Origin of the sequence: Tetzosporium hominis (genome assembly GCF_002265435.1) — a bacterium.
In the GTDB taxonomy this organism is placed as follows: Bacteria; Bacillota; Bacilli; order Bacillales_A; family Planococcaceae; genus Chryseomicrobium; species Chryseomicrobium hominis.
Genome location: NZ_NOKQ01000134.1, coordinates 344970 through 401890, shown reverse-complemented (window position 1 = coordinate 401890; position 56921 = coordinate 344970). Strand labels below are relative to the sequence as shown.

66 protein-coding genes, 1 pseudogene and 1 riboswitch (2 of these 68 cut by a window edge) are annotated in these 56921 nt (G+C 41.5%); of the genes and pseudogenes, 7 read left to right on the top strand and 60 right to left on the bottom strand.

The window, feature by feature from the left end:
• From aroA to prsW, 24 genes and pseudogenes are all read right to left on the bottom strand, one after another.
• On the bottom strand, positions 1-480 hold the 5' end (the start) of the coding sequence (gene aroA / locus CF394_RS02950) for a 3-phosphoshikimate 1-carboxyvinyltransferase (protein WP_094941774.1). It extends 810 nt beyond the left edge of the window; only the first 480 of its 1290 coding nucleotides appear in the window; it begins with the start codon at positions 478-480; its stop codon lies off the left edge, out of view.
• Positions 481-493: 13 nt separating this feature from the next.
• Positions 494-1582, bottom strand: a complete 1089-nt coding sequence (locus tag CF394_RS02945) for a prephenate dehydrogenase (RefSeq protein ID WP_094941773.1) — start codon at positions 1580-1582, stop codon at positions 494-496.
• Between the two features lie 3 nt (positions 1583-1585).
• Complete coding sequence (gene hisC, locus CF394_RS02940) at positions 1586-2683, bottom strand: histidinol-phosphate transaminase (RefSeq protein WP_094941772.1); 1098 nt, start codon at positions 2681-2683, stop codon at positions 1586-1588.
• A 10-nt stretch (positions 2684-2693) separates the two neighbouring features.
• Positions 2694-3059, bottom strand: coding sequence for a chorismate mutase (gene aroH / locus CF394_RS02935; RefSeq protein WP_094941771.1), 366 nt, complete (start codon positions 3057-3059; stop codon positions 2694-2696).
• Entirely contained in the window at positions 3056-4123 is a 1068-nt protein-coding gene (gene aroB / locus CF394_RS02930) for a 3-dehydroquinate synthase (RefSeq protein ID WP_094941770.1), read from the bottom strand. Before aroB ends, aroH begins: the two co-directional genes overlap by 4 nt.
• Positions 4124-4126: 3 nt before the next feature.
• A complete protein-coding gene (gene aroC / locus CF394_RS02925) occupies positions 4127-5308 on the bottom strand; it encodes a chorismate synthase (protein ID WP_094941769.1) in 1182 nt (393 codons plus the stop codon).
• A gap of 127 nt (positions 5309-5435) precedes the next feature.
• Positions 5436-5882, bottom strand: coding sequence for a nucleoside-diphosphate kinase (ndk, locus tag CF394_RS02920; protein ID WP_094941768.1), 447 nt, complete (start codon positions 5880-5882; stop codon positions 5436-5438).
• A gap of 67 nt (positions 5883-5949) precedes the next feature.
• Entirely contained in the window at positions 5950-6924 is a 975-nt protein-coding gene (locus CF394_RS02915; protein ID WP_094941767.1) for a polyprenyl synthetase family protein, read from the bottom strand.
• Between the two features lie 16 nt (positions 6925-6940).
• Positions 6941-7639 carry a demethylmenaquinone methyltransferase gene (locus CF394_RS02910; RefSeq protein WP_094941766.1) on the bottom strand — a complete coding sequence of 233 codons (699 nt, stop codon included), beginning with the start codon at positions 7637-7639 and terminating at the stop codon, positions 6941-6943.
• Between the two features lie 17 nt (positions 7640-7656).
• Complete coding sequence (locus CF394_RS02905) at positions 7657-8322, bottom strand: heptaprenyl diphosphate synthase component 1 (protein ID WP_165767434.1); 666 nt, start codon at positions 8320-8322, stop codon at positions 7657-7659.
• A 15-nt stretch (positions 8323-8337) separates the two neighbouring features.
• The gene (mtrB, locus tag CF394_RS02900; protein WP_094941764.1) at positions 8338-8562 is read right to left on the bottom strand and encodes a trp RNA-binding attenuation protein MtrB; all 225 of its coding nucleotides are present in this window, start codon (positions 8560-8562) and stop codon (positions 8338-8340) included.
• Positions 8563-8613: 51 nt separating this feature from the next.
• Positions 8614-9207, bottom strand: coding sequence for a GTP cyclohydrolase I FolE (gene folE / locus CF394_RS02895; RefSeq protein ID WP_439332850.1), 594 nt, complete (start codon positions 9205-9207; stop codon positions 8614-8616).
• Positions 9208-9313: 106 nt separating this feature from the next.
• Complete coding sequence (hbs, locus tag CF394_RS02890) at positions 9314-9586, bottom strand: non-specific DNA-binding protein Hbs (protein ID WP_094941762.1); 273 nt, start codon at positions 9584-9586, stop codon at positions 9314-9316.
• A 323-nt stretch (positions 9587-9909) separates the two neighbouring features.
• Positions 9910-10248, bottom strand: a pseudogene (locus CF394_RS02885) (stage IV sporulation protein A); the annotation flags it as partial.
• Positions 10249-10258: 10 nt separating this feature from the next.
• Entirely contained in the window at positions 10259-10393 is a 135-nt protein-coding gene (locus tag CF394_RS16160; protein WP_094941760.1) for a hypothetical protein, read from the bottom strand.
• A 57-nt stretch (positions 10394-10450) separates the two neighbouring features.
• Positions 10451-11161, bottom strand: coding sequence for an LptM family lipoprotein (locus CF394_RS02875; protein WP_094941759.1), 711 nt, complete (start codon positions 11159-11161; stop codon positions 10451-10453).
• Positions 11161-11364, bottom strand: coding sequence for a DUF2768 domain-containing protein (locus CF394_RS02870; protein WP_094941758.1), 204 nt, complete (start codon positions 11362-11364; stop codon positions 11161-11163). The genes CF394_RS02875 and CF394_RS02870 overlap by 1 nt, the downstream gene beginning before the upstream one ends.
• A 16-nt stretch (positions 11365-11380) precedes the next feature.
• Positions 11381-12400, bottom strand: a complete 1020-nt coding sequence (locus CF394_RS02865) for an NAD(P)H-dependent glycerol-3-phosphate dehydrogenase (RefSeq protein ID WP_094941757.1) — start codon at positions 12398-12400, stop codon at positions 11381-11383.
• Between the two features lie 15 nt (positions 12401-12415).
• Positions 12416-13726, bottom strand: a complete 1311-nt coding sequence (der, locus tag CF394_RS02860) for a ribosome biogenesis GTPase Der (protein WP_207761668.1) — start codon at positions 13724-13726, stop codon at positions 12416-12418.
• 91 nt (positions 13727-13817) lie between these two features.
• Positions 13818-14960, bottom strand: a complete 1143-nt coding sequence (gene rpsA, locus CF394_RS02855; protein ID WP_094941755.1) for a 30S ribosomal protein S1 — start codon at positions 14958-14960, stop codon at positions 13818-13820.
• 116 nt (positions 14961-15076) lie between these two features.
• Entirely contained in the window at positions 15077-15658 is a 582-nt protein-coding gene (locus tag CF394_RS02850) for a lysophospholipid acyltransferase family protein (RefSeq protein WP_094941754.1), read from the bottom strand.
• On the bottom strand, positions 15655-16332 hold the full coding sequence (gene cmk / locus CF394_RS02845) for a (d)CMP kinase (protein WP_094941753.1): 678 nt from the start codon (positions 16330-16332) through the stop codon (positions 15655-15657). The genes CF394_RS02850 and cmk overlap by 4 nt, the downstream gene beginning before the upstream one ends.
• 144 nt (positions 16333-16476) lie before the next feature.
• Positions 16477-16890, bottom strand: coding sequence for a peptidoglycan-binding domain-containing protein (locus tag CF394_RS16205; protein ID WP_341476720.1), 414 nt, complete (start codon positions 16888-16890; stop codon positions 16477-16479).
• Between the two features lie 56 nt (positions 16891-16946).
• On the bottom strand, positions 16947-17636 hold the full coding sequence (gene prsW / locus CF394_RS02835) for a glutamic-type intramembrane protease PrsW (protein ID WP_094941751.1): 690 nt from the start codon (positions 17634-17636) through the stop codon (positions 16947-16949).
• A gap of 64 nt (positions 17637-17700) precedes the next feature.
• Here prsW and CF394_RS02830 point away from each other — a divergent pair, with 64 nt between their 5' ends.
• Positions 17701-18681: an asparaginase gene (locus CF394_RS02830; RefSeq protein WP_094941750.1), complete on the top strand. Its 981-nt coding sequence runs from the start codon at positions 17701-17703 to the stop codon at positions 18679-18681.
• 208 nt (positions 18682-18889) lie between these two features.
• On the opposite strand, the gene CF394_RS02820 is transcribed toward CF394_RS02830, so the two are convergent.
• The 5 genes from CF394_RS02820 to CF394_RS02800 form a co-directional block, all read right to left on the bottom strand.
• On the bottom strand, positions 18890-19858 hold the full coding sequence (locus CF394_RS02820; RefSeq protein ID WP_094941748.1) for a YpdA family putative bacillithiol disulfide reductase: 969 nt from the start codon (positions 19856-19858) through the stop codon (positions 18890-18892).
• Positions 19859-19863: 5 nt separating this feature from the next.
• The gene (locus tag CF394_RS02815; RefSeq protein WP_094941747.1) at positions 19864-20607 is read right to left on the bottom strand and encodes a metallophosphoesterase; all 744 of its coding nucleotides are present in this window, start codon (positions 20605-20607) and stop codon (positions 19864-19866) included.
• Positions 20608-20659: 52 nt separating this feature from the next.
• On the bottom strand, positions 20660-21238 hold the full coding sequence (locus tag CF394_RS02810; protein WP_094941746.1) for a LysM peptidoglycan-binding domain-containing protein: 579 nt from the start codon (positions 21236-21238) through the stop codon (positions 20660-20662).
• A 67-nt stretch (positions 21239-21305) separates the two neighbouring features.
• Entirely contained in the window at positions 21306-22712 is a 1407-nt protein-coding gene (locus CF394_RS02805; RefSeq protein WP_094941745.1) for a RecQ family ATP-dependent DNA helicase, read from the bottom strand.
• Positions 22705-23718, bottom strand: a complete 1014-nt coding sequence (locus tag CF394_RS02800) for a YpbB family protein (protein ID WP_094941744.1) — start codon at positions 23716-23718, stop codon at positions 22705-22707. The genes CF394_RS02805 and CF394_RS02800 overlap by 8 nt, the downstream gene beginning before the upstream one ends.
• A gap of 101 nt (positions 23719-23819) precedes the next feature.
• Between CF394_RS02800 and CF394_RS02795 the strand changes: the two genes are divergently transcribed.
• Positions 23820-24068, top strand: a complete 249-nt coding sequence (locus tag CF394_RS02795; protein ID WP_094941743.1) for a ferredoxin — start codon at positions 23820-23822, stop codon at positions 24066-24068.
• Positions 24069-24110: 42 nt separating this feature from the next.
• Here CF394_RS02795 and CF394_RS02790 read toward each other — a convergent pair whose 3' ends face one another.
• From CF394_RS02790 to CF394_RS02735, 12 genes are all read right to left on the bottom strand, one after another.
• Positions 24111-24695 carry an ECF transporter S component gene (locus CF394_RS02790; protein WP_094941742.1) on the bottom strand — a complete coding sequence of 195 codons (585 nt, stop codon included), beginning with the start codon at positions 24693-24695 and terminating at the stop codon, positions 24111-24113.
• Positions 24696-24849: 154 nt separating this feature from the next.
• A riboswitch (FMN riboswitch) is annotated at positions 24850-24976 on the bottom strand.
• Positions 24977-25053: 77 nt separating this feature from the next.
• Positions 25054-26268, bottom strand: coding sequence for a hypothetical protein (locus CF394_RS02785; protein ID WP_094941741.1), 1215 nt, complete (start codon positions 26266-26268; stop codon positions 25054-25056).
• Entirely contained in the window at positions 26258-26794 is a 537-nt protein-coding gene (locus CF394_RS02780; protein WP_094941740.1) for an RNA polymerase sigma factor SigX, read from the bottom strand. The genes CF394_RS02785 and CF394_RS02780 overlap by 11 nt, the downstream gene beginning before the upstream one ends.
• Positions 26795-26841: 47 nt before the next feature.
• A complete protein-coding gene (locus CF394_RS02775; RefSeq protein WP_094941739.1) occupies positions 26842-28605 on the bottom strand; it encodes an ATP-binding protein in 1764 nt (587 codons plus the stop codon).
• Positions 28598-29314, bottom strand: a complete 717-nt coding sequence (locus CF394_RS02770) for a response regulator transcription factor (protein ID WP_094941738.1) — start codon at positions 29312-29314, stop codon at positions 28598-28600. Before CF394_RS02770 ends, CF394_RS02775 begins: the two co-directional genes overlap by 8 nt.
• Positions 29315-29441: 127 nt before the next feature.
• Complete coding sequence (gene ccsB / locus CF394_RS02765) at positions 29442-30626, bottom strand: c-type cytochrome biogenesis protein CcsB (RefSeq protein ID WP_094941737.1); 1185 nt, start codon at positions 30624-30626, stop codon at positions 29442-29444.
• The gene (gene resB / locus CF394_RS02760; RefSeq protein ID WP_094941736.1) at positions 30623-32278 is read right to left on the bottom strand and encodes a cytochrome c biogenesis protein ResB; all 1656 of its coding nucleotides are present in this window, start codon (positions 32276-32278) and stop codon (positions 30623-30625) included. The genes ccsB and resB overlap by 4 nt, the downstream gene beginning before the upstream one ends.
• Before the next feature lie 12 nt (positions 32279-32290).
• On the bottom strand, positions 32291-32827 hold the full coding sequence (gene resA, locus CF394_RS02755) for a thiol-disulfide oxidoreductase ResA (RefSeq protein WP_094941735.1): 537 nt from the start codon (positions 32825-32827) through the stop codon (positions 32291-32293).
• 146 nt (positions 32828-32973) lie between these two features.
• Entirely contained in the window at positions 32974-33711 is a 738-nt protein-coding gene (locus CF394_RS02750) for a pseudouridine synthase (RefSeq protein ID WP_094941734.1), read from the bottom strand.
• A 9-nt stretch (positions 33712-33720) separates the two neighbouring features.
• Positions 33721-34641 carry a D-alanyl-D-alanine carboxypeptidase family protein gene (locus CF394_RS02745; protein ID WP_165767433.1) on the bottom strand — a complete coding sequence of 307 codons (921 nt, stop codon included), beginning with the start codon at positions 34639-34641 and terminating at the stop codon, positions 33721-33723.
• Positions 34642-34702: 61 nt separating this feature from the next.
• Positions 34703-35302: an SMC-Scp complex subunit ScpB gene (gene scpB, locus CF394_RS02740; RefSeq protein WP_094941732.1), complete on the bottom strand. Its 600-nt coding sequence runs from the start codon at positions 35300-35302 to the stop codon at positions 34703-34705.
• The gene (locus CF394_RS02735) at positions 35277-36050 is read right to left on the bottom strand and encodes a segregation and condensation protein A (protein WP_094941731.1); all 774 of its coding nucleotides are present in this window, start codon (positions 36048-36050) and stop codon (positions 35277-35279) included. Before CF394_RS02735 ends, scpB begins: the two co-directional genes overlap by 26 nt.
• Positions 36051-36104: 54 nt before the next feature.
• Between CF394_RS02735 and CF394_RS02730 the strand changes: the two genes are divergently transcribed.
• The gene (locus CF394_RS02730) at positions 36105-36599 is read left to right on the top strand and encodes a DUF309 domain-containing protein (RefSeq protein WP_094941730.1); all 495 of its coding nucleotides are present in this window, start codon (positions 36105-36107) and stop codon (positions 36597-36599) included.
• A 125-nt stretch (positions 36600-36724) separates the two neighbouring features.
• Here the strand turns inward: CF394_RS02730 and lysA are convergent, their stop codons facing one another.
• The 6 genes from lysA to CF394_RS02695 all read right to left on the bottom strand — a co-directional run bounded on the left by lysA (position 36725) and on the right by CF394_RS02695 (position 43453).
• Positions 36725-38047, bottom strand: a complete 1323-nt coding sequence (gene lysA, locus CF394_RS02725) for a diaminopimelate decarboxylase (RefSeq protein ID WP_094941729.1) — start codon at positions 38045-38047, stop codon at positions 36725-36727.
• A gap of 208 nt (positions 38048-38255) precedes the next feature.
• Positions 38256-39560, bottom strand: a complete 1305-nt coding sequence (locus CF394_RS02720) for a pyrimidine-nucleoside phosphorylase (protein WP_094941728.1) — start codon at positions 39558-39560, stop codon at positions 38256-38258.
• Positions 39561-39572: 12 nt separating this feature from the next.
• Complete coding sequence (gene deoB, locus CF394_RS02715; protein ID WP_094941727.1) at positions 39573-40754, bottom strand: phosphopentomutase; 1182 nt, start codon at positions 40752-40754, stop codon at positions 39573-39575.
• Between the two features lie 78 nt (positions 40755-40832).
• Entirely contained in the window at positions 40833-41732 is a 900-nt protein-coding gene (gene xerD / locus CF394_RS02710) for a site-specific tyrosine recombinase XerD (protein WP_094941726.1), read from the bottom strand.
• Between the two features lie 244 nt (positions 41733-41976).
• On the bottom strand, positions 41977-42417 hold the full coding sequence (fur, locus tag CF394_RS02700; protein ID WP_094941724.1) for a ferric iron uptake transcriptional regulator: 441 nt from the start codon (positions 42415-42417) through the stop codon (positions 41977-41979).
• A gap of 490 nt (positions 42418-42907) precedes the next feature.
• Positions 42908-43453, bottom strand: a complete 546-nt coding sequence (locus CF394_RS02695; protein WP_094941723.1) for an NUDIX hydrolase — start codon at positions 43451-43453, stop codon at positions 42908-42910.
• A gap of 63 nt (positions 43454-43516) precedes the next feature.
• Here CF394_RS02695 and CF394_RS02690 point away from each other — a divergent pair, with 63 nt between their 5' ends.
• The gene (locus CF394_RS02690; protein ID WP_094941722.1) at positions 43517-44419 is read left to right on the top strand and encodes an aldo/keto reductase; all 903 of its coding nucleotides are present in this window, start codon (positions 43517-43519) and stop codon (positions 44417-44419) included.
• A 16-nt stretch (positions 44420-44435) separates the two neighbouring features.
• Here CF394_RS02690 and CF394_RS02685 read toward each other — a convergent pair whose 3' ends face one another.
• Complete coding sequence (locus CF394_RS02685) at positions 44436-44687, bottom strand: YqkE family protein (RefSeq protein WP_094941721.1); 252 nt, start codon at positions 44685-44687, stop codon at positions 44436-44438.
• A 2-nt stretch (positions 44688-44689) separates the two neighbouring features.
• On the bottom strand, positions 44690-45877 hold the full coding sequence (locus CF394_RS02680; protein ID WP_094941720.1) for an acetyl-CoA C-acetyltransferase: 1188 nt from the start codon (positions 45875-45877) through the stop codon (positions 44690-44692).
• Positions 45878-45954: 77 nt separating this feature from the next.
• On the opposite strand from CF394_RS02680, the gene CF394_RS02675 reads away from it, so the two are divergent.
• A complete protein-coding gene (locus CF394_RS02675; RefSeq protein WP_094941719.1) occupies positions 45955-46815 on the top strand; it encodes a hydroxymethylglutaryl-CoA lyase in 861 nt (286 codons plus the stop codon).
• A gap of 43 nt (positions 46816-46858) precedes the next feature.
• Positions 46859-47803, top strand: coding sequence for an alpha/beta hydrolase (locus CF394_RS02670; RefSeq protein ID WP_094941718.1), 945 nt, complete (start codon positions 46859-46861; stop codon positions 47801-47803).
• Positions 47804-47810: 7 nt separating this feature from the next.
• Here the strand turns inward: CF394_RS02670 and CF394_RS02665 are convergent, their stop codons facing one another.
• From CF394_RS02665 to yneA, 5 genes are all read right to left on the bottom strand, one after another.
• Positions 47811-48056, bottom strand: coding sequence for a YneF family protein (locus CF394_RS02665; protein WP_439332849.1), 246 nt, complete (start codon positions 48054-48056; stop codon positions 47811-47813).
• 120 nt (positions 48057-48176) lie between these two features.
• The gene (tkt, locus tag CF394_RS02660; RefSeq protein WP_094941716.1) at positions 48177-50165 is read right to left on the bottom strand and encodes a transketolase; all 1989 of its coding nucleotides are present in this window, start codon (positions 50163-50165) and stop codon (positions 48177-48179) included.
• A gap of 71 nt (positions 50166-50236) precedes the next feature.
• The gene (locus CF394_RS02655; protein ID WP_094941715.1) at positions 50237-50470 is read right to left on the bottom strand and encodes a DUF896 domain-containing protein; all 234 of its coding nucleotides are present in this window, start codon (positions 50468-50470) and stop codon (positions 50237-50239) included.
• Between the two features lie 84 nt (positions 50471-50554).
• The gene (locus CF394_RS02650; RefSeq protein WP_094941714.1) at positions 50555-51205 is read right to left on the bottom strand and encodes a YneB family resolvase-like protein; all 651 of its coding nucleotides are present in this window, start codon (positions 51203-51205) and stop codon (positions 50555-50557) included.
• Positions 51202-51513 carry a cell division suppressor protein YneA gene (gene yneA / locus CF394_RS02645; protein ID WP_094941713.1) on the bottom strand — a complete coding sequence of 104 codons (312 nt, stop codon included), beginning with the start codon at positions 51511-51513 and terminating at the stop codon, positions 51202-51204. Before yneA ends, CF394_RS02650 begins: the two co-directional genes overlap by 4 nt.
• A 160-nt stretch (positions 51514-51673) precedes the next feature.
• Here yneA and lexA point away from each other — a divergent pair, with 160 nt between their 5' ends.
• Positions 51674-52297 carry a transcriptional repressor LexA gene (gene lexA, locus CF394_RS02640; RefSeq protein ID WP_094941712.1) on the top strand — a complete coding sequence of 208 codons (624 nt, stop codon included), beginning with the start codon at positions 51674-51676 and terminating at the stop codon, positions 52295-52297.
• 244 nt (positions 52298-52541) lie between these two features.
• On the opposite strand, the gene glnA is transcribed toward lexA, so the two are convergent.
• The 6 genes from glnA to CF394_RS02610 form a co-directional block, all read right to left on the bottom strand.
• The gene (glnA, locus tag CF394_RS02635) at positions 52542-53876 is read right to left on the bottom strand and encodes a type I glutamate--ammonia ligase (protein WP_094941711.1); all 1335 of its coding nucleotides are present in this window, start codon (positions 53874-53876) and stop codon (positions 52542-52544) included.
• Positions 53877-53895: 19 nt separating this feature from the next.
• Positions 53896-54288, bottom strand: coding sequence for a MerR family transcriptional regulator (locus tag CF394_RS02630; RefSeq protein WP_094941710.1), 393 nt, complete (start codon positions 54286-54288; stop codon positions 53896-53898).
• An 83-nt stretch (positions 54289-54371) separates the two neighbouring features.
• The gene (locus tag CF394_RS02625) at positions 54372-55628 is read right to left on the bottom strand and encodes a methionine gamma-lyase family protein (RefSeq protein WP_094941824.1); all 1257 of its coding nucleotides are present in this window, start codon (positions 55626-55628) and stop codon (positions 54372-54374) included.
• 39 nt (positions 55629-55667) lie between these two features.
• Positions 55668-55895: an RNA chaperone Hfq gene (hfq, locus tag CF394_RS02620; protein ID WP_094941709.1), complete on the bottom strand. Its 228-nt coding sequence runs from the start codon at positions 55893-55895 to the stop codon at positions 55668-55670.
• A 52-nt stretch (positions 55896-55947) separates the two neighbouring features.
• A complete protein-coding gene (gene miaA / locus CF394_RS02615) occupies positions 55948-56859 on the bottom strand; it encodes a tRNA (adenosine(37)-N6)-dimethylallyltransferase MiaA (protein WP_094941708.1) in 912 nt (303 codons plus the stop codon).
• Positions 56856-56921: the 3' portion of an alpha/beta hydrolase gene (locus CF394_RS02610; RefSeq protein ID WP_094941707.1), read on the bottom strand. It continues 846 nt past the right edge of the window; the window shows 66 of its 912 coding nt (coding positions 847-912); its start codon lies beyond the right edge, outside the window — the gene reads right to left on this strand; the stop codon is at positions 56856-56858. Before CF394_RS02610 ends, miaA begins: the two co-directional genes overlap by 4 nt.

Here is a 56921-nt window from a genome sequence, read left to right as displayed (position 1 = left end):
TTGATAAGAAATAGCTGCTAGCTTTTTTCCTTGTATCGCAAGAGGAGTGAAATTCCCACCACTTCTACCAATAATCTCCGCACCCATAAGTCTCAATGGATCCGTCACACGTTTCATTGGTCTTTTTTGAATGGATTCGTCTCCAATCATCACCGATGCCACAGATGAAGAAGCTAAAACTCCTGCAAGTAAACGCGTTGTTGTACCCGAATTCCCTGTATAGAGAATCGTATCCGGTTCTTTCCAGTTTTCGATTCCTGGACTGTTGACCGTTACACGGTCACCGTCAACCTCCACTTGAACTCCTACACGCTGGACACAGTCTATAGTACTCAAGCAATCGTCACTCTGCAAAAAACCTTCTACTGTCGTCGTCCCTTGTGCCATGGCCCCAAATAAAATCGACCTGTGCGAGATGGACTTGTCTCCTGGTATCACGAGAGTCCCTTTTAACGGACCTTGATGATGTAGTGTCTTCATTGTTTTCACTTCCTTATGCGATGTAGGTTTCGTAATTCGTCTCTGCATGAATGCATGCCATTGCTCGGTTGCGGTCATCATCAGATTGAAAACTGATCACCAAAATACCAAAGAGATCCTCACGTGTCTCGATGATTCGAATATTTAACAAGCTCAATTGATGAGCTGCGAGTAACCCCGTCACTTCAGAAATAACACCAGGATAGTCAGGAACATCGATATACAGATCGAACGTACTGAAAAAAGCTCCTTGTGTATGTGATGGGAGATTGTCTCTTTTCGTTTTTGCTTGTTGAAAATAGTCTTCGATTTCCACTGGATCACTCGTCATGACAAGACGCTTTACACGTTGCATTTCAATCATCCAATGATCTAGTTGTTCGAGCAGTTGGTCACGATTTTGTAGCGTAATATCACGCCACATGATCGGATTCGACGAAGCGATTCGCGTCGTATCTCGAAATCCACCTGCAGCTAATTGGGCAGTAAGGGGATTGTCACTAGAAGCATTCAGCTGATGAACAAGAGAAGCTGCTACCAAGTGCGGGAAATGGCTCACGACAGCTGTCATTTCATCATGTTCAGTAGCTGATAACTGCAGCACTTTTGCTTTTGCTGGCTGCAACAATTGGTTAAAGTCATCTACTTGTTGCTGGGTGACATAATCGGACGGGCACAGGATAAAATAGGCGTTTTCAAATAAATGCGCACGCGCCGCTGTCACGCCACTTTTATGAGAGCCCGCCATCGGGTGCCCCCCAATAAAAGGCAACTGTAAGGAATTCGCTAAATCAACGATTTCTTTTTTTGTGCTTCCCGTGTCTACTAAAACAGCACCTGGTTTTAGTGTCCATTTCGTAGCCTCCTGTAAGAGCTTCTTTGTGGTATTAACCGGTGTAGCAAAGATGATGATGTCTGCGTCTCTCACAGAGCGCGCTAAAGAATAGGCCATTTCGTCAATAACATCAATTCGTTTAGCGGTTCTCACCGTGTTGGCATCAACATCATACCCAATAACATGACAATCCGGATTTCTTCGTAAAGCTAGGGACAAACTACCTCCTATGAGGCCAAGTCCCACGATAACTATTGTTGTCAAAATCTATCACACTTTCTCTTTGCTCACGAGATGTGACAACTCTCTAAGCAATCCTTCGTTTTGTTCTTTCGTTCCTATAGTGATGCGAATCGTACCTGGCAAACCAAGCGACTTCCCACTACGAATGATATAGCCTTTAGACATCAAGTAGTGGAATGCCTCATCACTATCTTGTTCGATATCGATCAAGATGAAATTCGTTTCAGTCGGGTAGTATCGCAATTTATGTTCGTTACAAAACTCGATATATTGCTGCTTCCCTTTTTCGTTTTGTTCAACTGTTTGTTGAATAAACTGTTGATCCGCTAAAGCAACTTGCGCCGCTACTTGACTGATTGACGTATTGTTAAAAGGTTCACGAGTGGGTTCGAGCTGCTGCACTACTTCTTCAGAACCAACTCCATATCCAACTCGGAAAGCTGCCAGTCCGTATGCTTTAGAAAATGTTCTTAAAATAAGCAGATTCGGGAACTCTTGAATCCATGAGAGAGATTCTTCATAGTCTTCTGAAGATACATACTCGTAGTAAGCTTCATCTAAGACGATCAACACATCGTTAGGGACTTTTTGAAGGAACGTATAAATCTCTTTTGAAGGAGTCAATGTTCCCGTTGGATTGTTAGGATTACAGATCCAGACGACTGCAGTCTCTTCTGTCACTTGGTCAAGCATAGCGTCCAAATCATGTGATCCATCTTCTTTAAGAGGAACCGCAATATATGGAGAACCTTCAATGCGAGCGTTATGTGCATATTGGCTAAACGTAATATCCGCTCCAACAGAATTAACTTCAGGAGACAATAGCGCACGAGTCACAAGTAAAATGACTTCATCTGACCCATTGCCAAAGATCAGTTGCTCTGGTTTCACAGATAAGTGAGCAGCAACTGCTTCACGTAAACTCGACGCATAACCGTCTGGGTACAAAGCAAAGTCAAGCGAAGCATTTGTTAGTGCTTCTCGGACTTTTGGAGAAGAACCATACGGATTTTCATTAGATGCTAGTTTGATGACTTCTTGTAAGCCGAACTGTTTTTTTACTTCATCCATCGTTCTACCAGGCTTATATGCCTGTAAACCTTTTAATTGTTGCTTAAACTTCATCATCAGTTCCTCATTTCTTTACTAGATCAGGTCGAAGAGAAATGGCTTCATTTAAATACACATGCTGAATCTTGTTTTGCGCTACAGTAGAATTCACATGCATCATGATGCGGATGCATCTAGGAAGACTCGGTTGTACATTCATCTCATGAGTACACATAACCGGTACATATTCCCATCCTGTGATAGTACGCACTGCTTTTGCAGGAAAAGCGGACACAATGTCCGGTGTCGTAGATATCAATACAGACGCTACTTCTTCAGGTTCAATGTTGTTTTGTTTCGCCATTTCGCGTGCCAGCGTCTGAGTGGCTTCCATTACTGCTTCTGGTTGGTCGATCTCAATGGTTGTTGCGCCTCGTACGCCTCGTATCATAGCTGGTCCTCCTTCAACCATGCACATAGTTGGGTATGTGCGTAGTGTACCTGTTCTTCTGTAACTGTCGCAAGTGTTGGTTTCGAAATTTCTGATACTACAACAAATTGCAATTCAGTCGCTGTGTTTTTCTTATCTTTTCTAATAAACTCCATAATGGATTCAAACGGAAAACTCAGCACTTCGCTTGTTGGATACCCAAGAGCAATCATTTGGCGTAACCACGTTTTGGCTAAGTCTGGTTGTTCGCTCAGCAGAAACGTAATGACTAACCCAAGAGCTACTGCCTCTCCGTGCTTTAATCGCCCATAGCCCGCAAGAGCTTCTATGCCGTGTCCGTACGTATGGCCAAGATTTAGAAACTTGCGCTCATAGGTTTCAAACTCATCCTTTTCCACGATTGCGGCTTTTACAGCAATCCCTTTTGCAAGCTGTTCCTGCCATTCGAGCGCCTTCACCTGATCCATTGATTTCAACTGCAGTAATTCTTGTGCCCAAACGGCATCTGAAAGAAATGCATGCTTAATGAGCTCTGTGTACCCTGAGCGAATCTCACTATCCGGTAATGTTTGAAGAAAGTGCGTATCAAAAATGACAGCTAGCGGTTGATGGAAAGCCCCCACCATGTTTTTCCCAAGTGCGTGATTGACCCCTGTCTTGCCACCAACAGCACTATCATGAGCCAAAATCGTAGTAGGAAGTTGGATAAATGAGATCCCTCTCATATAAGTAGCCGCAACAAATCCTGTAAAGTCTCCAGCCGCTCCTCCGCCAAAAGCAATCAGTACAGTTTTTCTAGAGGCCTTGTTTTCTAATAGATATGCAAGTGCTCTGTCATACTCAGCAAGCGTCTTAGTAGCTTCGCCCGACTTTAACAAATACTTGTCAAAGTTAAACGAGACCTGCTGTTGAAAATAGTTGCCGTGAAGATTCCAGACATGTTGATCCGCAAAGACTATAATGCGATCTGCGTTATCTGGAAGAACTTTTTCCAACTGGCGAATAGCTTGCATCTTAAGAATTACTGGATAGCTTCTATCTTTTGATTGAATCGTTAATTCCACGTATTAAAACTCCTTTGCTTCATTCCGTCGCTTCTCGACAGCCTCCTGCAGTTGAGCAAGATGATCAGAAGGGAAAGTTTCCAGAATAGCTTGAGCGATTTCCCAAGCGATGACATGCTCCGCCACAACAGAAGCTGCAGGTACTGCACACGCATCAGAACGCTCAATACTAGCCTTAAATACTTCTTTCGTTTCAATATCCACACTTTCAAGTGGTTTATAAAGGGTCGGAATTGGTTTCATGACGCCTCTAACCACGATTGGCATCCCTGTCGACATACCACCCTCAGTTCCACCTAATCGGTTGGTCTCCCGGTAGTATCCTTGTTGTTCATTGTATCGAATCTGATCGTGGACCTGACTACCGGGTAGATTGGCCATTTCGAATCCGAGACCAAGTTCCACTCCTTTAAACGCATTGATGCTCATCATGGCAAAGGCAAGGCGGGCATCCAGTTTTCTGTCGTAGTGAACGTAGCTACCAACGCCTTCAGGCATCCCCGTTACTCGAACTTCAACGACTCCGCCAATTGTATCTCCTGCTTTTTTAGCAGCATCAATCGCAGCAACCATTTTTTTAGACGCAACAGGATCAGCGGTATATACAGGATCTTGAGTGGTCCGTTCCACCAATTCTTCAACTGTCAGCTGCTCTGCAATAGCACGATCTGCGTGGACACCACCAATTGTCGTCACGTAACCAGTAACTTGAATACCTAGTTGTTCTAAAAGTTGTTTCGCCACAGCACCAGCTGCTACTCGAACAGTCGTTTCACGCGCAGAAGAACGTTCTAAAACATTGCGCAGGTCCCTATGTTGGTATTTGATGCCTCCAACTAAGTCTGCATGACCAGGTCGTGGACGAGAAATCTGGCGTTTGATTTCACTCTCATCCTTACCTTCTTCAAGAGGTTCCACTCCCATGATATGCGTCCAATGCTTCCAATCATCATTGGTTACTTGAAGACATATTGGTGAGCCAAGCGATTTTCCATGACGAATTCCTGCAGTGATTGCAATAAGATCTTTTTCAATCTGCATTCGTCTCCCTCGTCCATGTCCACCTTGTCTTCTACGTAAAGAATCATTTAATTTTTCAATAGAAAGAGTAAATTGAGCGGGTACTCCTTCAATTATTGTTGTTAGTTGAGGTCCATGAGACTCTCCTGCTGTTAAGTAACGCAAAATAACTTTCTCCCTTCAACTCGCTAAAGTATTATGTGTTCCACTATACCACAATCATACGGGATTCTGGAACGGCAGGCACCTAGAAAATAAAAAAAGACACCCTTTTTCGGATGTCTTTTGCCAATTAGTTGATCCAATCGTTAGAAGATTTTGTGTATGTAACAAGCTCTTCTTCTTTGAAGAATAAACCAATTTCACGCTCAGCTGATTCAGGTGAATCAGAACCGTGAATAATATTTTTCCCTACTGTTACAGCGAAGTCACCACGAACAGTTCCAGGAGCTGAATCTTTAGGGTTTGTAGCGCCCATCATTAAACGAGCTGTAGAGATGACGTTCTCGCCTTCCCAAACCATAGCGAATACAGGACCTGAAGTGATGAAGTCTACTAGTTCGCCGAAGAACGGACGCTCTTTGTGTTCACCGTAGTGCTGTTCAGCAAGTTCAGTTGGGATTTGCATTAATTTAGCACCAACAAGTTGGAAGCCTTTTTTCTCAAAACGGCCAACGATTTCACCGATAAGGTTACGTTGAACGCCGTCAGGTTTTACCATTAAAAATGTTTTTTCCATTGTAGTCGCTCCTTAAAATCAAGTTTCACACGTTTAAAATCGTACCATTACCATCCAAAAAATTCAATTAAAATTTGCGTTTGCTCATGAAGAGGGCAATGTTTTGAAGAGATTTTTTCGCAGAACTCTTAGGCAAGTGTTTAATTTCGTTCATTGCTTTTTCAAGATAAAGATTACTCATACGTTTTGCTTGCTCGAGCCCTTGAGAAGTTCTAAGTGCTGCAAGTAGTTCGTGACGGGTCTGCTCCGTCGTATCCCCACGCTGAATCCGAATAAGTAACTCTTTCACCCCAGCTTCATCACGAGCATATACAACAGGTAGAGTAATATTGCCTAATAACAGGTCACTTCCCGCAGGTTTTCCAAGCATTTCGTCAGTTGAAACAATATCTAAAATATCATCGACGATTTGAAATGACATGCCAACATAGTATCCGAAATTGCGCAGATGGATGCGGTCTTTCTCGTTAACGTCCGCAGCAAGTGCGCCAAGTTCACAGGACACACTAATTAAAAGAGCTGTCTTGCGTCGTATGCGCTTCAAGTATTCCCTTACCGTCAACTGATACAATCGCTTATCTTCTACTTGTTCTATTTCACCTAGACAAAGTTCTACCATAGTATCCGATAACAGCTGATGGGCATACGTACTATCTAGTTTCGATAAAGAAGCGATTGCTTTAGAAAATAAGAAATCTCCTGTATACATAGCCATCCGGTTATCCCACTCTGCTTTTACAGTTGGTCTCCCGCGGCGGGTGCCTGCATCATCTATTACATCATCATGGACGAGTGACGCCATATGAATTAATTCGACAGGAACGGCCACTTGCTTGATGCGTTCAATCGAGAAATCGCCAAACTTAGCAGCAAGCAATACGAAGACTGGTCGAATTCGCTTCCCTCCAGCCTGTAAGAGATGAAGAGACGCTTCTGTCAACAAGTCAGAATCAGATTGCACTGATGCAGTAAGCTCAGCTTCTACTTGATCTAAGTCAGGACGTAGATCTGTATATAAGGCTTTCAATTTCAACTTATCCACTAAATACCATTCCTAACTACATCTTATAGCCGATATGCCGTGCCGCAGCTCCACCACTATAAGGCTTACTTGTAACGTTTGCAAATCCCACTTCTTCAAACAATTTAGCTAACTCGGTACGATTCGGGAAGTCTTTTTGAGATTCTTGCAACCATGAGTACTCGTCATAACTCTTTGCAAATAATTTTCCGAACACGGGCATTACAAAACGGAAATAGAGTCTAAAAAATCCATTGAATAGCTTAGAATCTGGTTGTGACGTTTCTAAACAAACTACCATGCCACCTGGCTTTACAACTCGGTACATTTCGCTTAATACTTTTTTATAATCAGGGACATTGCGGAGTCCAAACCCGATTGTTACATAGTCGAATTGGTTATCTTCAAATGGCAGATCCATTGCGTTCCCATGAATCAAGTCTATTTGTGGGTAAGACTTAACTTTTTCACGCCCGACGGACAACATGTTTTGACTAAAATCCAGCCCAGTCACATGCCCCTCTGTGCCAGCGTCTTCAGCTAAAGCAATGGTCCAATCCGCAGTACCACAACAGACATCTAAAGCTTTAGAACCTTTTTTTACTGCCATGGCACGCATAGTATCTTCACGCCAGCGTTTGTGCTGTTGAAAACTGATGACTCCATTCATCGCATCGTAATTGGATGAAATCTTTTCAAAGACCTCATGAACGCGCTGTTCTTTTTCTTTCACCATTTCTAACACCTTCGTCCTTACAATTTTGTTTCGCTCGGTAGTGCTTCCTCAATGAGCTGCATGAGAGAGTTCTTCACTTCTTCTCCTAAATGAGATTGGTCGAGCTCTTGCTTGATTTCACTTACCATCCATTCTAATGAATAAGGCAGTTTGTCAAAGTCCTCGAAAAGAGCTAGTTGCTCCGCTAAAGGCATAAACTGAAGAGTGTCCATCTCTGTGAAAAGAGCACGTGTAGGTTCCGTCACAATCACTTTTCTCGCATGGACCATAGCTTCTTCATCAGAAGTTTCTTGCAAATATAAAAAAGAGCGTGATTCTGTCATCAACCGAATAGAGTCTGTGAGTCGCGTAATTAACTCCCGGTAACCATTCTTCGAGAGGAGCTGATAATACTTTCCGCTATAATAATCACCTGCTAAAACTTGAAGTTGTTGGCTCTTTTGCAGCGTACCTGATTGAAGAACATGATCATGACAAGAAAGTGCCAAATAGATAATAGCAGTTGCATGATAAGCTTTTACATCATCTGCCATGTCCTTTTCTAATAGCGGCAGATAAATAGATGCCATTTTAAGATCAGACAGTCTAGGTCTGCCCGTATGTTCTATCAATATGGGGTGACTCAAAATTTCTTCAATGTCATGACGCCACAACTCAAGTTTAGCCTGTATAGAATTTGTCATTTGTTTCATCACCAACTATTTGGATTTCGAGTCGCTCGTAACCGTACCATGTGCCGTTTGAATCTCAGCATACCCGCGAATTTTCACTGCTGATGTATGGTCTGTAAACTGAGCAATCATTACTTCACCTGTATCTAACTTTTCAGAGTGATGAAATTTCGTGTCTGTACCTCGCGTTAATCCGATGACATGCACACCATCTTCGAGAGCTTTGATTACAATAAATTCATTATTAGACATTTCATCGTCTCCTAACTGTATTCTTTAGTTTACCACAAAAGGCACCTGAAATTAGGTCATTTGTATGAACGAATGAATTTCTGACCGCTTCACAGCATCTTCTTCATATACGCCACGTGCTACTGCAGTAATGGTTTTTGCTCCTGGTTTTTTAATTCCACGCATTGTCATACACATGTGCTCTGCTTCTATAACGACGTATGCACCATATGGATTCAGCATTTCCATGATGCTATCCGCAATAGTTGATGTAATGCGTTCTTGAAGCTGTGGCCTGCGAGCAGTCGTTTCAACAGCTCGAGCTAATTTACTAAGCCCGGTTACGACTCCATTTCTCGGAATATAGGCTACATGGGCTTTCCCATAGAAAGGAACTAAGTGATGTTCACACATTGAGTGAAATGGAATATCTTTAACCAATACAAGTTCCTCATGATCTTCATGGAAGATCGTTTTAAAGTATTCTTTAGGGTCTTGATGTAGCCCTTCAAACATTTCAGCATACATTTTGGCGACCCGTTTTGGAGTTTCAATTAAGCCTTCACGTGCAGGGTCTTCCCCCACGGCTTCTAGTATCATTTTTACGGCATTCTCTATTTTATGTAAATCGACAGTAGTCACTAAAGATCCCCCTCTATCATTCATCATATGAATCTTAACACACCGCCTGTTGAAGGGGAAATCGTATATCTCGAATCCGAAAAAATAAAAAGAGTAGCTTCTCACAATGAGAAGCTACCCTATGTAAATCTTATTTCACTGCATCTTTAAGTGCTTTACCTGGTTTGAAAGCAGGCACCTTAGAAGCTGCAATTTCGATTTCTTTACCAGTTTGTGGGTTACGACCTTTACGAGCCGCGCGCTCACGCACTTCAAAGTTACCAAAACCGATTAATTGAACTTTGTTTCCTTCTGCAAGAGCAGATTGGATGGATTCAAATACAGCATCAACCGCTTTAGAAGCATCTTTCTTAGAAAGAGAAGCTGATTCTGCTACAGCATTTACTAATTCTGTTTTATTCACATCATTCACCTCCTCTCAAGGAAGATACAATCAATCTGTAAAAAGAGTATCACAACAAAAATACGTATGCAACTGAATTTACTATAGAAATCGTTGTTATAGCGCTATTTTGAGCAATTTCATGAGGGTCAATTCATGAAATTGAATCAAGCACAAAATATGGTAATAAGCAACTAGTTTCCATAATATTTTTATGTATATCAAAAAATCCAGTCGATGACTGAATTTCAGAAATAGCTTATAAAATAAATGTCACAATACCCTGCTGGTCTTGTCTTACTACTTTTTCAATCGTCTTCATCAAACAATGTTTACTCGGAAGATCAAGTAACTAGGTCCCTTGCAATTCCATTCACTGTGCCATCGGTGGATACTACAAAGCCTACTGTAGAATGATCTCGGATGACTTTATCTGTTCCTAATTTGGCGGCTTGCTGGAATGGAATCGGTTCTTGATTCCATGGCGTTTGTATTAATTTGTCATGATTCCCTATTGAATCAATCATATACCCTACGCAATCCACAAAGCGAAGTTTCATATGAATATTAGACACATGAATCGGTACAGAAACCGCTTGCGCGGGAATAAATTTTGGTTCCGTCGTCATGATTTCTAAGCCCGCAGAGCTTTGGGGCTTTTCATCAATGACACGAGCTCGTTCTTCTCCATCTTCAAATAGAAGGAACTACAAGATGGTCTAGTAGCTTTGTGATCAGTGTTGACTTCCCTACTCGGACTGACCCTACTACTCCAATGTAAACATCTCCATTGGTTCGTTTCGCTAGTTCATTCAAAGCACTTTGCATAGCTCTCTCCTCTCATACTGTAGCGTATGAAAAAAAGACCCGCAGTAGACCTGCGGATCATTCAGGAAGCATAAATATGGGCTCATTATTTTCATTAACAGTATACGGCAAGGAATAAGCCGGTACGATTGGTGAGTCTTGTTCTAAAAGATAGCGAATATCCGTACCAGGTTTGATTTCTTCATCAGTTTCTTGAAGAATCTTGTACAGTTCAATTGAGTAATCGATGAAAATTTCTCCCGTTCCTATTGCAACTAAAGGAAGCTGGGTAGAAGAGTAAGGACTAGGTACTGTCACTTCTGATTTATATCCCATGATTTCATAATCAAGCTTATAAACCCCTTCAGCTATCGTTTCAGCAATGGGTGCATACCCATTCACAGAACGGCGAAAATTGAGGTCTCGTAACGTTTCCGTTGCCCGAAGATCCACGAGCTTGACAGTTGGATTCTCTTCTACATCTCGAATGACGTATTGATAAATCCCGCCCGCTTCAAATGAATTAGGTGGCACTTGTCCCATAAGCGACGGCACCAGTTTAGTAAAATCGACAGGATATTTGATATATTGGTCAACATCCGCATCTCTTGTTTTAATAGGTAGTAGCCCGCCAGAGTTTTCACTGAACTGATTGACTGCACTCTGCACTTGTTCAAGTTGCTCCGGATAAGGGTTCACGTTATCCGGCTCATAACCACTCTTATAGCCACAGGCCGATAAAAATAAAATCGAGGTCGTGATGAGAACTAATTTAATGATTTGTTTCATTACGCAGTCCCTCTTGTCGGATTGAAAATGATATAGAGCATAGAAATGAACCCAAGAATCAAACAAACCCATGCAACGATGCGAATCGGCCAAGCAACCCACTTATTTGTCACTTTAGAGTGAACAAACAACATCAACAGCATCGCAATAAACATGAATCCCATTGAACCAAAGGAGATCCACATTTTGTCTAAAGACGACATGATAATCCCACTTTCTTTAAAACGATTTAAAATCTTCTAATTCGTGCTTCTTTGTACGTAACATCAATTGATCTACGCCTTCTTTTGGCGTCATCCCTTCAAACAACACGTCATACAAAGCATGAGTGATAGGCATTTCAATATCATATTTCTGAGACAGTTGATATGCCGCTTTGGTAGTTCGTACACCTTCCACGACCATACCCATATCTTCTAGTACTTGTTCTAAAGAATTCCCTTTACCTAACAGATTCCCTGCTCGCCAGTTTCGAGAATGAACGGAAGTGCAAGTAACAATCAGATCTCCCATACCAGTTAAGCCAATGAATGTATAAGGTTCTGCACCCATTTTGATTCCGAGGCGGCTGATTTCAGCTAGTCCTCGCGTAATAAGCGCCGCTTTTGCATTGTCACCATAACCTAATCCGTCCACGATACCGGCGGCTAAAGCGATAACATTCTTAAGTGCACCACCTAACTCAACACCAATCACGTCTTCATTTGTGTAGACACGAAGGTAATGATTCATAAACAAATCTTGAACGAACTTTGCAGAATGTTCATCAACACTTGCTGCAGTAACAGTGGTAGGATGTCGCAAAACTACTTCTTCTGCGTGACTAGGTCCTGAAAGAACTACAATACTTTTCCGCAAATGTTCAGGAATCTCTTCTTCAATAATCTCTGAGATGCGCTTTAAAGAATCTGGCTCAATTCCTTTTGATACATGGACGAAAGTTTTAGGCTCTGATAAATAGGGCAAGAAGTTTTGGATAACTTCTCGGAACGCCTTTGTAGGAACAGCCAGAACGATAGTCGGTGCATGCTGTAAGGCTTTTTGTAAATCAGACGTAGCAGCGAGATTCGTAGGAAGCTCGCTGTCTGGTAAATATTTTTTATTTGTATGGTAATCATTGATTTCTTGTGATTGATCTTTTCGATGAGACCAAATCAAAGTATCGTGTTGATTCTCTGCGAGTACAAATGCTAGAGCCGTACCCCAACTTCCCGCTCCTAAGACTGTGACAGAATGCAAAAACTCCACTCTCCTTTACGTACGTGCACGTGCAATAATTTTGATTGGAGTCCCTTCGAAATCGAATGCTTCACGAATACGATTTTCTAGGAAACGATTATACGAGAAGTGCATGAGCTCTGGTTCATTGACGAAAACAACGAAAGTCGGTGGACGAGTAGCCACTTGCGTCGCGTAATAAATACGAAGACGTTTCCCTTTATCAGAAGGAGCCGGGTTACGTGCTACAGCATCTTCGATAACTTCATTCAAAATAGACGACTGAATACGCATTGAATGATTTTCACTTACACGTTGAATAACCGGGAATATAGAATGGACCCGTTGTTTCGTTTTTGCAGAAACAAAGACGATTGGAGCATAATCTAAGAACAAGAAGTGTTCCCGAATTTGTTGTGTGAAAACGTTCATCGTCTTCTCATCTTTTTCTAACGCGTCCCACTTGTTGACTACGATAATAACTCCGCGACCTGCCTCATGAGCATAGCCTGCAATTTTCTTATCTTGTTCTTGAATTCCTTCTTCTGCATTCAAAACGACTAAAACAACGTCGGAGCGTTCAATCGCCTTAAGAGCACGGAGGACACTGTACTTCTCTGTACTCTCATACACTTTTCCTTTTTTACGCATACCGGCTGTGTCAATCATGACGTATTCTTGATCATCTACTGTGTAACGAGTATCAATTGCATCACGAGTAGTACCTGCAACGTCACTTACAATGACGCGTTCTTGGCCAAGTACTGCATTTATTAGAGAAGATTTCCCCACATTCGGACGACCGATAAGCGAGAATTTAATAACTTCATCCCCGTAATCTTCATCGCCTTCTTCTGGGAAGTGTTTCGCCGCTTCATCTAAAAGGTCACCAAGACCTAAACCGTGTGAACCCGAGATTGGGAAAGGTTCTCCCATTCCTAAAGCGTAAAAGTCATAAATCATGTCTCTCATATCAGGATTATCAATTTTATTTACGGCTAATACAACCGGTTTTTTTGTTTTATAAAGAATCCGTGCTACGTATTCATCTGCGGCCGTTACACCTTCACGTCCATTGGTCAGAAAAATAATGACGTCCGCTTCTTCCATAGCGACTTCAGCTTGTTGCTTGATCTGCTCTAGGAATGGCTCGTCACTTAGTTCAATTCCGCCTGTATCAATGATACTAAAATCATGAGTCAGCCATTCAGCTGAGCTGTAAATACGATCACGTGTCACTCCAGGTACATCTTCTACGATGGAGACACGCTCTCCTACAATTCGATTAAAAATAGTCGATTTGCCGACGTTCGGCCTACCGACGATTGCTACTACTGGTTTTGTCATTTCGTTCATCCTTCCAACTTCATCTACAAGGTATTATACACGAATCTAGGGTAAAAAGAAAAAACAGAGGCGCAGCGGCCTCTGTCTATCATTATTCTTTATTAAAATCTTTAAAACGGTCACCGAGTACGTCAGAAATCGAGAAACCTTTGTTTTCTTCAGGCATTTCATAATCTGAGAAGTCATCTGCAGTGTTTTCTTGTAGTTCTTTCATGCTAAGTGAGAGGCGTCTCTCCTCAGGTTTTACGTCTAGTACTTTGACTTCAACCTCTTGACCTTCACTTAATACCTCATGTGGAGAACCAATATGTTGATGTGAGATTTGAGAAATGTGAACGAGTCCTTCTACACCTGGGAACACTTCTACAAAAGCTCCGTAGCTTACTAATCGTTTAACTGTACCTGTATGAACCGAACCAATTTCTGCTTTATCAACAATCGACTCCCAAGGTCCTGGTAACGTGTCTTTGATAGATAAGGAAATGCGTTCCGCATCACGGTCAACTGACAAAATTTTGACGTTCACTTTTTGACCTTCTGTTAAAGCGCTCGCCACATTGTCCAAGTGATCGTGTGAAATCTGGGAGATGTGTACAAGGCCATCTACTCCGCCGATATCAACGAATGCTCCAAATGAAGCGAGTCGCTGTACAGTACCTTCTACAACACTACCTACTTCTAATTGTTCAAGTGTTTGTTGTTTTAATGAAGATTTTTGTTCTTCAACAACAGCACGGTGAGATAAAATCACGCGGTTCTTTTCTTTATCGAGCTCTACGATTTTAAACTCCATCATACGACCTTTATAGTCATCAAAGTTTTCCACAAAGTGATCTTCAATTAAAGATGCTGGGATAAATCCACGCACCCCAATATCTACTACCAGACCGCCTTTTACGACTTCTTTAACTTCGGTCTCGATGATAGTACCTGCATTAAACTTCTCTTCTAAACCTTCCCACGCGCTTTCTGCATCTGCTTTGCGCTTTGAAAGGACATAATTTTCTTCTTCAACTTTAGTAACCACCAGAGTCAATTCGTCACCAGGTGACACAACATCTGATGCTTTCTCTACGTGCAGACTTGATAACTCACTGATGGGCACAATGCCATCAAAGGGTGCGTTCTCAATTGTAACCGTAATCGATTTTTCATCGACTTGTTCTACTTTTGCTTGAACAATATCCCCTTCTTTGAGTACTGGGATATCATTTACATTCATTTCTTCTGTCATAAGATTATCCTCCTCCACTACGTCTATACCTTATTTTAGTCGAAACTGGCTATAAATACAAAACCTAGCCATTACCTACTATTATGGGATATGGGACGAAAGTATTCATGAGGAAGTTACTTATGTTGATCAATTAATTTTTGAATCTCTGCCATAATGGCTTCTGTGACGACTTCAGCAGATGCTTTTTGCTCTCTGAACGTTGTCATATCCATTGGTTCTCCATAGACTACTTTCAGCCGTTTAAAAGGTTTATAAGGCCCTACAATGGCTGTTGGTACAACTACTGCATTCCCTCGAAGTGCAAAGAATCCCGCACCAGCCAAGCCTTTTTTCAATTGACCATCTTTTGAACGTGTCCCCTCAGGGAACAAACCTACCACATTGCCATCTTTAAGAAGTTGAATCGCTTTTCTCATTGCTTCGCGATCACTCATTCCACGTTTTACTGGAAAGGCATTCAGCCGAGGAATCAATGTTTTTAAGATAGGCGCATTAAATAACTCTTCTTTCGCCATAAAGTGAACAGGTCGAGGGGCCAAGATACCTACAACTGGTGGATCCAACGCATGAATATGATTGGAGCAAATCAAAACTCCGCCTTCTTTAGGAAAATGATCATGTCCTCGCACATCAAAGCGGTATATAGGAGCTAATGCTCCGTAGACAACACTTTTTGCAAATTGGTATAAGTTCATACAGCAGACTCCTTCTCTTTAGCTAGCTGAACGATTTTTTCTACAACTTGATCAATTGAAAGGTTTGTAGTATCTAAGTAAATGGCATCTTCTGCCTGAACTAGCGGAGAAGCTTCTCTCTCGCTGTCTAATTTATCCCGTTTAATGATATCTGCTTTTAGTTGTTGCAAGTCACTTGGAATCCCTCTTTTTTCATTGTCTAACAGACGACGTCTTGCACGCTCGTCTGCAGAGGCAGACATAAAGATCTTTAATTCTGCGTCTGGAATTACATGGGTTCCAATATCACGTCCATCCATGATGACACCACCCGTTTGTGCAAGTATCATTTGACGGTCAACCAAGTCTTGGCGTACACGTGCATGAGCTGCTACTTCGGAGACATTGGACGTTACTTCAGTTGTACGGATTTCATCTGAAACATTGATGCCGTCAAGATATACTTGCTGCCCACTTTCAGAAGGACGAAGTTCAATAGTCGTTTGTTTCAAAAGCTCGACCAATCCGTTCTCATCTGATAGGTCCAATTGATGCTCCATTGATTTGTATGTGATAGCTCTATACATCGCACCTGTATCAACATATGTATAATTCAGTTTTTCAGCTGCCATTTTAGCTATTGTAGACTTACCGGCACCAGCCGGTCCGTCGATTGCAATGCGTATTGTTTTCATTTTCATATCCTCCAGTTCATCAGAAACAGTTTACCATAAAACCCCCTCTAATTCGAAGCAAATTAGAGGGGGCCAACTTAACCATTATTTTTTTCTTTTTTTACAAATTCATGTGTCACCGCATCGACAAACAACGTATAATTTTCACCTTGAGCTGTTTGAACTTTGAGTTCGTAACATAGCTTTTGATCGTACGATTTCGTTTCCAAGTAGAGTTGTCAATAAGTGCCCAACCTTAACGGAATAATCTGCAAACCCTTCTAATTTACTACGAGTGTTGTTACCCGCAACACCATCGGTAGGAAGACCAAACTGTTTCTGAAACTTTTTTAACGCTTGTTCTGTACCAGAACCAAAATGTCCATCGATTTCTCCGTGATAAAATCCTAAATATTGAAGACGTGCTTGCAGTTCAATTACGTTGTCTCCATATGAGCCTGCGACGATATCTTGATTTGTAAATGCTTCACCATGTAGTGAAGTTGTAGCTAGTACCGTTAGCAACAACATCATACCTATGACATGTTTCCACTTATTCTCCTCCTTTTTAGTTACCATGTGAAGAATCGATAAAACTATACAAAAAAGCCCCTGAAATGATCAGAGGCCATACATTATTTTGAGCTAGAATCGTGAAAAGGATGATTTTTAAGATGGTAATTTCGAGATAGCAGATGAGCCTGTTTGACTCGGGACAGTGCAACTATCCAAAGACCTAACATAAATAGCGACCAAATTAAGATTTGATCTTGTGCGCTATAGATGAGCGCATTGTATAGGAAATGGAGGAGTAATGGAGCTAATAAAGCAAGTAACAATTGAGTCTTTTGACGAGCTTGAACAAATTGTGCTCTTCCTAAATAATAACCCATAACTACACCAAAAAGGGCGTGGCTTGAAACGGGTAGAAGAGCTCTTAAAATGGCATCGTGAATACCGAAGCTTACAAGAAACAATAAGTTTTCTATAGTGGCAAATCCAAGCGACACGCTGGCTCCATAAAGAATACCATCGTAAGGATCTGCAAAGCGGGTCTGTTTGAAAATAGCGACTACAAGGATTAGCCATTTAAAAAATTCTTCCAGTAGTGCAGATAAACTTCCGCTAAAAAAAGAGGTGTCTGTCAATGCGGTCTCTTCTTGAACTACATACTGAATAAAGAGAATCGGGAATGTTAGTACAGCTCCATAGATAAACGCATAAAAAAGCAATCGACTTGGTTCAGACTCAATTTCTCTTCGTAAATAAAAATAACTAAGTAACGCTAGAGAAGGAGCGATGGCCACTGAAAATACTATGAACACTTTTCCTCCCCCTCTCTTGTGATACTATACTCTTATCGTACCATTTTATTTAAGGGGTGTGAAAATGAAAAATTTATTAGTACTGCATACAGGCGGAACAATTTCTATGCATGCAGATGAAAAAAGCACAGCTGTAATGCCTTCGACTATCAATCCATTGACTGCCGAACTCGATAAACTTGCTGCTCTAGCTGTAATTAAAGAAATAGAAGTATTTAACTTGCCTTCCCCTCATATGACACCAGAGCATATGCTTGAATTAAAAAACGTAATTGAACATGAGCTTGAAACGACTTCATTCGATGGAGTTGTCATCACTCATGGAACAGATACACTTGAGGAGACTGCCTATTTTTTAGATTTAACACTACATACGGATATTCCCATCGTTATGACTGGAGCCATGCGATCGTCTAATGAGTTAGGAGCCGATGGTGTTTACAATTTGCTAGGTGCCGCGCGTGTAGCGTTGCATAAAAGCGCTCGTGAAAAAGGGGTACTTGTCGTATTAAATGATGAGATCCATACTGCTGAAAATGTCACAAAGACACATACCAGCAATGTCTCTACGTTTCAATCGCCTTCTTATGGTCCTATTGGTCACATCACAAAAACAATCATCCACTTTCATCACAGACCGAATCGCACTCCGTTTTTACCGATTACAAAATTAGAAAAACGAGTGGCTTTATTAAAAGTATATGCAGGAATGGAGCCAGAACTCATCCGAGCAGTGTGTTCTAGCGGTTTTGATGGATTGATTTTAGAAGGTCTTGGTCAAGGAAATGTGCCACCTGCTCTTGTGCCTGAGATCGACTTGCTGCGAGAAAAAGAAATTCCTGTCGTTTTAGTGTCTCGCTGTTTTAACGGTATTGCTTTAGACGTTTATGGATATGCAGGCGGTGGGCGAGATTTGAAGAATCGTGGAGTCCATTTTGCACACGGATTAAACGGTCAAAAAGCTCGGCTTGCTTTGCTCGCAGCATTGCATCAAGAAAATCCTAGTCAAGCACTGGATGACTTTTTTCATTATCCAGCAGAATGATTTTAGATGCGGAAGGCGTTCGCCCAGAAATGCTTCAGAAACCAGGCGCAGCAATTGAGGAGTTCTTTGTCTCGGTTGGGGTGAATGGTTTTGCTGTGGATTTCTGGCGTTCGCAACTCGATTACTCTAGATGCGTAGAACGCCATTCTAGAAATAATACAAAAAAGGCATCTTCTCATTATTTGAGATTAGATGCCTTTTTGATTCATTACTGAGTTTTAATTTTATTGGCAAGATCTTGAGCGATCAGTTCGCCATGGAAGCGTCCGTTTTCAATGAAAATTTCATTTGCATTGTTTCCTGCAGCAATGACACCTGCAATATATACCCCAGGCACATTTGTTTCCATCGTATCTTCATTCAAGAACGGCCTTCCCGTCTCTTTGTCGAATTCAATACCTAGAGCATGCAGAAAATAGCGGTTAGGATGATAGCCCGTCATGGCGAATACAAAGTCAGCAGGAAGTTTTCTCTCCACACCATTCTGCGAGACGACTATCTCACCTTCTGTGATTTTTACTACTTCCGTATCAAAATGCATTTGAATTTCACCTTGTTTTACAGCACCTTCAAATTCAGGTAACACCCACGGTTTGATACTCGGAGAATAGTCAGAGCCTCTGTAAACGACTTGAACGGCAGCTCCTGCTTTGTTTAATTCCAAAGCAGCGTCAATCGCAGAGTTTTTCCCTCCGATGACCACTACTTGCTGTTTGAAATACGGGTGGCCTTCTTTGAAATAATGAGAGACATGTGGCAATTCTTCACCAGGAATGTCCATCAAATTTGGTTGATCATAATAACCTGTCGCTAAAATAATATGAGGTGCCGTATAACTCCCTTTAGAAGTATCAACACGGTAGGAATCGTTTATTCGAGTCACTTTTTCTACTGTCTCAAATGTATTAATTTGCAAGTTTTTCTGTTTTACCACTTCACGATAATAGACAAGTGCCTGATTGCGCTTTGGTTTTCGTTGTTCCACAATAAAGGGCACATCTCCTATCGCTAATTTCTCACTTGTACTAAAAAAAGTTTGATGAGTTGGATAGTTATAAATGGCATTTACAACATTGCCTTTTTCAATACAAATGTAAGAAAGTCCTTGTTCTTTCACAGCGATTGTAGCAGCAAGTCCACAAGGACCTCCCCCAATAATGATTACATCGTAGTTCACACTAGTCACTTCTTTCCTTGAATTTCAATGACATGCACTTCACTTTCCGCACCTAAACGAAATGGGAGTGCTGTCGTTCCGTACCCATTACTAATCAATTCATATCGGAGGCCTTTTCTTTTAAAATCTCCAAGATCTCGAAGCCCCCATTTCAAAAAGCGAATCTGTCCCCCGTGATGATGCCCCGCAACGGCTAGATCTACTTGAGGATGGGAGTCTAACTTCGAAAAATATAATGGGGAATGGCTCATAAAGATTGTAAAAAGATCAGATTGCACCGCTTCAAATGCTTTATTCATATCTACTGTACCAGTATATGCGTCGTCAATCCCAACGATTTGCATCGGAATAGATGGATGGAGCAGCGACTTATTGGTAAGAATATTCACATGGTTCGACTCAAGCATTGAAGTCAGTCTCTCTTCTCCTACTTCTCGGTCATTGTTTCCGAATACATAATAACAAGGAGCAAGTGATGAAAGGAGCTTAATAGTTCGAGTGGTTTGCTCGATAGGTACGCCACCTTCTGTTAAATCGCCACCAATCAGCACGGCATCTATATCATTGGGGAGTCTTTTGAGTAAGGAATTAGAGAGTCTTCTACTATGGATATCGGATATAAAAAGAACTTTAGCTTGTCCAGAAAACTTACTAGTTTTCATTTGATGTGTGATCACATTATTTTCATGTGCGAGCCATGTCATATAGCGGAGTGCATAGACGGCTGACTTTAGTGCTAGTGGTAACATACGGTCCCTTCTTTCTTAAAAAATAAGTACTCGCCCCAAAAGGAGTGAGTACTTATGGCAATACCAATACTTGACCTACACTAATTTCATTTGAAGTTAAATTATTTGCTTGCTTGATTCGATCAACTGCTGTTGGATCATTGTAATAGTTCATCGCAATTCGGTAAAGTGTTTCATTAGATTGGACTGTGTGAGTACGCTCAGGTTGAACAGGCTCTTCAGCAGGTTGCTCCTCCTCTTCTTCCTCTACTACAGGCTCCTCTTCCGATTGGTTTTCCTCAGGTTGGTCTTGTGTTTCAGTTGGTTCCACTTGCTCGTCAGCAGGTTCTTCTTCTGATTCTTCTTCTTCTTGCTCTACAGGAGTAACCGGTTTGACATCCAGTTGGACTACTTGTTGATTATCTGGACGTTCATTTGCTTGTGGGTCGTAAAAGAAATACGCGTAAACAAATAAAATTACTGGGAGCACAATCCCTATAGTAAACAATGTTGGCAGAAACCAGTTTCTAGGTTTCCCTGAAGATTTTTTCTTCGTCTTTTTCACATGACGCGACCGTCTACTAAGCGTCTCTGGTTCTTCAATAGGTTTACGGTGCTCTTCTAATTTTTTTTGATAGTCATTGTTCGCCATGATGGTTTCCCCCGAATGCCTTCTTTTGTCTAATTATGCCGAAATTCCACTGGAAAGTAAATGAATCTTAAGGGAATAATTGCTTTAGACGTTTTTTATATGCACTACCTAGATCCATTCGTTCTGTTTCTTTAGCTGACTCATGAGTCATTTCAATTGCTTCAAGGGACTGGCACTTGTTGCAACAAAATACTGGTTTAGGTAGATTTGTCTCTCCAAATGCATTCCCTATACCTTCTCTTAAACATGTTTGACCTGTAATGATTTTGTAGAGTTCTAAGATGTTTTGTTTTTTTGATAATCTGAGTCTGTCAAATAGTTGGTTTTGTTCAGATACTGAAAGCCTTGAATTCCAGTACGACAATATTTTGGTCTTCTGCTCATCGAGCTCAACACTTTGTGCAAAGTATTCGATATCCTGTTGATCGGGTAGATCAGCTGTAGCTAAAAATAAACTTTTTCGGTAGTCGTCAGCTGTATAGAAAAGTGTAGCAAGCGACTGTTTTCCATCCCGAGAAGCGCGTCCAAATTCCTGTAAATAATTGGACAGCGATGTTGGAATGTGATCATGCAGGACTTGTCTGATATTTGCTTTATGGATCCCCATTCCAAAAGCATTGGTAGCACAAATCCATTCCAGTTCCCCGCTACTGAACTGTTGCTGAATGAGTGATCGGTCTAAAGTGTCCATGCCTCCATGATAGGCGGCAGTAGGAATACCAAGCTTTATCAGCTGTGTCGCATAATCTTCTGCACGTTTTCTTGATTGGGTATATAAGATCCCCGGTCCTCCGTATTGTCTTATTAGACGTATCATCTCATCAAAACGTTCCAAATCAGATTCTACTTGTATAGTCTGCAAAGCAATACTTGGACGGTCCACAGACCGAACGATTTCTACCATGCTAGGACGGTGCAGCGTTTCTTTAATTAATAGTCTCGTTTGTTCAGTTGCTGTTGCTGTCAAAGCCAAAATCTGTTTTGTAAAATTAGTAGATACCCACTCTGCTGCACGCAAATAATCTGGTCTAAAATCCATACCCCACTGGACAAGACAATGCGCTTCGTCATATACAAAGTACGCGACATGTACAGCAAGCAGTGCATTTTGAAGCTCTCGGTTCTGCAAACTTTCAGGAGAAACAAAAATGTAGTGATAGTTGTCAATATTCCGTAGTGCATATTCCCGCTCTGCTCGAGACTGGAAAGAAGTGAATGCAACGACTTTTTTCTCACCTCTTAATTTAAGTTGTTGAACTTGGTCCGTCATCAAGGAAACTAAAGGAGATAGAATAATGACTGTCCCACTAAAATAACTTGTAGGAAATTGAAATAACATAGATTTACCTGTACCCGTCGGTAGCACTCCTAACACGTCTTGACCTGAAAGAAAGTGTTCAATCACTTCTTTTTGCCCTGGCCGGAATGAAAGAAATCCGAAACGCTTTTGAAGTTCATTTTCTAGTTCAGTCATTTGAAGCACCCCCTATCGCAAGAGCTAATCGAATTTGAAAGTAACTAAATTCAGGAAGTTCTTCACGTAGCTCTTTAAGCTTATGAGTTTGAAGCTGTTTTTGAACGTCTAAGATTCTGTGACATTGTTCACGAGACAGTAGTTCAGTAAACGAATGACCTCCTTCAATTGAAGCGATTTCCACAAAATGGTCTTCTATAGTACTCGTCCTCAGTCGACGAACAGCTGCAATTTCTTCAAGCGATAGATGTTGCTGTAAATAGCGTCTAGTCACGCCTGCCGTTTCCGTCATTACAAGAGGTCGATCCACTAATTGGTAGAGCGACGAGTTGGTTGTCTCTAAATGGGCAATAAACTGAACCAATAAATCTCGGAACATATAGAGGCAGTCGAGTTCGCGAAGGTCTAAAAGTTCAGCAAGCTGTGACCAGGTCCACCCCGTCACTTCGAAACCAGATAAACGAAAGACAAATAAGTTTCGTTGGTTATCGGTCAATGTTGATTGGCGAATAAATTCAAGAACTGCGTGCTTTGTGCTTTCCGCTAACTGTTTTACACCAGCTTGTGACGCTACAAAACGCTTTAATTCTCTCTGCACAGGTTCCTCAGAGACAATGGGTATGTAACTACGATTTTCGTGCAAGGCATTCGAGCTGATCTGGACAAGTAATTGAAGTTTTTTTTCAAAAAGCACACAATCCGGGCCGAGCAAGCCTGTTTGAAAATGGCTTTTAAAATTGTTGATTTGACTGAACCCCACTTCCGTTACACTAGGAGTTTCTATGGACGTGATCCAACCTGCTTTCACCAGTTTATCTAGTTCAAATTGGTAAGTTTCTTTCGTCAGGTCTACTCCTATGCCAAAGAATCCTTGCACCTTATAGTAATGAATATCCTGTAACGTCTGCCCTGATTTCTTCCCTCTCAAAATATAATAAGGAGCCATGGCAGAGCGCTCTCCATTTAATTGATAAAACAGATAGACTAAAAGTTGTTGAAAAAACATAGAACACCTCGGTATCTGAACGTTTAATGGTTGAAATGCAAGGTAATGAGCTTTAAAATGAAACGTAGACGTTGATTTGCGAGAAAAAAGGAGAGACCGTAATGGCTAAATATACAATCGTTGATAAAGATACCTGCATCGCATGTGGTGCATGTGGCGCTGCAGCACCAGATATTTATGATTATGATGATGAAGGAATTGCATTTGTTATTCTAGATGATAACACGGGTACGACCGCTATTCCAGAAGAGCTACTAGAAGATATGGAAGATGCATTTGAAGGATGTCCAACAGATTCTATCAAAGTTGCTGATGAATCATTTGACGGTGACGCATTGAAATACGAATAGAGAAGAGTAAAGACTCGTCTAGAATCCTAGACGAGCCTTTTTTTATGTCAGCTGATAAGACTGGCTGACTTTATCTAAATAAGGTTTCAGTTTCTTGAATACAAGTACCATCACAACGGTAATTAAGGCACCTTTGATTAGATTGAAAGGTAAAATCCCATAGACTAATGTGTTCATTAACGCTGATCCTGTCTCCATTGGGAAGTTCAAGAAGTAAGCGTACATTGGTAAAAACACTAAGTAGTTCAGTACTGTCATACCGATTGCCATAGAAACCGTACCTGCCACCAATCCTAGATACATTCCTTTAGAAGAAGTAACCTTTTTGTAAATCAGATAAACTGGAGCAATGAACAAAATGGATGTCACAAAGTTTGCCATGTGACCTACAGGGACACCTGTTGGACTTCCTGAGAAGAACCAATCCAAGACGTTCTTTAAAAATGCGACTGCGATTCCAGCAACTGGCCCCATCGTAATGGCTGCAATTAATGCAGGTACATCACTGAAGTCGACTTTCAAATAAGCTGGTAGTGCTGGCAATGGAAATGCAAGTAGCATCAAGATAAATGACAAGCTACTAAGCATAGCCACCGCAATGAGTTTGCGTGTGTTGCTTTTAAACATGACTTTCCGCTCCTTTTGCGATTCACTTCACAAGAGGAAAGGCTAACGTTGTCTGTGCGCTTATTTGCATGTAAAACAAAACCCTTAAGCCGAAATCGACTTAAGGGAGAAAGGTACACTTAAATAAGCGTTTGAGATCACATAAACGCTGCACCTTCACCTTCTCCCATCCAGACTATACTGTCGGCTCTGGAATCACACCAGAATCTGCCTTGCGGCTCGCGGGCTAGACTTTCGTCATTTCCGCCGGTCGGGAATTGCCCCCTGCCCCGAAGATGAATCATATAATGAAATTGTACATACTAATGTATGCACTATTTATCATAGCAGACAGTGCTTTGCCATGCAATACGTTTGCTTATTGAACTGGTAGTACAATTTTATTAACACCAACTAGAGATCGAGTGTCTTGTGGTAACGGATACAATGATGCATCCCAATTTTCGAAAACGACCGCTTTATCAAAAGATGCTGCTGTAGAAATCAATGATTCAATCATAACGACAAGGTCTCGTCGTGGCATCGAATCAGCAGTTAAAGTTTCATCAAAAACAAATGTCACGGTGTCTTCTGTCTCTTCTAAAACATAAGTAATTGATGAAGGTAAAATCGGTTCTACTAATGAATTTTGAGGGGCTTGTAATTCATTCAAAGCCATTTCAAAAGAGTCATAAGAAGTCCGTGGATAAGGTACCAAGTAATCGTCTCCAATAGCATTTTGCATCGGACTGTAAGCAAGACCACTTGCTGATAGTTCTATAGGATCCGCTAGCGGTCCTACTTGATCCCATTCAATAGGCTGACCTTGCTCATTTAGTACATAGGCTTGTGAATAGGGCCCTCTGAATAGGTTTTGTAATGTATTAAAATAAACTTCTGATGAAGCAGAAGCCATGTCATATGGATGATTATTCGGTAACGTAATTTCTAAACCACGGTCCGTTTCTGAAAACGTTCCCTGCAGTGGTAGGTACTCATCAAAGCCTAATGCTTGCTCATCGATTTCACTGCTGTATGTTTCATACAATTCAAGTTGTGTCGGAAATCCATCCGGGAAATCTGTTTGAATCCGCTCATTTGGAATCAATAAGGTCACAGGGAATGCAACTGCTTGATAAGTTAATGAGAACGGTACGGCAGTGTGGTTTTGAAGTAAAGGGTCTTCCGCGAATACCAAACTTGCGTCTGAAGCAAAATCCATACCAAAACTTTTTGCTAATTCTGTTTCTGCTTCTTCCGCCCCCGTCGCTGCTGAAGATTCTTCCGATTCAGCATTCTGTTCCGAAGCACCAGATGACCCTTCGGACATTTCAGTTGTTGCCATATCCGAAGCACTTTCCATGTTAGTGGAATCAAGTGTTGTAAGAAGGGATTGCACAAACAACACAAGAACAAATAATGCTGCCACTGTAATAACTACAGGTAGCCAAGGCTTTGATTTTTTTGGTTTAAGTGCATTAGACTGCTGCCTAATTGAATTCCAGACTTCTTGCTTCGATCTAGAGTCCATTTGTTTAGGCATGGAACTGAGGAGTTTTTCTAAATCATGATCTGAAAAGTTGTCATTTGTCATAGATCATCTCCCCCTCTCGAACTTTTGACATCAATTTCTTTAAATGAGCAATGGCTCGGTGTTGTGTAGTCTTCACTTTAGATTCAGTCCAACCAAGAGCACTTGCAGTTTCTTGGATGGAAAGCTGTTGGAAGTAGCGAAGAACGATGACCATTTTCTGATCACCGGTACATAAGTTCAAGTAGTGAAGCAGTTGTGATTTTTCATCATCTAATTGCACCACATCTTCAGGTCTCATATCCGGAGACGTCAATTGTATTGCTTCCCAATCAAACGAATCAAATACTCTCTTCTTACGTACATTCTGTTTTCTAAAGTGATCAATTGCCACATTTTTGGCGATTGAAAATAGCCACGTTTTCTCAGAGCTATTTCCTTGGAAAGAATCGTAAGACCTAAGAACACGAATATAGACCTCTTGTGTTAAATCCTCAGCCACTTGTCTGTTTTGCACCAAATAAATCAGAAACTGAAATAAGTCCTGATGGTACGAATCATAGATTCGGTGAAAAACGGAGTCATTCATAGTACTTCCCCCCGTTCAAGTCATTAGTCGTTTGAATTCAAAATAAGTTACATCTTTTTTATTTCTACTATAAAAGAAGTTCCTTTACCCAGTTCACTCTCGACCCAAATGGCGCCCTCGTGACGGTCAATGATATTTTTTGCAATGGCTAAGCCAAGACCAGTTCCACCTTTACCACGTGTACGAGCTTTATCTGCCTTATAAAAACGTTCGAACACATAAGGGAGATCTTCTTTTGGAATTCCAAAACCGGAGTCTTGGATAATGATGCGGACTCGGTTTTCAGAAGTTGTCACACTTACTTCAACTTCTCCATGCACATCTGTATGACGAAGAGCATTGTCCACTAAGTTTGTAATTACTTGCTCAATTCGATCTTCATCTGCATAAATCATTGTGTCGGGTGATGCATCTGTTGAAAAGGTGAGTTGAATATCTTTTTCTTTTGCCTTTTGACTAAACTTTGCAGTCATCCGCTCCACTGACTTAACAATTGGTAGTGGTTGTTGATAGATACGTAAGTAACCAGACTCAAGTCTTGCAAGGTCGAGGAGCTCTGTTACAAGACGTCCCATCCGGTTCGATTCATCAGAAATGATTCGAATCATTTCCTTTATCTCTTCTTCAGTTTCCACGACATCGTCTAAGATTGCTTCGCTGTATCCTTGAAGCATTGCAATCGGTGTACGCAGTTCATGGCTGACATTAGCGATAAAGTCGCTCCGCATCTTATCCAGGCGATGTTGTTCTGTCATATCTCGAATGACAGCAACAGCTCCACGAACTATATCCTTCGAATACAACAAGGATAGACTGATGCTGTAATAATGTGAATCAAGTTCAAACTCCTCATCTAGCTCTTCTTCATTTTCCACTGTATGTTCTAGCATATGTAACAGCGCTGCAGGAAGTGGGGAATTCGGATCCTCTGCATGTGAGGACCATCTTCTCAGTAATTCATCAGCTGGAGGGTTACTTAGCAAAATAGACGTATCTTTATTGAAAGTAATCACGGCGTCGGTCATCGAAGATAAGATGTTAGATAACTGCTCTTTTTCTTGATTAATGACTTCCACATTGTGTTTAATTTGCATGCCCATTCGATTAAATGCAGCTCCTAATTCACCGATCTCATCTCTCTGAGATGAAGGAACTCGAGTGTGGAAGTTTCCTTTTGCTAATTCATGAGCGCCTTCCCGCATTTTTCGGAGAGGAGAAGTAATTCGTGTCGATAAAAAGAACGACAGCAAAGTGGTAAGAACCATAGCAAGAAATCCAGATAAAAATACTATTTTCGTTGTCTGATTGGATGTATTATTTACTTCTTTTAAGCTTTGGTAAATAAACACTACGCCATGAGGGTTGGTATTTTCCAATGGATAGGCGAGAACTAAGTAATTCTCCATACGATCTTGTTCAGTTAAAGACGGCAAGAGCATCGTTTTTAGGGCCGGCTGTTCCGTATCAAATGCGCGAGCAAACAGTTCATTTGATTCTAGCTTTGCCTGCGTCTCGGTCTCTCCTAATCCTGCATGAACGGTTTCTTGAATCCGTCTATCTTCTGAATAAATCATCAAATTGGTCTCATCAGCTAAAATCTCTTGAATGAGTGGATAGTCAATAGAGTTTTGCTGATTAAAAATATTTGAAATTAGAGAGGCTTCTTGGCGAAGCTTATTTTCCGCTTGTTGCGTATGAAAGTCCTCTAAAAACTCGAGCATCAAAACCGTTACAATAAATAATACAAAGAGAACGAGAAGCATAATGGTTCCCCATAGCTTCCCGACCACACTGTTCCATATTCTATTCATTGACGACCTCGAACTTATAGCCGACGCCCCAAACCGTTACAATCATTTTTGCTGCATTTTCAGAAACTCGATTCAACTTCTCTCGCAAACGCTTAACGTGTGTATCAACCGTACGAAGATCACCGAAGAAATCATAATGCCAAACTTCTTTCAAAAGCTGTTCGCGATCGAATACTTTATCAGGTGATTTCGCTAAGAAATAAAGTAGCTCGTATTCTTTAGGTGTCAAGCTGACTTCCGTTCCATCTGCTGTGACTCGGTGCGCATCATGGTCAATTGTTAGATGCGGGAACACTACTATATCTTTGCTCACGGATGAAGATGAAGAAGAAACGCCAGTTGCAGAACGTCTCAATACTGCCTTGACTCGGAGTACCACTTCGCGAGGACTGAACGGTTTAACGATATAATCGTCAGCACCTAATTCAAAGCCTTCTACACGGTTAGCTTCCTCGCCTTTTGCAGTCAATAATAGGATAGGTGTTGCACTGACTTCTCTGATTTCTTTCATGGCTTCTAGACCATCTTTAATAGGCATCATAATATCTAATAATATAGCGTGAAAATCTTGTTCAGATGCTAGCTCCACGGCTTGTTCTCCGTTTTCCGCTTCTGTTATTTCGTAACCTTCACGTTCTAAGTACATTTTTAATAAGCGACGAATTCGTTCTTCGTCATCTACAACTAATAATTTTACTGATTCTGACATGTCGACACTCCTTTTGTGAAGTTCCTGTATCTATACATATTGTACATGACCTGGCAATGAAATCAAACTAACTAAGAATGGTTTATCTCCATAGAAAAAGCTGCCACATCACTGTGACAGCTTTTCGTTAAGCGTAACTGTGTAAACCGGCAATAATTAAGTTTACAGCAATCAAGTTGAACATGATGATGATGAAGCCAATCAGAGCAAGCCATGCACTCTTTTCACCTTGCCAGCCTTTAGTTAAACGTAAGTGTAGATAGACTGCATAGAAGAGGAACGTAATGAGAGCCCAAACTTCTTTAGGATCCCAGCCCCAAAAACGGCCCCAAGCCTCATGTGCCCAAATCATTGCAAAAATTAATGCACCTAGGCTGAAAACAGGGAAACCGATTAATACAGCGCGGTATCCAATTTCATCAAGCAATTGTGAATTTGTTTTTTTCGTAAATGGTTGAACCACTTCCGCCAAACGCTTACGTAAAATAAGACGGAGTAACATGTATAGAACAGATCCAATCAGAATCGACCATACAACAGTCGTTAATTTCTTAGCATTTACTAGAGCAGGCATCTCAATAAGTGGTTGCATAGCGCCTTCAGTAATTGCAGTTGACTCATTCATACCAAATAGTGCGGGCTTTGTATACTCAATCGTCTGCTCGGCACCTTCTACATCTACATAAGAGTATTCAACTGGTTCGTATGCCACTGAGAAAATAGTTGTTGATACAATGAATCCAACGACTAAAATCAGAACATACATAACGGCTTCAATCCAAAAACGTTGCTTAGATTTCTTCGTCATATCAATATTCTTGAGTAACCAAATCAATCCTGCAACAGCACTAATGGCAAGAATTGCTTCACCGAGAGCTGCAGTAATAACGTGAATCGTCAACCAGTAGCTCTGAAGTGCTGGAATCAACGGAGACACGTCTGTTGGGAACATGCTCGCATAAGCAATAATAATGACGGCAATTGGTAAAGCAAAAAGTCCAAGAGCTGCGATGCGGTACATCGAGTAAATCAAGATGAATGCACCGACAATCATCATACCGAACGCTGCAGTGAACTCAAACAAGTTACTTACAGGTGCATGTCCTGCTGCAATCCAACGAGTGATAAAGTAAGTCAAGTTAGCAATAAATCCGATGATAGTGATGGTAAAACCATACACGCCCCATCGTTTGTTTGTAGCTGTTGTTTCTTTAGTGGATGACTTTACAGCCCCTCCAAAGAAAATGGTAGCTACTAAGTAAGCAACGAACGCCACAAAAAGTGCCGAACTGCTCCATTCGATTAACGTCATGACGTCTCGTCTCCTTCTTCAAAGTCCAAGTCATCTTCTGGATCTTGCTGATCCACAGGACGAGGGATTTTTGTATCCTTAGTTACATAATACAAGTCTTTTTTAACAGAGTTCCAGTTTTTATTCGTATGACCTGCAATGACAACTTCGCCTGTCTCTGTTTGTTGAATCCAGATACGGCGGTGATTCCAGTACGACCCTTGGGCCACCCCTATCATAAAGATTAACCCACCGATCATAAGGATAGGAAGAGTCAAATCTTTACGAACTGTTAATCCTGAAATATCCCGAGTTTCTGCTGCTTGGAATTTTAGTTTGTGCGTATTTTCACCAAACGGTTCAATCGTTTCACGGATTAACACAAAGCTGGTTTCTGGCTCAGGTTTATCTGGTGTGTACATGCGAACTAAGAAAGCAGGGTTATTTGGAATTGGAGATTTTGATTGTGGCTCCCCATCTTCAAAACCAGTAAAATCTGCATAGTAATCTACTAATTCTACTTTATATCCATTTCCTAAATCGTACTCCGGTTCCGGCTCAATCAAGTCAATTGTAAACTCTCCGAACTGTTCACCTGACTCCTTATTCTCCAGGTTGAACGTCATTGCCTTCAATTCATCTAAACGGAAATCCACTTGATAGATATTATAAGAATCAAACTTAAATGGCTTATTAACAATTGTCGGACCGGATTTAATCTCTTCCAACTCTCCAGGGTCTCCAACGACTTCTTGATTGGCTCCTTCAAATAAAGTCAAATTTGTTTGATAGTTCGAAGCAATCGTCCCTACACGATCAATGGCATCGGAGAACACTTCATTTGAAGAGTCTTTGTCATAAACATCAAATTCAAACCCATTGTTTTGAATGAAATATCCAGAGGCACCAGGTACAGCTAACGTTTCTCCTTCACGAATCCAGAGTTGCTCATCAACATAGACACCTGGAATAGCACGTAACATGACACCACCCAAAAAGATGATTAACCCTAGGTGATTGACATAAGGGCCCCAACGAGAAAAACGACCTCTCTCAGCTAATAAGGCACCATCTTCTCGACGAACAGTATATTTCAGTTCTTTTAGTTTCTTTTCAGCAGGAGTCAATACATCTTCCGTAATGTTCTCGGCTTTCGTATAGAGTCGCTGACGCTGAAGGAAAGAAGTATGTCTCTTTACCTTTTGTTTCTTTAATGATTTATAAAGAGGAATGACTCGGTCTAAACTTGCAACTATCAGTGAGATTCCTAGCATTCCAATCAGTCCTTGGAACCACCAAGAACTGTACAAATCAGAAAGTCCTAAATCGTTATAAATCTTACCAAACGTTCCGTAGATCCGCTCATAATAAGCTGCTGCTTCTGAAGCGTTGTTAGCCGGTACGTAGAATACCTGTGGCAGGATCGTTCCAATCGCCGCTGCAACTAGAATTGCAACAATAATCCACATTCCAACTTTAACACTCGAGAAAAAGTTCCAGATCTTATCGATAATTGTTTTATTATATGTCTGGGAACGTCTTGCTGAACCCTCGTAACGCATATCTGCAAGCGGTTTGTTGATGGCCTCTTCTGTAAGAGGTCTTCCGCAGCTCTCACAGAGCTGAGTACCGACTGGGTTGATATGCCCACATTTACATTCAAGCGATTTCATTTTGAAAACTCCTTATAATGGCTTAATTTCTTCCATGAAATTAGCCACGTCTTGTTCCGTCATCTCACCTTGAATAATTCGAATGATTTTCCCATCCGGATCCACAAGGAATGTTGTAGGTAATGGACCAATATTGTATTTTTCCATCACATTCTTTTGTCGATCAATGACGACAGGAAATGTCATTCCGTATTGTTTTGTGTAGCTGTTTACTTTGAAATCGGATTCAGCTATATTCACAGCAATAGTTTGAACTCCCTGATCTTTGAATACTTGATACTGCTTATCAATGTACGGCATTTCTTTTGCACATGGCTTACACCAAGTTCCCCAGAAGTTCAAAAAGACACCTTGTCCTTTATAATCTGAAAGTCGCTGAACATTTCCGTCCATATCTACCAATTGAAAATCAGGTGCTTGATCTCCGACGGCTAGTACAGCATTTTTCTCTTTTGTTACATTGACATAAATGGTCCCAATAATTGCAACTACTAAGATAGCAAGAATCGCGGTACGAATATAAAAACGCGTTTGTTTAGACTGAGCCATTTGTCTCTACCTCCTTTTACAATTCCTCACCTGAACCTAGTGCTACACAATAGTATATCAAAAATTTGTGGGTACTTAGTTTTGAGATATGAATGGTTTGTGAACGACAAGAAACCAGCCCCAAGAGGCTGGATGAGAATCACTACTTATATATGTCCTACTTTTCCTGTATCTGCAAGCACTCGCATCTGTTTCACTTCATGCGTAGTCAACTTTCTGTATTCTCCCGCGTTCAGTCCGTGAAGCGTTAATAATCCGAATTTCTCACGTTTAAGTTTTTGCACGGGATGACCGATCGCATCAAACATGCGACGGACTTGACGATTGCGTCCTTCGTAAATTGTAATTTCCACGATAGACTTGTCTTGTTTCTTATCTTCAGACAACAGCTTTACTTTTGCAGGAGCTGTTTTTCCGTCTTCTAGTTGGATGCCTCGCTGCAGCTGTTTGATTTTTTCTCGGAACGGAATTCCTTTGATACGAGCCACATATGTTTTTTCCACTTTAAATTTTGGATGTGTCAGAGCATATGAAAAATCGCCATCGTTTGTTAAGAGAATCAATCCCGACGTATCGTAATCAAGTCGACCTACTGGGAAGATGCGTTTGTCTTCGATATCAATTAAATCTACAACTGTCTTTCTACCTTTATCATCTGTTGCAGCCGAGATGATACCCCTTGGTTTATAAAGCAAATAGTAGACTTTGGTTTCTTTTTCTAAGAGTACTCCCTCTACTTCAACTTCATCCGAATTCGAGACTTTTGTGCCTAGTTCTTTTACTCGTTGACCATTCACTTTCACTTTACCATCTAAAATCAATTGTTCTGCTTTTCTACGCGATGCAATCCCAGCATTCGCAATTACTTTTTGCAATCGTTCCATTGTAAACCCTCATTCCATTGAATAGGTGATAGGAAAAGACAAAGCTGTCTCACCCAGTTGGATGGTCCACTCACCTGTTGTTTGTTTGTTTTGTAATCGTACTATATGTGTTGTAAGTTCTTCTGTCTTGCTTAAATAGGCAAATGGCTTTGAAACCTTTAGTTTGGTTCCGTCTGCAGTAACATACTCACCTTCGACCGTTTCATGTAGTACTTTTTGGAAGGTACTATCTCGCAGTTGCTCGTGAAGTTTCCAGTCATTTCTTTCATTCAAAGACACGACGACAATCTTTTTAGGAGGTTGTTCAAAATAACTGATCAATGTCCTACCTGAAGCTAATGTGTACCCTGTCTTTCCAGCAAGCGCTTGATCATTTGTGTCCAGTCGGTGTTTGTTTACCCAAAGCGTGTTCCGTTCTTGAGGACGGTACTGTTTTGCAGATACAATGACACGAAACCGAGTATCTTGCATCGCGATCTTAAACAATAGCGCCATATCATAAGCAGATACGAAGTGTCCGTCTTCGTGTAAGCCTGAATGATTTTGAAACCAAGTGGATGAGACACCTGCTTCTCGAGCGTACTCGTTCATCAATCCGGCAAAAGCTTCTTCAGAGCCGGCTACATGTTCAGCAACAGCCACTGCAGCGTCATTCCCTGATTGTAACATAGTTGCATACAAGAGACTCTCTAAACTCCAGGTTTCCTTTGCTTCTAAGTATACGGATGAACCTTCTTGATTACTAGCATGTTGACTGATTTGTACTGCTTCGTGTCCTTGCGCCTCTTGAAGAGCTACAAATACGGTCCATATTTTTGTAATGCTTGCTGGAGGCAAGGAAGTGTGAGCTTGCTGCTCTTCAAGCAGTCTTCCTGAATCCGCATCAATCACAGCATAAGCGGCGTGTACTTGATCACTATACAATTGCAAGAAAAAACAGCCAAACCAAAAATATCGGCAGGCTGCAATCAACGTCTTTCCAGTCACTGGGTCAACCTTTCTCTACGGTCTCTAGATCGAACTGTTCTTGGAATTTGGTCATGAACAAATCCGTCTCTTCTTCTTCCGATTCTTCGTCCGGTAGTGGCGGCAGTTCTGTCATGTCTTGTAGTCCAAACACCTGCATAAACTCGGTTGTTGTTCCGTAGAGTATGGCTCTTCCTGTTCCTTCAGCTCGGCCCACTTCTTTGACCAAAGCTCGAGCAACGAGCGTCTGAAGAGCACTGTCTGATTTAACGCCACGAATTTCATCGACTTCCACACGAGTAATTGGTTGCTTGTATGCGATAATCGCTAACACTTCGAGTGCAGCTTGAGATAACGCAGTCAATTGCGTCGTTTCAATCATTCGCTGGATGACCTCTGCATGTTGCCGTTTTGTGACAAATTGATACGTGTTGGCAAGTACGACTAGTTCAAGACCTCTTGACGCATCTTCTTTATAAAGCTGCTGCATATAGTCCAGGTGAGCCTTCATCGTCTCCCCATCTGTTTGCGTGTAGTGGCACAGCTTTGAGAAACCGATGCCTTCATCTCCCGCAATAAACAACAGACTCTCTAGTTGACTAATCAAATTCTGATTCCAGTTCATTTTCTAGCACTTCCTTGGTTAACTCTATTTCTAAATCGGTAAAATTTTGAGATTGGGTCACATGGATCATTTGGCGCTTCATTAACTCGAGTACCGATAAAAATGTAGCAATGACAACTGCTTTTTCACTTGAATCAAATAAAGTTTCAAATGCGATTTTCCCTTTCGCCTGCTTAAGACGGCTTACCACTTGCTGCATTTGGTCCTTGATCGATACTTCCGTTTTAGTGATTCGAGTAGACAGCGGTTTTTGAAGCATCTTACGCTTTAACATCTTTTGAAAGGCACCTAATAAATCATATACTTCATATTGTTGTTCAAGAACCAACTCTTTATCTGTCGGCTCGATTTCAATCAAAGAAGGTAGTTTCGTAAAATGATGACTCTGCTGATGCTCTTTCAATTTCAGTCCTGCAGCAGCTTCTTTAAATCGTTTGTATTCTAGAAGGCGATTGACCAGTTCATCTCGTGGATCAAATTCATCTTCATAAGACCCATCTAAATCATAATCAATTGGCATAGTTGGTAATAGCATTTTACTTTTAATGCTGAGTAATGTAGCAGCCATCACTAAGTATTCACTCGCCTCATTTAGTTCGAGAACTTGCATCGCTCGAACGTGTTCCATATACTGAGAAGTGATCTCGGTCATTTTTATATCGTAAATATCAATTTCCAATCGATTGATCAGGTGAAGCAGTAAGTCCAGTGGACCTTCAAATACTTCAACTTTTATTTCATATGCCATAGACTCACCTTTAACTTGCAGAATGACTCTAATTATACCGGATGTGACCAAACAATGCACCTAGCGAATCATGAAGCGTTTCAAGCTTATTTCTATCATTATCTCGTCACTGAGGACTATTTTGAGTGCCATGAAGTGCTTGAAGAATTATGGAAAGAAGTGGCGCCTCGTGACAAATCTCATCTACTCGTCGCCTTTATTTTAGTGGCGACCAGTATGTATCACTGGAGACGAGGCAATACGAAAGGGGCCACCAAGTCGCTAACTAAAGCTTTAGTGCTTTTAGAAATCAATGCATCAGAAGTGGACTCATATGTAGACTCAAAGAAACTTGAGCAACAGATTCAATCAAAACTAATCGACATCTCAAATGAGGAAGCCTTTTCTCCAGTGGTCTTTATCGTGACGTCAGGGACCTTAGCAGCAGCCATCGAACAGTTTCCGGAGAAACAACAAGTGACGGATGCACTGATTCACAGACATACACTCCGCGACAGAACTGAGGTCATTGAAGCTCGGAAACAAGCACTTCACAAGCGTCAAAGATAAAAAGCTCAGCCAGTGGCTGAGCTTTTACTATACCGTCGGGGCAATAAAGATCCAGTAGATGATTCCCCAGCCTAATCCCATTGCAAGTAACAATAAAAACAACACGATATTTTTATTTTTCAGTTTCATGATTCTTCTCCCTCCTCATACAAGGAAAGATCGTTTCGAACCAGATCGTCTAAAGTTTCGCGTCGAATGACTAAACGCGCTTTGCCGTTTTCTACAAACACTACAGCTGGACGAGCCAACCGGTTGTAGTTGCTGGCCATGGCGTAGCCATATGCTCCTGTAGAGAACACCGCTAAAATATCCCCTGCCTCAACCTTTGGAAGAGCGATATCTTCAATCAACTTATCTCCTGACTCACAACACTTTCCTGCAACTGTCACTGTTGTAAGATTGTTATCGTGCATGCGATTCGCTACTCGAGCGTCATAGCGTGCTTGATAAAGGGCAGGACGGATGTTGTCTGACATTCCACCGTCCACTGAAATATAGTGCCGAGTATCTGGAATCACTTTTTGACTGCCAATGCTGTAAAGAGTGGTACCTGCATCTCCTACTAGTGAGCGACCTGGCTCGATCCAAATCTCAGGCATCTGATAAGCGGATTCTGAAGACAAGCGCTGAATGGCAACAATCATCTCTTCAACATAGGTCTCAGGAGAAAGCGGCGTATCTTCTTCTGTGTAACGAATTCCAAAGCCTCCACCCAGATTCAACACGCGGCACGAATAGTGATGGACTTCACTCCATGTCTGCATTTTGACAAGAAGTTTTTCAGCTGCTGCTACAAAGCCATTGGTTTCGAAAATTTGAGATCCGATGTGACAGTGAAGACCTAGTAATTCCACATAGGGATGGTTTGCTACGGATTCAAACGCCTCATCTGCTTGTCCGTTGAGTAAATCAAAACCAAACTTTGAATCCTGTTGACCTGTAGTGATGTAAGTATGAGTATGCGCCTCGATTCCTGGCGTCACGCGAAGTAAAATAGGCATTTGTTGTTTGCGCGTTTCTGCCAACTCTTTTACAAGCTCCAACTCATAGAAATTGTCAACCACAATACAACCGATTTCATGATCAAACGCCATAATCAATTCGTCTAGGCTCTTGTTGTTTCCATGAAAGTGAATCTTTTCGACTGGAAAGTCTGCTTGGAGTGCTGTATACAATTCTCCAGATGAGACGACATCTAATGAGAGTCCCTCTTCTTTCATTACTTGATACATGGCGATAGATGAAAATGCTTTAGAAGCATAAGCTACTTGCGCTCGGATTCCATGTTTCTCAAAAGTATCTTTAAATTTACGAGCCCGCTCTCTTACAAGCTCCAAATTATAGACAACAACTGGTGTTCCAAACTTTTTAGCAAGATTTACAGTATCGAGTCCCGCTATCGTTAAGTGGCCTTTTTCATTGGTTGTGTAGTGAAGCGTATCATTCATGGTTATCCCTCACGATTCCTTCGTTTTTCTACACAAACTTTACCATACTGAAGCACTCGTTTCAATTGCTTCAGAAGTTGATAGCATAAACATTCCTCCTTGCCTACACAGTTCGAACCACACCGTCGAAACTCCTGCCGGTTGACAAAACTAGAAAAATAAACAAAAAAAAGACCTCAATCGACAAAGGATTGAAGTCTTTTTCCGTCTATTTTGTGATGATTTTATACACAAGTGGTGGTGCTTCTACCGCTTGTTCTGAAATCGTAATATTCGATAAGAATTTTTCTTTAGCATCCGTAATATCTTCACTATTCGCATAGAACGTTGCAAGAGCTTCTCCAGCTTCTACTCGGTCCCCAACTTTTTTGTGAAGAACGATTCCGACAGCTAAATCAATTTCGGATTCTTTTGTAGCACGTCCCGCTCCAAGAATCATAGCCGCAGTTCCGATTTCATCGGCTTCCATGTAGGTGATGTAGCCAGAAGTTTGTGCCTCGATTGCAATTTGATGAGCTGCTTGTGGTAACAACTCGGGGTTGTCTACAACTGCAGGGTTTCCACCTTGCCATTCAATGAAGTCTTTAAAGATTTGAAGTGCCGACCCGTCAGCGATTACCGCTTCTAGCATCTTGCGTGCTTCATCAAGAGTGTCCGCTTTTCCACCGACTACTACCATTTGGCTTCCAAGTACAAGACATAGCTCCGTTAAATCTTCCGGACCTTTTCCTGCAAGAGTATCGATTGCTTCTTGTACTTCAAGTGCATTACCAATAGCATTTCCTAGAGGCTGGCTCATATCTGAAATGATTGCCATAGTGTTGCGGCCGACATTGTTTCCAATGCGAACCATTGCTGTTGCAAGAGCTTCTGCATCTTCAATCGTCTTCATGAAGGCACCTTCTCCAGCTTTTACATCAAGAACGATTGCATCTGCACCTGCTGCGATTTTCTTACTCATGATAGAGCTTGCAATCAATGGAATGCTACTGACTGTTGCTGTTACATCACGCAGTGCATACAGTTTTTTGTCAGCAGGCGTCAAGTTCCCACTTTGTCCGATGACGGCAAGTTTCAACTCATTGACCTGTTTTGTGAACTGCTCACTAGTCAATTCCACGTGGAAGCCTTCGATAGCTTCCAATTTATCGATAGTCCCACCAGTATGGCCAAGACCGCGTCCACTCATTTTAGCTACTGGAACACCAACTGCAGCTACTAAAGGACCGAGTACAAGCGTGGTTGTATCACCCACTCCACCAGTAGAGTGTTTGTCTACTTTGATTCCTTCGATTGCCGACAAGTCGATTTGATCTCCCGATTCCACCATCGCCATTGTCAATGCAGCACGTTCTTGATCTGTCATATCTTGAAAATAAATAGCCATCATGAGAGAACTCACTTGATAATCTGGAATAGAACCATCTGTGTAACCGTCTACGAAAAAGCGAATCTCTTGCTCTGTCAATTCATGACCGTCGCGTTTTTTTTCAATAATATCAATCATTCGCATAAGTCTATCTCCTTACTTCAACTCAGATGAAAAACTAGTTCCAAATGTAGTTGGGTTGGTTTTAAATAAATCCGTAATTGTGGCACCAATGTCAGCAAATGTAGAGCGAAGTGGTAATGCGTTTCCTTGTGCAAATTGTTTTGAGTACACAAGTAGTGGCACAAATTCACGTGTATGATCTGTTCCTGGCATTGTTGGGTCATTCCCATGGTCAGCTGTGATAATTAGCAGGTCTTCTTGTTGGAGTAAGTCCAGTGTTTCCGTTAGACGTACATCAAATGCTTCGATAGCAGCTGCATACCCTTCCGGATCACGTCGGTGTCCGTAAAGGGCATCGAAATCCACCAGGTTCAAGAAACTGATTCCAGTAAAGTCTCGCTTTAAAACTTCATGCAATTTGTCCATTCCATCCATATTGTCTTTTGAACGGATGGCTTCTGTGATTCCTTCGCTGTTGTAAATGTCGTCAATTTTTCCAATTGCAATTACATCAAATCCGCTATCTTTTAATTCATTTAACGCTGTGCGTCCAAATGGTTTCAAAGCATAGTCATGACGATTTGTTGTACGGCTAAAGTTTCCTGGCTCTCCAACAAATGGACGTGCAATGACACGGCCAACGAGGAACTCTTCAGATAAAGTCAGTTCACGTGCGATCTCGCAAATTTTATATAGTTCTTCAAGCGGGATAATTTCTTCGTGTGCAGCAATTTGAAGTACTGGATCTGCGGAAGTATAAACGATGATTGAACCAGTCTTCATGTGCTCTTCACCAAGCTCATCTAAAATCTCTGTACCACTCGCTGGCTTATTGCCAAGTACTTTACGACCCGTGCGCTCTTCAAGCTGAGCAATAAGTTCTTGCGGGAATCCGTTTGGATACACTTTAAATGGTTGGTCCACGTGTAAGCCCATGATTTCCCAGTGTCCTGTCATCGTATCTTTCCCTACAGAAGCCTCTTGCATTTTTCCGTAATGAGCAATCGGTTGTGACACCGCTTCCACTCCAGGAATCGATTCGATGTTTCCAAGACCCATCTTCTGTAAGTTTGGTGCATTCAAGCCACCTACCGCTTCGGCTGTATGAACGAGTGTATTCGATCCTTCATCACCGAAAGCTTTTGCATCTGGAGCTTCCCCAATTCCAACAGAATCCATAACAATTACATGTACACGTTTAAATGAATGTGACATAAAATCCCTCACTTTTTATCGGTATATCGTAATAGTAGCATCTTTTATGGAAAAAATACACGTCAGACCTCTTACACATTAAGCTCGAGGATGAAATTCTTTATAGACCTCTTTTAACCGCTTCTTCCCAATATGCGTATAGATCTGAGTTGTCGAAATATCGGAGTGTCCAAGCATCTCTTGGACCGCTCGAAGGTCTGCCCCATTTTCAATGAGATGAGTTGCAAATGTATGTCTCATTAAGTGAGGCGTAATTTCTTTACTAAGCCCCGCCCTCTTCGCGTGCTGCTTCATCAGCTTTGCTATCCCTTGCCTCGTTAAACGCTTTCCGGCCTGGTTGATAAAGAGTGCTTTGTCATCACCGCCTGGTTTAAACAGTTTAGGTCTAGCTTGCTCTACATAGGTTTGTACTAAATGAACGGACGTTTGATTGAGTGGGATGATGCGCTCTTTTTGCCCTTTTCCTGTTACCCGAACGAAGCCCATGGTCAATTGGATGTCTTCAATATCTAACTGAGTACATTCAGAAATTCGCATTCCTGTTGCATATAAGAGTTCAATTAGCGCGTAATCTCGAATACCTTGTACTTTGTCTTTTGGAATCGCTGCGGTCAATGCATCCACTTCATCAATTGTTAAAAATTTTGGAAGTACACTATCAAACTGGGGATGTTCAATTTGATAGGAAGGATCATGGTCCGTCAGTCGCTCTCGGAGTGCAAACTGGTGAAAGGAACGTATGGAAGCCACTTTTCGCGACAGGGTTCGAGCTGATTTCCCTTCGAGTTTTTGACTGCGAAGGTGCTGCTGAATGTTTTCTTTTGTCACGTCTTGTAAAGTAGAGACCCCCCACTTGCTAAGTTGCTCGATATAATTCGTCAAATCAGTTTGATAGGCAGAGATTGTGTTGTCTGCCATTTGTTTTTCAATTCTTAGGAAATGCAAATAGTCTTCTAAGGCTTCTTTCATTGGTTTCACCTTTTCGTTTGGAGTTTCGTGAGTTTTTATGAGATTTCTAGAGTGGCGTTCTACACATTCTGGGAATCGAGCTATGAACGCCAGAAATCCCCGCAAAAATCAGTCGCAACCATAGAGGCGAAAAGAGCCTCTATGGTCACGCCTGATTTTTACAAGATTTCTAGAGCGGCGTTCTACGCATCTAGTAGTAATAAAAAAAGGATAGCACAGATGGCTATCCTCTTCGACTTCTAGTCATTTTAAATTATTTTGAATGACATCGATGGCAAATGCCGTGGAATGTCAACCGGTGGTCTTTAATTTGAAAGTTCCAACGGGATTCTACTATTTGCTCGACATCTCCGAGGAGATCCTCTTGGATTTCATCTACAGCTCCACATTCCATACACACTAAATGGTGATGGAAGTGAGTGGCACCTTCTTGACGCAGATCATAACGAGATACGCCATCTCCAAATTGGATTTTGTCCACTACATTCAATTCGTTTAGCAACTCTAAAGTTCGGTACACAGTTGCTAATCCGATATCTGACGATTTATCTCGTACTAACAAAAATACGTCTTCTGCACTTAAATGGGCTTCTTCATTCTCAAGTAGAACTCGGACAGTTGACTCTCGCTGCGGCGTCAGTTTGTAGCCGGCGCCGGACAATTGTTTTTTTATTCGATCGATACGGCCTTCCATATGACGCCTCCTAACATGCATTCAGTATACCAAAACCCATTTTCAAGTGACAAGTATAACTTCTTAGATTTCTTCTTTTTTTAGAATGATTCTAATTAAATGGACTAATTGAGAATCCAAAATGACTTACTAAAAGTAGGCTTGCAAGAACTTTCCATCCAACTGCTTTGTGATGAAGAACGAACCAAAGAATGCAACTTCCAACATAATAAAAAGAAGAACTGCACTGAGTACTGCTCAAAACCGTTTAGACGAAGACTCGGAATTGAACAATAAGCCATGCTGCAAAGTCCGAATGCAAGCGCTATTTTAACAAACATTCTTACCTTAATTTTAGATGTGGAGAACGCCACTCAGAAATCTCGTGAAAACCAGGCGCACCAAGTGAGGCGCTCTTTGCCTCGGTTGAGGTGAATGGTTTTTACGTGTATTTCTAACGCCTGCAGCTCGATTCCACTACTAATCCAGTCTATGAATTTTAAGAACCTATCTAGAACCTATGAAGTCTCCACCACTGAATCGCAAAAGCCGTCTTAGCATCAAAGATCTTCTGTTCTTTGATCCATGTCTCTGCCTCGGCAAGTGTGCATTCGTGAAGTGTCACAAACTCATCTTCGTCCATATCTCTAGGTGTTTCTAGTTTCTTTAATCCTTGTGTCACATAAATATGGATAATTTCATCAGCAAATCCTGGAGAGGTTGCGAAGCTCTGTACATAATGGAGTTCTCTCGCCGTATAGCCCGTTTCTTCTTCTAATTCTCGAAGCGCTGTAGCTTTCGGGTCCTCTCCTTTCTCAATTTTACCAGCAGGAATTTCAATCAGCTCTCGCTCTAATGCTTTACGGTACTGTTCTACCAGAATCATTTTATGGTCTTCTGTTATCGCAATGATAGCAACGGCACCTGGGTGCTTTACTAACTCTCGTTTGGAAGTCTTTTGGTTCGGCAAGGTGACCTCATCGACTTGCAATGAGATGACACGACCTTGATAAATTGGCTGGCTTGAAATCGTTTTTTCTTCAAATTTGTGACCCATCGACTCACTCCTCTTTGAATTCTTTCTGAAGTCATTGTACCATTACATAAAGGAGGAGAGCAGATGAAAACACAACGTTTAGGGAAAAGTACGCTTGAAATATCGGAGCTTTCTTTAGGTGGGATGAGCTTTCCAAAAGAACAAGACAAGACAGATGCCATCATTCGACATGCACTTGAACAAGGGATCAATTGGATTGATACGGCCGATCTTTACGAACATGGGGACAATGAAACTCGCATTGGAAAAAGTCTTCAAGGGTTACGGTCTGACGTCCATATCTCTACAAAGGTTGGTAACCGTTTCACCGCTGGTAAAGAAGGCTGGACTTGGGATCCGGATCCGAAATGGATTGAGCAAGCTGTTGAAGGTTCTTTAAAGCGACTGGATACGGACTACATCGACCTTTACCAACTGCACGGTGGAACTAAAGAAGATGATTGGGACGGAATTATAGAAGTGTTCGAACGGCTCCGTAGCCAAGGGAAAATTCGTGAATATGGCATTTCTTCAATTCGACCTAATGTGATTTATCCTTATTTTGAAAACAGCCAAGCTATTAGTGTGATGATGCAATATTCTGCTCTCGACAGACGGGCTGAAAGTGTATTTCCGTTTCTTGAACAACACGACATTGGATTATTGGTGCGAGGCGGTCAGGCTAAAGGATTACTTACCGATGCCGCTCTAAAAAAGCTAGAGAAACATTCTCAGTATGGGAGTTACGATGAGTCTACCCTTCAACAGACTGTCAAACAAATGTATCAAACCATTCCCCATTTAGGTGCTACGAGCCTGGCGCATATCTTAGGGCAACCTGCAGTCAGCTCTGTTGTCATTGGAACAAGTTCATTACAACAACTGAAAGATACATTACACAATTACCATACGGGAGTTTCTAAGAAAGATATTATGCAATTAATCGCATTATCTAAAGCGGAAACATACAAAGAGCATGTCGACTAATCGACTTGCTCTTTGTTTAAAATTTAGATCCTTTGTCTCCGTATTGCTCTAACAGTTCTTCAAAGGACATATTTTTTTCGCGCTGCTTTTTCTCAAACAACTTACGAGCGTGTTCTTCTTCCTCACGCTGTTTTTCTTGTGCTGTCAGCTCTGTCTTAGCTTGTTGTAGCTTGGCAAACACCGAATCAGACAATTGATCTTTTAACGTCACTTTGTCGTCTTGAGCTGGTTTCTGCTTTTGCTGCTGAGTTGCTTTCTTCTTTTTCATCGTTACTCACCTCTTGAAACGATGGTTGCTACCCCTTGCCCTCCACCAATACATAAAGTCGCAAGCCCAAGTTTTGCGTCACGCTTTTTCATTTCGTGTAACAACGTAACGAAAATACGTGTGCCACTTGCTCCGATTGGGTGACCAAGTGCAATAGCTCCCCCGTTAACATTTAATTTTTCTGGATCAAATTTGAGTTCGCGGTCCACTGCGAGTGCTTGAGCCGCAAACGCTTCATTCGCCTCAACTAAGTCCATATCTGCAACAGTTAAATTCGCTTTCTTCATGACTTTATTGACTGCTTCAACGGGTCCAATCCCCATAATTGCTGGATCTACACCCGCAGAAGCATTGGCTACTACGGTTGCTAAGATCGGCAAGCCCAGTTCTGTCGCTTTTGCTTTTGACATGACTACTACTGCAGCCGCACCATCATTGATTCCAGATGCATTCCCCGCTGTAACGGAACCATCTTTTTTGAATGCAGGACGTAAGCCACCTAGTTTTTCAGCTGTACTCCCTTTTTTCGGATACTCATCTTGTTTGAAGACGACTGGATCACCTTTACGCTGTGGTATTTCAACAGCAACGATTTCTTCTACAAATTTTCCAGCTTCAATGGCATCAGTAGCACGCTGTTGAGAACGCGCTGCAAATTCATCTTGCTCTTCACGAGTTAAACCGTAGTTTGTGCAAAGATTTTCTGCTGTGACTCCCATGTGATAGTCATTGAATGCACACCACAAACCGTCCGAAATCATGCTATCTACAGCTTGTTGATTCCCCATGCGGTAGCCATCGCGTGCTCCCATTAATAAATACGGAGCCTGGCTCATGTTTTCCATACCACCAGCTACTACAATTTCTGCATCTCCTGCAAGAATTGCTTGTGTAGCCAAGTGAACCGTCTTCAGACCAGATCCACATACTTTATTGATTGTCATCGCTGGGACTTGTTGTGGCAGTCCCGCTTGAATGGACGCTTGTCTTGCTGGGTTTTGACCAAGCCCTGCTTGTAAGACATTCCCCATGATTACTTCATCTACTTGGTCTTTCTTAATTCCTGCACGTTTAATGGCTTCTTCAATTACAATTGCCCCTAATTTCGTTGCAGGCACATCTTTTAGCGCTCCTTGGAACGATCCGATAGCTGTTCGGACAGCGCTTACAATAACTACTTCAGTTGACATAAACAGTTCCTCCTCTTCATCCCTCTTGCGACCTTCGTCCCCTTATGCGTAAACTAGAACTAAGGGGGAATGGTACCATGATTAGTTTACCAAATGCAGTGACAATAATCGAGGTGGGGCCTCGAGATGGTCTACAAAATGAAAAACAACAAGTAGCAACGGCTGACAAGCTTGCTTACATCAGGGCTTTACAACAAGCAGGTATTCAAGAAATGGAACTTACGTCATTTGTATCACCAAAGTGGGTGCCGCAGATGGCGGATGCTGCTGAAATTCTTGATCAAGTAGAACGAAAGGACCGCCAGTTTGTATTAGCTCCAAATTCGCGAGGGATTGAGAACGCTCGCACGGCTGGAGCCAATCATATTGCAGTTTTTGTTGGTGTATCAAACACATTCAATCAAAAGAATATTAACAAGTCTACTGCAGAAGCAGTGGACCAGTTACGAGAGCCTATCAAACAGTTGCTTCAAGAAGGTGTCTTTGTAAGAGCCTGCATTTCAACAGCGTTTTATTGTCCTTATGAAGGGAAACAGGACCTTAACGACGTTGTAGCCTTATGCCGGGAATTTGTAGAATTAGGTGTTCAAGAATTAAGTGTAGCAGACACGATTGGGAAAGCATCACCACTTGAAAGCTATACGGTATTTTCTACATTAAAAAATGCATTCCCTGACACGTTACTGACTGCACACTTTCACGACACGGAACATATGGCGCTCGCCAATATTTTCGCAGCACTTCAGGCGGGTATAGACAGATTCGATAGCTCCGCTGGAGGACTTGGAGGTTGTCCATTCGCACCGGGTGCTACAGGAAACGTAGCAACCGAACAAGTTGTAAATATGTTGCATAGAATGAATATACAGACCGGAATCGACGAGACACTCTTAAAAAAAGCTGTTGAAACCATTCAACCGCATGTGTCAATCCGCTAACATCAGGGTACAGTGCTATATATCCTAGTATGGAGTGATGATTATGAAAAAGAGAGTCATCTTATGGACAAGTTTTGTAACAAGTCTATTTACAGCACTGGCTACATTGGTTGGATTCGTAGCAACCAATAGGCTTATGTATATCAAGCAGAAAGAACCCGATTTTATTTTAAACAGGGAGATCTCCGAGAAACGATTAGACCAAAATTGGTATGACGCGATTCGCAAAGAAGAAGTATGGATCACTTCAAAAAATGGCTATCAACTAAAGTCGATTTTCATCCAGCCTCACGACACTAAAAACTATGTCATCATTTGTCATGGAGTCACTGAAAATAAGATCAACTCCCTACGATTTGTTCGTATGTTTGAACGCCTTGGGTACAACAGTGTAATCTATGATCACCGTCGTCACGGAGATTCTGGAGGAAAGACGACAAGTTTTGGTCACTTTGAAAAAATGGATTTAGAGGCAGTTGTGGACACGCTTAGAGAACGCGTAGGTGAAGGTGGTATTATCGGGATTCACGGAGAGTCTATGGGAGCCGCTACGACTCTGCTGTATGCAGGTTCGATTCGAGATGACGCAGATTTCTATATTTCCGATTGTGCATTCTCTGACTTTGAACGGCAAGTACATCATGTGATGATGCAAACCACGCCAATTCGTTCAATGCTGACGGTGCGTCTTGCCAATCTGTTCATGAAGCTTCGAGAAGGCTATACATTCCGACTCGTTTCTCCAATTGACATCGTGGACAAGATCGAAAAGCCCGTACTATTTATTCATTCGCGACCAGACGACTTTATTCTACCGGAGATGGCACAAGAGCTTTATGATAAAAAACAAGGACCTAAAGAGCTCAAGTTTTTTGATAAGGGAGCTCATGCCAAGTCATTTAATGAAAATCCAGAAGAATACGAACAGACCGTTCAGGACTTTTTAATTAAATATTCCTTATATACAAACGAAAAGCAGCTCACATGAGCTGCTTTTACTTTTGTTTACCTGGTTTCGTTTGTACACGGTTCATTTGAGCCATCATTTGTTTTACTTGCTTCTCTGATGGTTTACGTCCCATTTGGGCCATCATCATGCGAAGCATTTGTTCATTGATTGGCGGATTGTCTTTAAGATATTTCATCATATATTGACGTGCTGCAAAGAATCCTCCAACAAGACCGAGAATTAGAGCAACGATAATCAATGTGATTGCAAGTGCTAAGTTCAAGTATGTCATCCTCCTTTGCTAGCTAATCGACGTGTCTCAGACACCATTCACTAGTATACACCATCTTTTATGGAGTTGACTAGAGTCTAGCAAAAAAGAGCACTCGAAAGCCCGAGTGCTCTTTAAAGATTAGTTCAATGCTTTAAATTTTGCTGCTACGTTTTCAGCTGTGAATCCGAACTCTTCCATGATTTTCTCGCCTGGTGCACTTGCTCCAAAGCGGTCAATCGCTAGAACGTCTCCATCAAAGCCAACATATTTATGCCAGCCTAGGGAAGATCCCATTTCGATAGCTAAGCGTTTTGTAATAGAACGTGGAAGGACAGACTCTTTATAAGCTGCATCCTGTTGTTCGAAGCGGTCCCATGACGGCATCGACACAACAGATACTTCAATACCCTCTGATTTTAGAAGCTTTTGAGCTTCTACAGCCAAGCTCACTTCAGAACCTGTAGCAAGTAGAAGACCTGTTGGGTTTTCTCCAGCAGATACAACGTATGCACCTTTTGCTACGCCTTCTGCCGCTCCTGAAACTGTACCTTCTAACACCGGTAAGTTTTGACGTGATAAGACAAGAAGTGTTGGCGTATCTTTTGACTCGACAGCTAATTGCCATGCCTCTTGTGTCTCAACTGCATCTGCAGGACGTATTACTGAAAGACCTGGCATCGCACGAAGAGCAGCTAGATGTTCAACTGGCTCATGTGTAGGACCGTCTTCACCAACAGCAATGCTGTCATGTGTGAATACATATGTCACTGGCAAGTTCATCAATGCTGATAAACGAATAGCAGGGCGAACGTAATCGCTAAACACGAAGAATGTTCCACCGAACACCGTTAAGCCACCGTGAAGTGCCATACCGTTCAAAGCAGCGCCCATTGCGAATTCACGAACACCGAACCAGATGTTTTTGCCATCGTAGCTATCTGCTGAGAAGTCTCCTACACCTTTGATAGTTGTTTTGTTTGATCCTGCTAAGTCAGCGCTTCCGCCGAAGAAGGATGGAAGTGCTTTTGCGATAGCGTTAATTGCATCTCCAGAAGCCGAACGAGTTGCAACTGAACTTCCCACTTCATAGGTTGGTTTCACAGAAGCCCAATTGATCGACTCTTTGCCTTCGATTGCATTTTTTAGCTGGCCAGCAAGTTCCGCATTTGATTTTTCAAACTCAGAGAACAAACTGTTCCATTTTTCTTCTTCGACGCGACCTAATTGATCTGTAGCTTCTTTAAATGTTGTGTAAACCGTTTCATCTACGTAGAAGTCTTCTTCAAATGTCCACTTGTACGCTTCTTTAACAAGTTTTGTTTCATCAGCACCCATTGGAGCTCCGTGTGCATCAGCTTTTCCTGCACGGTTTGGAGATCCAAAACCGATGATAGTTTTCACTTCGATTAATGTTGGACGGTCTGAAGTCTTTGCTTCAGCAATAGCTTGGTCAATTGCTTCTACATCATTTCCATCTGCAACATGTAAGTAGTTCCAGCCGTATGATTCGAAACGTTTTTGTATGGACTCAGAGAATGATTTATTCAAATCACCATCAAGTGAAATATCATTGCTATCGTATAGGACAACTAGCTTGTTTAATTTCAAGTGACCAGCTAGTGAAATGGCTTCTGCTGCTACACCTTCCATCAAATCTCCGTCTCCACATAAAGCATACGTATAGTGATCGACAACGTTATGAGTCGTATTATACGTTGCAGCAAGATGTGCTTCTGCCATTGCCATACCTACAGCCATACCAATTCCTTGTCCTAGTGGACCTGTTGTAGCTTCTACTCCATCTGTATGGCCGAACTCTGGGTGACCAGGTGTTTTTGAATCCCACTGACGGAAGTTTTTGATTTCTTCCATTGGCAGATCATAACCACTAAGGTGAAGTAGACTATAAAGAAGCATAGAACCGTGACCTGCAGATAACACAAAACGGTCGCGGTTAAACCACTTTGGATTTGATGGGTTGTGACGAAGGTGACGTGTCCACAATGTATAAGCCATTGGTGCGGCCCCCATAGGTAAACCTGGGTGACCTGAATTGGCTTTATCAATGGCATCAATTGATAATGTACGAATGGTATTGATTGCTAATAAATCTTTCTCTGCTTGCATGAACGACATCCTCTCACTTTTGATTACTCTCTTAGTTTAGTCAACCTTTAGAGTTCTAGCAACTACTTCTACTAGTTCAAGCGATTGTTTTGCTTGGCTTGCTTCACTTTATCAGGTGTTACATCATTTCCATCAGGATCCACAATCTTCACATTTTCGATCGTTTTTCTCATAGTGGAACGAAATGTTTCAAGATATTCTTTACGAAGAGCCGTTTGTTCTTTTGCTTCGGCTGTAGTTAATTTTTGTTGTTTCGATTTATTTGAAAGTTCGCTGATTCGAGCTAATTTTTCTGGACTTAACATGCGATTCCCTCCTTGCTTTCTACTACACATTAGGAGAAATTCAATAAAAGTGCAAGAAAAAAGACATTCCTGCATAAGGAACGTCTAAGCTTGTTGTTTGTATTCTTTGTAACGTCTATGTACCGTGGCTTTACTGATTGTGTGACCTAAAGCAGAAAGCGTTTGACTAATCTCGTCATAGGTCATTCCAGCTACTCGGAGTCGAACAATCTCTTCAATCGGAACTTCAATCCGTTCTCTGCCTAATTGATTTCCACGAGACTTTAGATTGTGTTCGGGTTGATAGCCATTCTGCACAGCACGTTTCATTCCTCTACGAATTTTTGCATTGTGAATTTTCCGTTGGTATTCCTCTACAACTGAAAGAATCCCGAGTACCATCGTATCCGTTTCAGAAAGAGCCAATGTACCTTCTTCACGAGCGGTCAAAATCTTTACAGATTCTTTTTCAAGTAGATGCAAGATGGCCATGCGAGCATGACCTCTTCCTAATCGAGTCTCATCTTGAATCAGTAAATAATTTACGTCTTCTTCTTTGATGCAAGTTAACAGATCTAATAGTCCGTCTCTATCTACTTCATAACCGCTCTGTTGATCACTGAACGTACCGATGATAGTTAGTTTATGATTTCTAGCTAATTGTTCCAGTTCCTCTGCTTGTCGTTCCAGCGACGTTTCTTGTGCTTCTTTTTCCGTACTCACTCGTGTGTATATTACACAGTTGTTTGTTGTCATTCTTCCACACCTGCCACTTGTGTTGGTTCTCCTAAGTAGTTGAATTGTGAATCCGAAGGGATGACTAATTGTTGGCCAACAAGAATTTGGCTATCTGTCATTTGATTTAGTTCCATTACTTGATCGATCCAGTGGATTCGTTCAGTTTCAGTTACATAGTGCTCTGCAAGAGTCCAAAGGGAATCTCCAGAAGAAACCGTGATGGCATCCGTCTGATGATTTTGCCCTTTGAAGTGTAGCGTAGTAATTGTAAAAAGTATAATGACGGCTAAGCATGTAGTATAAAGGATTCCTGATTTTTTTAGCATCGTATCACTCCTCAAGAATGTATGTTCGTATTTGTAATCTCATCATAATACGAACACACGTTTCTTGTCAAACCATTTTAGAACCTATGTTTGCATTTCATAGTAGAGAATGGTATACTTCAGTTATGAAATAAGGATCGTGATATGGAGGGGAAATCATATGAGAAAGGCTTCAAAAAGACAAGAAGATATTCTGGCTTTTATTAAAGAAGAAGTACGAAAAAAAGGGTATCCACCTTCCGTTAGAGAAATTGGAGAAGCGGTAGGTTTAGCATCTAGTTCCACTGTGCACGGCCATTTGGCTCGTCTAGAAAGTAAAGGCCTTATTCGTAGAGACCCTACGAAACCACGCGCTATCGAAATTCTAGAAGATGAAGCAATTCAAGATATTTCACCAGCTGCCGTCCTTCAAGTACCACTTGTCGGTAAAGTCACTGCTGGACAACCGATTACAGCTATCGAAAATATTGATGAATTCTTCCCTCTCCCTACTACTTTTGGTACTATGGACGACCACCTGTTCATGTTAGAAATTATGGGTGACAGTATGATTGAAGCTGGAATCTTAAATGGTGACTACGTAGTAGTAAAACAACAAAACTCTGCAAATAATGGAGACATTGTTGTTGCCATGACAGACGAAGACGAAGCTACAGTAAAGCGCTTCTTCAAAGAAAAGAACTACTTCCGTTTACAACCTGAAAACTCTTCTATGGAGCCGATCATCGTAGAAAATGTATCGATTTTAGGTAAAGTAGTTGGCGTTTACCGTCATATCCATTAAAACTTTATACAAAAAGGCATTAGCTACAACTCATTTAGTTCCACAATGAAATCAAAGACAATAAAATGAAGAGTGTGTAGGGATGACTCCAGCGGGATTAAAAGCGAAAACTGAGACCGAGGCTCAGCCCGCGCCCGCGGAACGCTTCACCTACATACAGTAGAATATACAAAAAAGGCATTTTCTCGAAGATGAGAAAATGCCTTTTTGTATACGGCTGGGACAAAACCCTGCCTCATATGGATTAATACATTTTTAAGTACTGCTCGCGCTCCCAAGGGTGAACTGTCGTGCGGAACATATCCCACTCGATTTCTTTAGCTTCTACAAAGTTATGGTAGATGTGCTCTCCAAGTCCTTGTTTCACTGTTTCGTTCTTAGAAAGTTCTTTAAGAGCAGATTGAAGCGTTCCAGGAAGATTTGCGATTCCTACTTCTTCACGTTCTTTCTCGTTCATATTGTAGATATTGCGATCTACTGCAGGTGGTGGCGTCAATTTGTTTTTGATACCATCAAGACCTGCTTGCAAGATAACTGCCATTGCAAGGTAAGGGTTTGCTGCTGGATCAACTGAACGTACTTCGATACGAGTACTTAGACCACGTGATGAAGGAATACGAACTAATGGGCTACGGTTTTGGCCAGACCACGCTACATAAACAGGTGCTTCATAACCAGGTACTAGACGCTTGTATGAGTTTACAGTTGGGTTCGTGATTGCCGTGAAACCTTGTACGTGCTTCAAGACGCCCGCCATGAACTGCATAGCTGTTTCACTTAACTGCATGTCTGCATTTTCATCAAAGAACGCATTCTCTTTACCATTGAATAACGATAAGTTAAAGTGCATCCCAGAACCGTTTACACCAAATAATGGTTTTGGCATGAATGTTGCGTGTAAACCGTGTTTACGTGCAATTGTTTTAACAACCAATTTAAACGTCTGGATGTTATCACATGCTTCAACAGCATTCGCATATTTAAAGTCAATTTCGTGTTGTCCAGGTGCTACTTCGTGGTGAGAAGCTTCAATTTCAAAGCCCATCTCTTCAAGCTCTAGAACGATATCACGACGGCAGTTTTCACCTAAATCCATTGGTGCAAGGTCAAAATAACCACCGTGGTCATTTAGCTCAAGAGTTGGTTCTCCTTTTTCATCTAACTTGAACAAGAAGAATTCAGGCTCTGGCCCTAAGTTGAAAGATGTGAATCCTAACTCTTCCATCTCTTTTAATACACGCTTCAAGTTGTTGCGTGGATCTCCTTCAAATGGTGAACCATCTGGACGGTTGATGTCACAGATCAGGCGAGCTACTTTCCCTTTACCAGTAATCCATGGGAATACTACCCACGTATCTAGATCAGGAACTAGGTACATATCTGACTCTTCGATACGCACAAATCCTTCGATGGAAGAACCGTCAAACATCATTTTATTATCAAGCGCTTTGTCTAACTGACTCACAGGAATTTCAACATTCTTGATTGTCCCTAAGATGTCTGTGAACTGAAGTCGGATGTACCGAACGTCATGCTCTTTTACTAGATTCTTAATATCTTCTTTTGTGTACTTACCCATTTTTTCACTCTCCTATTTATTAATAAGACTTGCCATTGTTAAAGAACCGTGACAAATCGCCTTGCCTTAAAGAGACACGCTGATTCAGTTGGGATTTCTTCAACTCTTCTTTTACGATTGAGCGAAGCTCCACATCCGAGATCTTATGTACGGAGGTAGCAGTAGGTTGTTTTTTCATCTCAAAAATTTGTTTGATTCCTGCAATATTTACTCCACTAGCAAGTAAATCTTTAATCTCGAGAAGCGTGTCAATATCATCTAATGAAAACATGCGTTGTTTCCCCTCTGTTCGAGAAGGAAAAATCAATTCATTTTCTTCATAGTAGCGTATTTGTCGTGCCGTTAACCCTGTCAATTGCATCACAATATTCATAGACAGAATTGGCATTGAACGTCTCCATTGCTTTTCCATACTGCACCTCCTCTCTTTGTGTACATTCAGTATATGTCATGTAAGTTAACATGTCAACACCATGTCAGTTAAACTAACATATTTTATTTTAATCTAAATAGAGAGCGAGTTACCGCGTATTTAATGTGTTCATAAGTAAGACCACCTTGTACAAAAGCAGTATAAGGAGCTCGAATTGGACCGTCAGCAGTCAATTCAATGCTTGATCCTTGCACAAATGTCCCCGCTGCCATAATGACATCGTCTTCATAACCAGGCATGTAGGCTGGAACGGGTGCAAATTGAGCGTTAATAGGAGAGCTTGCTTGTATTTGCTGACAGAATCGAACCATCTCTTCTGCCGTATCAAAAATAACGGATTGAATTAGGTCTGTACGTGTTTCTGTGGAAGCAGGTGATGCCGTGTAGCCTGATGCTTCTAAAGCAGCAGCAGTAAAATAAGCTCCTTTAACTGCTTGCAATACGATGTGGGGTGCCATGAAAAATCCTTGATACATATCTTGAAGAGTATGTAGAGATGCGCCTGCCTCTGCTCCTATACCCGGAGACGTCATTCGAAACGCACATTTTTCTACAATTTCTTCTTTTCCCGCAATATAGCCGCCAATTTTAGCAAGACCACCTCCCGGATTTTTTATTAGAGAACCTGCCATAAAGTCCGCTCCCACTTCAGTGGGTTCTCGTTCTTCTACAAACTCTCCATAACAATTGTCTACAAACACCAAACTGTCCGGTGAAAGTTCTTTGACGAAACGAATCATTTGTTCGATCTGCTCAATTGAATAAGATGGCCGCGATGCGTATCCTCTCGATCTTTGAATCGCAATAACTTTCGGTGACTCTTTACAAACAGTACGAAGCTCTTCCCAGTCAACAGTTCGGTCGTCCACTAAATCTAAATGTCGGTAGCGAATGCCAAAATCTTTTAAAGAACCTGTATCAGCTTCTCCTCCATCGACGATAGAAGCAAGTGTGTCGTAAGGTCTTCCAGTGATGTAAACGAGTTCGTCTCCAGGACGCAAGACTCCAAACAATGCAATAGTTATCGCATGGGTTCCTGAAATGATTTGTGGACGCACTAATGCTGCTTCAGTGCGGAAAACGCTAGCATAGACTTTTTCTAGCGTATCTCGCCCTTCATCGTCATAGCCATAACCAAATGAAGGCTGCAAGTGATGCTCACTTACTTGGTTTTCCCAAAATGCCTGAAGTACCTTTTGTTGATTTGTAAATGCAATGGCTTCGGCCATACGATGTGAAGAAGCTATGGACTCTTCGATAGTTGTGATAAATTCTAGTTGTTCAGCGTTTAAAAACACGGGTTCATTCGTTCCTTTCATACGGAAAGAAAGCCCGTCCACTGGGGACGAGCCTCTTTTTTAGTTTGAAGATAATTGAAGATCTACTTTTTTTGTTGGTGCAAATGTCGAAATGGCATGTTTATAGATCAGATGTTGTTTGCCATCTGCCTCTAAAAGGACCGTAAAATTATCATACGATTTAATAATGCCTTTTAATTGGAATCCGTTTAATAAAAACACGGTTACAAAAATCTCATTTTTTCGTAGTTGATTTAAAAATGTATCTTGCATATTGGCGTTTGCCATAGTGCCATTCCTCCCTTTTCCCCTGTATAGTGTAAAGATTCGCTACTCAGCTTTAATTTCCTTTTAAAAAATTCCGGCAATCTTCAAGGATTTTGTGTTGATCTTCTTCAGGATGATACCAGATTACAGGGAGTTTGTTGCGGAAATATGTCAACTGTCTCTTTGCGTAGTGTCTGGTGTTTTGCTGAATCGTTTCAATTAGTTGTTGCTGTGGCCAGCCAAATTCTAGGCTTTCTACAACTTCTTTATATCCGATTGCTTTTAAGGACTGCGCTTCTTTTGAAGTATGCGATAAGATACTTTTTACTTCTTCAACCAATCCTTGTCTCATCATAAGACCTACTCGTTCATTAATGCGACTATACAGCTCCGCACGGTCCCTATTGAGCCCGATTAGATAAAAATCGTAAATGGCTATTCTGCCAGCCTGTTGTTCAATCTCCTGTTGCTTCTTACCCGTTTGCAGGACGCGTTCAAGAGCCCGAATGACTCGTTGTTTGTTGTTAGGGTGAATAGCATTTGCTGCATGCGGATCTAACTGCTTTAGCTCTTCCCATAATGAACCCTCTTTCCTTGCTTCAAGCTGAGTTCGAAGGGCATCTGAAGGTGCGGCTTCTTCAAAGCGGTAATCATATAGCACTGCTTGAATATAGAGACCGGTCCCTCCTACGACAATAGGTACTTTCCCACGAGCTGTAATGTCTTCAATCTGAGACCGAACGAGTTGCTGATATTCAGCTACGGAGAAGGATTCTCCGGGATCTTTAATCGACAATAGATGGTGCGGTACACCTTCCATTTCTTCATCAGATATTTTTGCGGTACCGATTGTTAATTCTCGGTACACTTGCAAAGCGTCTCCGTTGATGACTTCTCCATTTAACTCTTTCGCTAAGCGAATACTGGTAGCCGTCTTTCCAACAGCGGTTGGCCCGACCAGTACAAGCACTTTTGTAGCATTCATTTTTTCACTATCCAATTCGCAATGTGATCATATACTTTATGGCGATTGTGCCCATTTAAAAT

Coding starts and splice junctions, on each gene's coding strand:
- CF394_RS02770 (WP_094941738.1), bottom strand. CDS start 29,314: ATGTCAGAATCAGTAAAATTATTAGTTGTAGATGACGAAGAACGAATT.
- yneA (WP_094941713.1), bottom strand. CDS start 51,513: ATGCTAAAAAAATCAGGAATCCTTTATACTACATGCTTAGCCGTCATT.
- resB (WP_094941736.1), bottom strand. CDS start 32,278: ATGAAATCGCTTGAATGTAAATGTGGGCATATCAACCCAGTCGGTACT.
- CF394_RS02625 (WP_094941824.1), bottom strand. CDS start 55,628: ATGAAAGGAACGAATGAACCCGTGTTTTTAAACGCTGAACAACTAGAA.
- rpsA (WP_094941755.1), bottom strand. CDS start 14,960: ATGACAGAAGAAATGAATGTAAATGATATCCCAGTACTCAAAGAAGGG.
- ccsB (WP_094941737.1), bottom strand. CDS start 30,626: ATGACGTTAATCGAATGGAGCAGTTCGGCACTTTTTGTGGCGTTCGTT.
- resA (WP_094941735.1), bottom strand. CDS start 32,827: ATGGCTCAGTCTAAACAAACGCGTTTTTATATTCGTACCGCGATTCTT.
- CF394_RS02905 (WP_165767434.1), bottom strand. CDS start 8,322: ATGACAAATTCTATACAGGCTAAACTTGAGTTGTGGCGTCATGACATT.
- CF394_RS02850 (WP_094941754.1), bottom strand. CDS start 15,658: ATGAACTTATACCAATTTGCAAAAAGTGTTGTCTACGGAGCATTAGCT.
- CF394_RS02695 (WP_094941723.1), bottom strand. CDS start 43,453: ATGGGTCACAAATTTGAAGAAAAAACGATTTCAAGCCAGCCAATTTAT.
- CF394_RS02675 (WP_094941719.1), top strand. CDS start 45,955: ATGATTAGTTTACCAAATGCAGTGACAATAATCGAGGTGGGGCCTCGA.
- lysA (WP_094941729.1), bottom strand. CDS start 38,047: ATGAATGATACGCTTCACTACACAACCAATGAAAAAGGCCACTTAACG.
- CF394_RS02630 (WP_094941710.1), bottom strand. CDS start 54,288: ATGGAAAAGCAATGGAGACGTTCAATGCCAATTCTGTCTATGAATATT.
- hisC (WP_094941772.1), bottom strand. CDS start 2,683: ATGAAGTTTAAGCAACAATTAAAAGGTTTACAGGCATATAAGCCTGGT.
- CF394_RS02910 (WP_094941766.1), bottom strand. CDS start 7,639: ATGGTGAAAGAAAAAGAACAGCGCGTTCATGAGGTCTTTGAAAAGATT.
- aroH (WP_094941771.1), bottom strand. CDS start 3,059: ATGATACGAGGCGTACGAGGCGCAACAACCATTGAGATCGACCAACCA.
- hfq (WP_094941709.1), bottom strand. CDS start 55,895: ATGGCAAACGCCAATATGCAAGATACATTTTTAAATCAACTACGAAAA.
- CF394_RS02790 (WP_094941742.1), bottom strand. CDS start 24,695: ATGTTTAAAAGCAACACACGCAAACTCATTGCGGTGGCTATGCTTAGT.
- CF394_RS02815 (WP_094941747.1), bottom strand. CDS start 20,607: ATGTTACCACTAGCACTAAAGTCAGCCGTCTATGCACTCCGCTATATG.
- CF394_RS02785 (WP_094941741.1), bottom strand. CDS start 26,268: ATGACAAATGACAACTTTTCAGATCATGATTTAGAAAAACTCCTCAGT.
- CF394_RS02810 (WP_094941746.1), bottom strand. CDS start 21,238: ATGGCGAACAATGACTATCAAAAAAAATTAGAAGAGCACCGTAAACCT.
- CF394_RS02870 (WP_094941758.1), bottom strand. CDS start 11,364: ATGTCGTCTTTAGACAAAATGTGGATCTCCTTTGGTTCAATGGGATTC.
- CF394_RS02775 (WP_094941739.1), bottom strand. CDS start 28,605: ATGAATAGAATATGGAACAGTGTGGTCGGGAAGCTATGGGGAACCATT.
- CF394_RS02690 (WP_094941722.1), top strand. CDS start 43,517: ATGAAAACACAACGTTTAGGGAAAAGTACGCTTGAAATATCGGAGCTT.
- glnA (WP_094941711.1), bottom strand. CDS start 53,876: ATGGGTAAGTACACAAAAGAAGATATTAAGAATCTAGTAAAAGAGCAT.
- CF394_RS16160 (WP_094941760.1), bottom strand. CDS start 10,393: ATGCAAAGTGCTTTGAATGAACTAGCGAAACGAACCAATGGAGATGTT.
- ndk (WP_094941768.1), bottom strand. CDS start 5,882: ATGGAAAAAACATTTTTAATGGTAAAACCTGACGGCGTTCAACGTAAC.
- CF394_RS02730 (WP_094941730.1), top strand. CDS start 36,105: ATGCACCTAGCGAATCATGAAGCGTTTCAAGCTTATTTCTATCATTAT.
- CF394_RS02830 (WP_094941750.1), top strand. CDS start 17,701: ATGAAAAATTTATTAGTACTGCATACAGGCGGAACAATTTCTATGCAT.
- CF394_RS02720 (WP_094941728.1), bottom strand. CDS start 39,560: ATGCGAATGATTGATATTATTGAAAAAAAACGCGACGGTCATGAATTG.
- scpB (WP_094941732.1), bottom strand. CDS start 35,302: ATGAACTGGAATCAGAATTTGATTAGTCAACTAGAGAGTCTGTTGTTT.
- CF394_RS02805 (WP_094941745.1), bottom strand. CDS start 22,712: ATGACTGAACTAGAAAATGAACTTCAAAAGCGTTTCGGATTTCTTTCA.
- tkt (WP_094941716.1), bottom strand. CDS start 50,165: ATGCAAGCAGAGAAAGATTTATTAGCAATCAATACCATTCGTACATTA.
- CF394_RS02875 (WP_094941759.1), bottom strand. CDS start 11,161: ATGAAACAAATCATTAAATTAGTTCTCATCACGACCTCGATTTTATTT.
- CF394_RS02800 (WP_094941744.1), bottom strand. CDS start 23,718: ATGTTTTTTCAACAACTTTTAGTCTATCTGTTTTATCAATTAAATGGA.
- CF394_RS02650 (WP_094941714.1), bottom strand. CDS start 51,205: ATGACAACAAACAACTGTGTAATATACACACGAGTGAGTACGGAAAAA.
- CF394_RS16205 (WP_341476720.1), bottom strand. CDS start 16,890: ATGGTAACTAAAAAGGAGGAGAATAAGTGGAAACATGTCATAGGTATG.
- miaA (WP_094941708.1), bottom strand. CDS start 56,859: ATGAATGCTACAAAAGTGCTTGTACTGGTCGGGCCAACCGCTGTTGGA.
- CF394_RS02750 (WP_094941734.1), bottom strand. CDS start 33,711: ATGGAACGATTGCAAAAAGTAATTGCGAATGCTGGGATTGCATCGCGT.
- cmk (WP_094941753.1), bottom strand. CDS start 16,332: ATGAAAACAATACGCATTGCAATCGACGGACCGGCTGGTGCCGGTAAG.
- fur (WP_094941724.1), bottom strand. CDS start 42,417: ATGGAAGGCCGTATCGATCGAATAAAAAAACAATTGTCCGGCGCCGGC.
- CF394_RS02670 (WP_094941718.1), top strand. CDS start 46,859: ATGAAAAAGAGAGTCATCTTATGGACAAGTTTTGTAACAAGTCTATTT.
- CF394_RS02655 (WP_094941715.1), bottom strand. CDS start 50,470: ATGTTAAGTCCAGAAAAATTAGCTCGAATCAGCGAACTTTCAAATAAA.
- CF394_RS02735 (WP_094941731.1), bottom strand. CDS start 36,050: ATGGCATATGAAATAAAAGTTGAAGTATTTGAAGGTCCACTGGACTTA.
- folE (WP_439332850.1), bottom strand. CDS start 9,207: ATGAATGATAGAGGGGGATCTTTAGTGACTACTGTCGATTTACATAAA.
- deoB (WP_094941727.1), bottom strand. CDS start 40,754: ATGTCACATTCATTTAAACGTGTACATGTAATTGTTATGGATTCTGTT.
- mtrB (WP_094941764.1), bottom strand. CDS start 8,562: ATGTCTAATAATGAATTTATTGTAATCAAAGCTCTCGAAGATGGTGTG.
- CF394_RS02795 (WP_094941743.1), top strand. CDS start 23,820: ATGGCTAAATATACAATCGTTGATAAAGATACCTGCATCGCATGTGGT.
- der (WP_207761668.1), bottom strand. CDS start 13,726: ATGACAAAACCAGTAGTAGCAATCGTCGGTAGGCCGAACGTCGGCAAA.
- CF394_RS02780 (WP_094941740.1), bottom strand. CDS start 26,794: ATGAATGACTCCGTTTTTCACCGAATCTATGATTCGTACCATCAGGAC.
- CF394_RS02685 (WP_094941721.1), bottom strand. CDS start 44,687: ATGAAAAAGAAGAAAGCAACTCAGCAGCAAAAGCAGAAACCAGCTCAA.
- CF394_RS02665 (WP_439332849.1), bottom strand. CDS start 48,056: ATGACATACTTGAACTTAGCACTTGCAATCACATTGATTATCGTTGCT.
- lexA (WP_094941712.1), top strand. CDS start 51,674: ATGAGAAAGGCTTCAAAAAGACAAGAAGATATTCTGGCTTTTATTAAA.
- CF394_RS02680 (WP_094941720.1), bottom strand. CDS start 45,877: ATGTCAACTGAAGTAGTTATTGTAAGCGCTGTCCGAACAGCTATCGGA.